The 57,671-nt window shown below is 64.7% G+C and carries 41 protein-coding genes (1 of these 41 running past the window's edge); 22 read left to right on the forward strand and 19 right to left on the reverse strand.

Annotated elements, in window-relative coordinates; all coding sequences use genetic code 11:
• Window positions 1-233 (reverse strand): YMGG-like glycine zipper-containing protein (locus tag PEP31012_RS24290; RefSeq protein ID WP_217427157.1); only part of this gene is annotated, 233 nt, incomplete at its 3' end.
• Window positions 234-354: 121 nt separating this feature from the next.
• On the opposite strand from PEP31012_RS24290, the gene PEP31012_RS20675 reads away from it, so the two are divergent.
• The 6 genes from PEP31012_RS20675 (at window position 355) to PEP31012_RS20700 (ending at window position 8,010) form a co-directional block, all read left to right on the forward strand.
• A complete protein-coding gene (locus PEP31012_RS20675; RefSeq protein ID WP_150591180.1) occupies window positions 355-1,155 on the forward strand; it encodes an enoyl-CoA hydratase/isomerase family protein in 801 nt (266 codons plus the stop codon).
• Window positions 1,156-1,273: 118 nt separating this feature from the next.
• On the forward strand, window positions 1,274-2,356 hold the full coding sequence (locus PEP31012_RS20680) for an ABC transporter substrate-binding protein (RefSeq protein WP_150591181.1): 1,083 nt from the start codon (window positions 1,274-1,276) through the stop codon (window positions 2,354-2,356).
• Window positions 2,357-2,390: 34 nt separating this feature from the next.
• Complete coding sequence (locus tag PEP31012_RS20685) at window positions 2,391-3,476, forward strand: ABC transporter ATP-binding protein (protein ID WP_150591182.1); 1,086 nt, start codon at window positions 2,391-2,393, stop codon at window positions 3,474-3,476.
• Between the two features lie 156 nt (window positions 3,477-3,632).
• Complete coding sequence (locus tag PEP31012_RS20690; RefSeq protein WP_150591183.1) at window positions 3,633-5,384, forward strand: ABC transporter permease subunit; 1,752 nt, start codon at window positions 3,633-3,635, stop codon at window positions 5,382-5,384.
• A gap of 74 nt (window positions 5,385-5,458) precedes the next feature.
• Window positions 5,459-7,036 (forward strand): AMP-binding protein, encoded by a 1,578-nt coding sequence (locus PEP31012_RS20695; RefSeq protein ID WP_150591230.1) that lies wholly within the window; start codon window positions 5,459-5,461, stop codon window positions 7,034-7,036.
• Between the two features lie 125 nt (window positions 7,037-7,161).
• On the forward strand, window positions 7,162-8,010 hold the full coding sequence (locus PEP31012_RS20700) for an IclR family transcriptional regulator (RefSeq protein ID WP_246171409.1): 849 nt from the start codon (window positions 7,162-7,164) through the stop codon (window positions 8,008-8,010).
• 7 nt (window positions 8,011-8,017) lie between these two features.
• Here PEP31012_RS20700 and PEP31012_RS20705 read toward each other — a convergent pair whose 3' ends face one another.
• Both PEP31012_RS20705 and PEP31012_RS20710 read right to left on the reverse strand, forming a co-directional pair.
• A complete protein-coding gene (locus tag PEP31012_RS20705) occupies window positions 8,018-9,562 on the reverse strand; it encodes a DHA2 family efflux MFS transporter permease subunit (RefSeq protein WP_150591184.1) in 1,545 nt (514 codons plus the stop codon).
• Between the two features lie 80 nt (window positions 9,563-9,642).
• Window positions 9,643-10,131: a MarR family winged helix-turn-helix transcriptional regulator gene (locus PEP31012_RS20710; RefSeq protein ID WP_150591185.1), complete on the reverse strand. Its 489-nt coding sequence runs from the start codon at window positions 10,129-10,131 to the stop codon at window positions 9,643-9,645.
• Window positions 10,132-10,493: 362 nt separating this feature from the next.
• On the opposite strand from PEP31012_RS20710, the gene PEP31012_RS20715 reads away from it, so the two are divergent.
• The 8 genes from PEP31012_RS20715 (at window position 10,494) to PEP31012_RS20750 (ending at window position 25,360) form a co-directional block, all read left to right on the forward strand.
• Window positions 10,494-11,366, forward strand: a complete 873-nt coding sequence (locus PEP31012_RS20715; protein WP_150591186.1) for an N-acyl amino acid synthase FeeM domain-containing protein — start codon at window positions 10,494-10,496, stop codon at window positions 11,364-11,366.
• Between the two features lie 216 nt (window positions 11,367-11,582).
• On the forward strand, window positions 11,583-14,600 hold the full coding sequence (locus tag PEP31012_RS20720) for a putative bifunctional diguanylate cyclase/phosphodiesterase (protein WP_150591187.1): 3,018 nt from the start codon (window positions 11,583-11,585) through the stop codon (window positions 14,598-14,600).
• Between the two features lie 476 nt (window positions 14,601-15,076).
• Window positions 15,077-16,084 carry a hypothetical protein gene (locus tag PEP31012_RS20725; RefSeq protein WP_150591188.1) on the forward strand — a complete coding sequence of 336 codons (1,008 nt, stop codon included), beginning with the start codon at window positions 15,077-15,079 and terminating at the stop codon, window positions 16,082-16,084.
• 221 nt (window positions 16,085-16,305) lie between these two features.
• A complete protein-coding gene (locus tag PEP31012_RS20730) occupies window positions 16,306-19,854 on the forward strand; it encodes an FtsK/SpoIIIE family DNA translocase (RefSeq protein WP_150591189.1) in 3,549 nt (1,182 codons plus the stop codon).
• Window positions 19,855-20,245: 391 nt separating this feature from the next.
• Entirely contained in the window at window positions 20,246-21,463 is a 1,218-nt protein-coding gene (locus tag PEP31012_RS20735) for an ABC transporter substrate-binding protein (RefSeq protein WP_150591190.1), read from the forward strand.
• A 229-nt stretch (window positions 21,464-21,692) separates the two neighbouring features.
• On the forward strand, window positions 21,693-22,571 hold the full coding sequence (locus PEP31012_RS20740) for a branched-chain amino acid ABC transporter permease (protein ID WP_150591191.1): 879 nt from the start codon (window positions 21,693-21,695) through the stop codon (window positions 22,569-22,571).
• Window positions 22,572-22,573: 2 nt separating this feature from the next.
• Window positions 22,574-24,562: a branched-chain amino acid ABC transporter ATP-binding protein/permease gene (locus tag PEP31012_RS20745; RefSeq protein ID WP_425494980.1), complete on the forward strand. Its 1,989-nt coding sequence runs from the start codon at window positions 22,574-22,576 to the stop codon at window positions 24,560-24,562.
• Window positions 24,563-24,637: 75 nt separating this feature from the next.
• Complete coding sequence (locus PEP31012_RS20750; RefSeq protein WP_150591192.1) at window positions 24,638-25,360, forward strand: ABC transporter ATP-binding protein; 723 nt, start codon at window positions 24,638-24,640, stop codon at window positions 25,358-25,360.
• Window positions 25,361-25,380: 20 nt separating this feature from the next.
• Here PEP31012_RS20750 and PEP31012_RS20755 read toward each other — a convergent pair whose 3' ends face one another.
• Window positions 25,381-26,514 carry an NAD(P)H-dependent flavin oxidoreductase gene (locus tag PEP31012_RS20755; RefSeq protein ID WP_150591193.1) on the reverse strand — a complete coding sequence of 378 codons (1,134 nt, stop codon included), beginning with the start codon at window positions 26,512-26,514 and terminating at the stop codon, window positions 25,381-25,383.
• 393 nt (window positions 26,515-26,907) lie between these two features.
• Window positions 26,908-28,092 (reverse strand): site-specific integrase, encoded by a 1,185-nt coding sequence (locus tag PEP31012_RS20760; protein WP_246171410.1) that lies wholly within the window; start codon window positions 28,090-28,092, stop codon window positions 26,908-26,910.
• A gap of 114 nt (window positions 28,093-28,206) precedes the next feature.
• On the opposite strand from PEP31012_RS20760, the gene PEP31012_RS20765 reads away from it, so the two are divergent.
• Window positions 28,207-29,232, forward strand: a complete 1,026-nt coding sequence (locus tag PEP31012_RS20765; RefSeq protein WP_150591194.1) for a DNA-binding protein — start codon at window positions 28,207-28,209, stop codon at window positions 29,230-29,232.
• A 57-nt stretch (window positions 29,233-29,289) separates the two neighbouring features.
• Here the strand turns inward: PEP31012_RS20765 and pdxR are convergent, their stop codons facing one another.
• On the reverse strand, window positions 29,290-30,831 hold the full coding sequence (pdxR, locus tag PEP31012_RS20770) for a MocR-like pyridoxine biosynthesis transcription factor PdxR (protein ID WP_150591195.1): 1,542 nt from the start codon (window positions 30,829-30,831) through the stop codon (window positions 29,290-29,292).
• 201 nt (window positions 30,832-31,032) lie between these two features.
• On the opposite strand from pdxR, the gene PEP31012_RS20775 reads away from it, so the two are divergent.
• Both PEP31012_RS20775 and PEP31012_RS20780 read left to right on the forward strand, forming a co-directional pair.
• On the forward strand, window positions 31,033-31,785 hold the full coding sequence (locus PEP31012_RS20775; protein WP_150591196.1) for an SDR family oxidoreductase: 753 nt from the start codon (window positions 31,033-31,035) through the stop codon (window positions 31,783-31,785).
• 38 nt (window positions 31,786-31,823) lie between these two features.
• On the forward strand, window positions 31,824-32,228 hold the full coding sequence (locus PEP31012_RS20780; RefSeq protein ID WP_150591234.1) for a cupin domain-containing protein: 405 nt from the start codon (window positions 31,824-31,826) through the stop codon (window positions 32,226-32,228).
• A 115-nt stretch (window positions 32,229-32,343) separates the two neighbouring features.
• On the opposite strand, the gene PEP31012_RS20785 is transcribed toward PEP31012_RS20780, so the two are convergent.
• Window positions 32,344-34,467: a putative bifunctional diguanylate cyclase/phosphodiesterase gene (locus tag PEP31012_RS20785; protein ID WP_150591197.1), complete on the reverse strand. Its 2,124-nt coding sequence runs from the start codon at window positions 34,465-34,467 to the stop codon at window positions 32,344-32,346.
• A gap of 778 nt (window positions 34,468-35,245) precedes the next feature.
• Here PEP31012_RS20785 and PEP31012_RS20790 point away from each other — a divergent pair.
• From PEP31012_RS20790 to PEP31012_RS20810, 5 genes are all read left to right on the forward strand, one after another.
• On the forward strand, window positions 35,246-38,320 hold the full coding sequence (locus PEP31012_RS20790; protein WP_150591198.1) for a transglycosylase domain-containing protein: 3,075 nt from the start codon (window positions 35,246-35,248) through the stop codon (window positions 38,318-38,320).
• 262 nt (window positions 38,321-38,582) lie between these two features.
• The gene (locus tag PEP31012_RS20795; protein WP_150591199.1) at window positions 38,583-39,440 is read left to right on the forward strand and encodes a BON domain-containing protein; all 858 of its coding nucleotides are present in this window, start codon (window positions 38,583-38,585) and stop codon (window positions 39,438-39,440) included.
• Window positions 39,441-39,671: 231 nt separating this feature from the next.
• Window positions 39,672-40,034, forward strand: a complete 363-nt coding sequence (locus PEP31012_RS20800) for a BON domain-containing protein (RefSeq protein WP_174978346.1) — start codon at window positions 39,672-39,674, stop codon at window positions 40,032-40,034.
• 434 nt (window positions 40,035-40,468) lie between these two features.
• Complete coding sequence (locus PEP31012_RS20805) at window positions 40,469-40,711, forward strand: ChaB family protein (RefSeq protein WP_150591201.1); 243 nt, start codon at window positions 40,469-40,471, stop codon at window positions 40,709-40,711.
• A gap of 505 nt (window positions 40,712-41,216) precedes the next feature.
• The gene (locus PEP31012_RS20810) at window positions 41,217-42,431 is read left to right on the forward strand and encodes an MFS transporter (protein WP_150591202.1); all 1,215 of its coding nucleotides are present in this window, start codon (window positions 41,217-41,219) and stop codon (window positions 42,429-42,431) included.
• 27 nt (window positions 42,432-42,458) lie between these two features.
• On the opposite strand, the gene PEP31012_RS20815 is transcribed toward PEP31012_RS20810, so the two are convergent.
• From PEP31012_RS20815 to metE, 12 genes are all read right to left on the reverse strand, one after another.
• Window positions 42,459-43,754, reverse strand: coding sequence for a type II toxin-antitoxin system HipA family toxin (locus PEP31012_RS20815; RefSeq protein WP_425494981.1), 1,296 nt, complete (start codon window positions 43,752-43,754; stop codon window positions 42,459-42,461).
• Between the two features lie 26 nt (window positions 43,755-43,780).
• Window positions 43,781-44,080: a helix-turn-helix transcriptional regulator gene (locus tag PEP31012_RS20820; RefSeq protein WP_150591204.1), complete on the reverse strand. Its 300-nt coding sequence runs from the start codon at window positions 44,078-44,080 to the stop codon at window positions 43,781-43,783.
• 110 nt (window positions 44,081-44,190) lie between these two features.
• A complete protein-coding gene (gene arfB / locus PEP31012_RS20825; protein WP_150591205.1) occupies window positions 44,191-44,607 on the reverse strand; it encodes an alternative ribosome rescue aminoacyl-tRNA hydrolase ArfB in 417 nt (138 codons plus the stop codon).
• 117 nt (window positions 44,608-44,724) lie between these two features.
• Window positions 44,725-46,179, reverse strand: coding sequence for a heavy metal sensor histidine kinase (locus PEP31012_RS20830; RefSeq protein ID WP_150591206.1), 1,455 nt, complete (start codon window positions 46,177-46,179; stop codon window positions 44,725-44,727).
• Window positions 46,180-46,211: 32 nt separating this feature from the next.
• Window positions 46,212-46,886 carry a heavy metal response regulator transcription factor gene (locus PEP31012_RS20835; RefSeq protein WP_150591207.1) on the reverse strand — a complete coding sequence of 225 codons (675 nt, stop codon included), beginning with the start codon at window positions 46,884-46,886 and terminating at the stop codon, window positions 46,212-46,214.
• Window positions 46,887-46,895: 9 nt separating this feature from the next.
• On the reverse strand, window positions 46,896-48,329 hold the full coding sequence (locus PEP31012_RS20840; protein WP_246171415.1) for an efflux transporter outer membrane subunit: 1,434 nt from the start codon (window positions 48,327-48,329) through the stop codon (window positions 46,896-46,898).
• 29 nt (window positions 48,330-48,358) lie between these two features.
• Window positions 48,359-49,612 (reverse strand): efflux RND transporter periplasmic adaptor subunit, encoded by a 1,254-nt coding sequence (locus tag PEP31012_RS20845; protein ID WP_150591208.1) that lies wholly within the window; start codon window positions 49,610-49,612, stop codon window positions 48,359-48,361.
• A gap of 12 nt (window positions 49,613-49,624) precedes the next feature.
• Window positions 49,625-52,798 carry an efflux RND transporter permease subunit gene (locus tag PEP31012_RS20850; RefSeq protein WP_150591209.1) on the reverse strand — a complete coding sequence of 1,058 codons (3,174 nt, stop codon included), beginning with the start codon at window positions 52,796-52,798 and terminating at the stop codon, window positions 49,625-49,627.
• Between the two features lie 324 nt (window positions 52,799-53,122).
• Window positions 53,123-54,850 carry a glycosyltransferase family 39 protein gene (locus PEP31012_RS20855; RefSeq protein ID WP_150591210.1) on the reverse strand — a complete coding sequence of 576 codons (1,728 nt, stop codon included), beginning with the start codon at window positions 54,848-54,850 and terminating at the stop codon, window positions 53,123-53,125.
• Window positions 54,851-54,941: 91 nt separating this feature from the next.
• Complete coding sequence (locus PEP31012_RS20860) at window positions 54,942-56,324, reverse strand: sensor histidine kinase (RefSeq protein WP_150591211.1); 1,383 nt, start codon at window positions 56,322-56,324, stop codon at window positions 54,942-54,944.
• Window positions 56,321-56,980, reverse strand: a complete 660-nt coding sequence (locus tag PEP31012_RS20865) for a response regulator transcription factor (RefSeq protein WP_150591212.1) — start codon at window positions 56,978-56,980, stop codon at window positions 56,321-56,323. The genes PEP31012_RS20860 and PEP31012_RS20865 overlap by 4 nt, the downstream gene beginning before the upstream one ends.
• Window positions 56,981-57,488: 508 nt before the next feature.
• Window positions 57,489-57,671, reverse strand: partial view of a 5-methyltetrahydropteroyltriglutamate--homocysteine S-methyltransferase gene (gene metE, locus PEP31012_RS20870; protein ID WP_150591213.1) — the final stretch only. It continues 2,106 nt past the right edge of the window; the window shows 183 of its 2,289 coding nt (coding positions 2,107-2,289); its start codon lies beyond the right edge, outside the window — the gene reads right to left on this strand; the stop codon is at window positions 57,489-57,491.

Here is a 57,671-nt window from a genome sequence, read left to right on the forward strand (position 1 = left end):
CCAACTACAGCGCCAACTACAGCGCCAACTACAGCGCCAACTACAGCGCCAACTACAGCGCCAACTACAGCGCCAACTACAGCGCCAACTACAGCGCCAACTACAGCGCCAACGCTGACAAAACGGGCAGTCCTCACGGGCTGCCCGTTTTTTATCGCTCGCCCACTCGCGAGGTGCAACCGCCTGAGGTAAACCCCGAAACGATTCAGCTTGCGCCATTTTTTTGAAGTCACTATATTTCTCTCAGATAACAGTTATTGCAGTGAGATAACTGTTTAGCGAGAAATGCGTCAGTCGCATGATCCTCATCTCAATGCACGCGTGAAGTCACGCGTCGGTGCCTTTGGAGTTCAAATGAGCGAGACAGCAAAGCAATCGGAGCAGGAAGTTCTCTTCACGCAGGTCGGCCGCGTCGCGGTGATTACGTTGAACCGCCCGCAGGCGCTCAACGCCTGGACCATCGCCATGCGCGAACTGATCATCGATGCGCTCGAGCGGTTCAATGCGGATGAGAGCGTGGCCGCCGTGATCATGACCGGGGCAGGGCGCGCGTTCTCGGCCGGGCAGGATCTGGCCGAAGCAAAGCACTTCGACGGCGACACGGCCATCGAGTGGATCAAGGGCTGGGAGCATTACTACGACGTGATTCGCAGCTTGAAGAAGCCGCTCGTCATGGCGCTGAACGGCACGGCGGCCGGTTCGGCCTTCCAGGTCTCGTTGCTTGGCGACATTCGCGTCGGCCATCCGGGTGTGCGCATGGGGCAGCCGGAGATCAATGCCGGCATCGCCAGCACGACCGGCCCGTGGATCATGAATCACATGCTGGGCCTGTCGCGCACCATTGAGCTCACGCTCACGGGCCGCCTGATGGAGGCCGACGAGTGCCATCGTCTCGGCTTGATTCACCACCTCGTGCCGGAAGAGACGGTGTTCGAGAAGGCGCTGGAGATCGCCGCCGAGCTGGCCGAGAAGCCGCCGGTGGCCATGCGTCTGGACAAGCAGCGTTTCCGTGAAATGACCGAGGGGACGTTCCAGGACGCCATTGCCGCCGGTATGCGCATTCAACGCGAATCGTACGAGTCGGGCGAACCGGCGCGCATGATGGCGGCGTTCTTCGCCAAGCGCGCGGCCAAGGCCGAGGCGGCGAAAGCCTGAGCGCTTCCCATCACTGATCGATGACCTCGCGCCGTCCGGCATCCGGCACCTCGTTGCCGGGCGGCAACCCTGACTGGACACGCGCCCCGCGTCTGTCCACACGCTAGCGGAGTTTCACATGTCACACTCGCACGACCCGCAAAATCCGTCCCGTCGTCGACTCTTGCAAATGGCCGGCACCGCCGCACTCGCCGGTGCGTTGCCATTGGCCGCCTCGCGCACAGTGTATGCGCAGGCGCGCCAGTTGATCGTCTCCGATCCGGGCGGCCCATACACGACCGCTTACCGCCGCGCATTCTACGATCCGTTCGAGAAGGCCACCGGCATCAAGGTGGTGAGCGTGGCGCGCGATTCCCAGCCGGTGGCGCAGTTCGCCGCGATGGTGCAGACGAAGAACTTCGTGTGGGATGTGACGACGCTCACGCTCTCGGCCGACATTCCGTATCTGGAGTCGAAGGGCTTTCTCGAGCCCATCGGCATGAAGGCGGCCGACTTCCCCGGCATCATGCCCGAGGCGGTAACGCCCGACTGGCTGGGCGTCGACGTGTATTCGACCGTGCTGGCCTATCGCACCGACAAGTTCCCTAAAGACGCACCGCAGACGTGGGCCGACTTCTGGGACGTGAAGCGCTTCCCGGGACGCCGCTCGCTGCGCCGCAGCCCACTCGACACGCTCGAACAGGCGCTCATGGCCGATGGTGTCCCCATCGACAAGCTTTACCCGCTCGATCTCGACCGCGCCTTCAAGTCGCTCGACAGGATCAAGCCGCACATCGATCTCTGGTGGACGTCCGGCGCACAGGCCATGCAGGCGATCCAGAACGGCGACGTGGACATGATGTCGACGTGGAACGGCCGCGCGCAGGCTGCCATCGACAACAAGGCGCCGGTGAAGATCGTCTGGAACCAGGGACTGTATTCCATCGAAGGGTGGGGCATTCCGAAGGGCACGCCGCGTGCCGAATTCGCACGGCAGTTCGTACGCTTCTGCGGCGACCCGGCCCGCCAGGCATTGATTACCCAGGATCTCGCGTACGGGCCGACGAACCTCAAGGCGTTCGATGCGGTGCCGAAGGATCGCGCCTCGCTGATGCCGACGGCCCCGGCCAATTTGAAAGGCATGCGTTTGCCGAGCCCGCAATGGTGGGCCGAGAACCGCACAAAGGCCACCGAGCGTTTCAACGCATGGCTGTTGTCGTAAGCCGTCAGGTACCGCGAAGCAGGAAGAGACGACTATGAGCCCCAAACTGGAAACCATTGGTCTTGCCAAGACGTATCGCGAGACCCCCGCGCTCCTGCCGACCGACCTGCGGGTCGCGGCGGGAGAATTTCTCACCTTGCTCGGACCTTCCGGCTCGGGCAAGACCACGCTGTTGCAGATGATTTCGGGGCTGGTCGAACCGAGCGCCGGGCAACTGCTCATCGACGGGCGCGACGCCACCCACGACGCCCCCGGCAAGCGCGGCATCGGGATGGTATTTCAGAGCTATGCGCTCTTTCCGCACATGACCGTCTGGGACAACGTGGCATACGGCTTGCGCATGCGCAAGCTGCCGCGCGCTGAGCTGGCTCCGGCCGTTGACGCCGCGCTCGCGATGGTCAAGATGCAAGCTTTCGCTCAACGTCTGCCGTCGGAGTTGTCGGGCGGGCAGCAGCAACGCATCGCGCTCGCCCGCTGCTTCGCGTTTCGCCCCTCCATCATCCTGCTCGACGAGCCGCTCGGTGCGCTCGATAAAAAGTTGCGCGAGCACATGCAACTGGAGATTCGACGTCTGCATCAGGCGCTGGGCGCGACGTTCATCTACGTCACGCACGATCAGGACGAGGCGCTCACGCTGTCGGACCGCATTTGCCTGATGAACCAGGCCCGCATCGAGCAGATCGGCACGCCGTCGCAGTTGTATGACCGCCCGGCAACGCGCTTCGCGGCGGATTTCCTCGGGCATTCCAATCTGCTCGACGGCGTGATCGAACGCATGGCCGACGGCCGTGTCGCACTGCGCGTGGGCGACGGTCCGGACGAGCGTCTGGTGCCCATCGGCCCGAGCCTCGACTTGCCTGCCGCAGGGGCGGTCAGTCTGTTGGTGCGTCCGGAGGCCGCACGTCTGACATCGCCCGAAGACGGTGCGCTCGCCGGCACGATCCGTCAGGTCATCTTTCTTGGCTCGGATACGCGCGCCATTGTCTCGCTGGGGCAGGGGAACGATGGCGCGCAGGGCGCCGACTTCACCGTGCGCTGCTCGCGTGACCTGACCCCGCGCGTCGGTGAACGCGTCGGACTGGCGTGGGATCTCGGCCGCGCGACGCTGCTCATGCGCTGAGCACAGTCTCTTGGGGGCACTTAGCGCCACTTAATGCCACGTAGCGGTGCTTCACGACGCTTTATGCCGCTTAATGCCGCTTAATGCCGCTTCACGATACGTAACGTCACTTAGTGGGGCTTAGCGCCCTCGTTATCCGCTTCAGGAGTCTTTGTCATGTGGCTTGTTCAACGCCTACCTCAGGCGGGGCCTCGTATCGCCTGGCCGCGGCAGGTGGCCCGGTGGTTGCCGGCCTTGCCCGCGTTGCTGTTCCTCGCCGTGTTCTTCATCGTGCCGGTCGTCGAAATTCTGCAGGGCGGCCTCTACGATGCCGACGGCGTGCTCTCCGTCGCCCAGTTCGCCCGCATGACACACTCAGCGGTCTACGTCAAAGTGCTGGCCTCGACGTTCTGGATTGCGTTGCTTACCGCCGGGCTCTCGGTGCTGCTCGGCTATCCGGTGGCGTACCTGCTCGCGCGTCTGTCGGCGCGCTCGCGCGAGCGCTGGCTGCTGTGGATTGTGCTGCCGTTCTGGACCAGCTATCTCGTCAAGACCTATGCGTGGATGCTGTTGCTCTCGAAGACCGGACTGCTGACGGTTGTGGCCACGCATCTCGGGCTGATCGACAGCGCGGGCACGCTCGCGCCGTCGCTCACCGGCGTGTTGATCGGCATGGTGCATGCGATGCTGCCGCTCGCGGTCATGACGATGCTGCCGATCATGCGCGGCATCAACATGCAACTGGTGCAGGCAGCCCAGACGCTCGGTGCCGACCGGGCGACGGGCTTCTTCACCGTCTTCCTGCCACTGTCCGGGGCGGGCGCGGCCGCCGCCGGATTGCTGGTGTTCATCACGAGCCTGGGGTTCTTCATCGTCCCCGCACTGCTCGGCTCGCCACGCGAATCGATGGTGGCGCAACTCGTCATCTCGTCGGTGCTCGACCTGTTCGACCTGCGCTTTGCCGGCGCGCTCTCGACCGTGCTGCTGCTGTGCTCGATTGCCGTGTTCTTCGTGTACGACCGCGTCGTTGGGTTGTCGTCGCTCGCCGGTGAGGCGCCCGAGCGTCGGGCCGGCACGGGCGGGCGCGCGTTGCCGATGCTCATCGCCGCAGGGCGGCTCGCAGGCAAGTTGTCGTTCGCCGGCGTAGGCCAGCGCACGCAGAGCGCGTTCGGTCTCAAGGCCTACACTGGCGCCGTGGTGTTCGCCCTGATGCTGCCGATTGCGTTCGTGGTGCCGCTGGCCTTCACCAAGCAGTCGTTCGTGGCGTTCCCGCCGCAGCTCTTCACGCTGAAATGGTTCGTGTCGTTCATCGAGTCGAGTGTGTGGCAGGCGGCCTTGCTGCGCTCGCTCGGCGTGGGCTTCGCCACGGCGGCGCTCGCCCTCGTTCTCGGCTTCGGCGCCAGCCTGGCGCTCGTGCGCTTGCCGTCGCGCTGGCGCAAGCCGCTGTTCGCCATGTTCATCGCACCGCTGATCGTGCCGCGCATCGTGGTTGCCGTCGGCTTGCTGTATCTGTTTGCCCGCTGGGGGTTGGCGGGCACCAATGCGGGCCTGATCATCGGTCATACCGTGCTCGCAATTCCCTATGTCGTGGTCACGCTGTCGGCGAGCTTCAAACGCTTCGACTGGCGCCTCGACGATGCCGCCAAGATGCTGGGCGCGTCGGCCTTCACCCGGGTGCGCACCGTGCTGCTGCCGCTGCTGGCGGCGAGCCTGGGGTCGGCCTTCCTGTTTGCCTTCATCGTGTCTTTCGACGACCTGACGATCGCCATCTTCGTGTCCGGCGGTATCAACACCACGCTGCCCAAGCAGATGTGGGACGACATCCAGTTGGCCGTCACGCCGACGCTCGCTGCCGTGGCGACCTCGCTGGTATTCCTGATGGTGTTCATCGTCTGGCTGTCTTCGATCTTCAAACGCAAAAGCTATTGATATCCGCGGAATTCCGTATGTCCATGTCCAACGTTGCCCGAGTTGCGCCGGTGAATGCGCAGACGTTTGCTTCCATGCATCCCTATACGAAGTACTTTCCCCAGCGTGCCGAGGGCGACCGGCTCGACGTGGTGCCGCTGTTGATGGCAGGCCTGCACGGCGCGTCCGCCAAGCCGGTGGTCGTGTTCGAGGGCGAAGCCATCGCCCGGGCGCAGATGGCCGCGCGCGTGGGCGCCATGCAGGGCTGGTTTGCCGCACAAGGGCTCGTGCCCGGCGACCGCGTGGCGGTCATGCTCGGCAATAGCGCGGCGCAGGTGGCATTGATCTACGCGCTGATGCTGTCCGGTCTGGTCTGGGTGCCCGTCAATACGCGCCTGAAGGGCGACGGCATCGAATACCTGCTCGGCCACGCCAAGCCGAAGTTGCTGATTGCCGAACCGGCCTTCGCCGAAGTGCTTGACGCCGGCGTCGCCCTGGCGGCGCAGCAGCCGGGGCACCACGGCACGCGCGTCGTGCGCCATTGGCTCACGCAGGTCATGGCACAGGCCGCCGCATACACCGGAACCCCGCCGGTGGCGGCCGAGATCACGCCGGCGTCGGTGCTGTGCATCATCTACACATCGGGCACCACGGGTGCACCCAAGGGGGTGCTGTTCACGCACCGCATGATGCGCATTGCGAGCGAGGCGGCACTGCGGGTGGCGGACGCGCATGACGGCGACCGGCTGTTTCTGTGGGAGCCGCTATGCCATATCGGTGGTGCCCAGATGTTGTTGCTGCCGTTTCTCGCCGATCTCGAGATGCATGTCGTGGAGCGCTTTTCCGCGAGCCGCTTCTGGCAGCAATGCGCGGCCGCGCAGGCCACGCATTTGCACTATCTCGGGGGCATCCTCGATATCCTCATGCAACTGCCGCGCGACGCCCAGCCCGCGCAGAACTCGTTGCGTGTCGCATGGGGCGCTGGCGTGTCCGCGAGCGCCTGGCAAGCCACGCGCGAGCGTCTGCAATGCACGTTGCGCGAGTGCTACGGCATGACGGAGTGCGCGAGCTTCGCCACCCTCAACGATGCGGACATGCCGGGCTCCATCGGCCACGCCCTGCCGTGGCTGACGCTGGAACTGCTAGACGACGCGGGGCGTCCCGTGGCCGACGGCGAGCCGGGTGAAATCGTGTTGTCGAGTGACGTGGAAGGGGTGTTCCTGCCGGGATATCTCGATAATCCGGAGGCCACGTCGAAGGCGTTGCGCGACGGCAAGCTCTTCACGGGCGATAGCGCTCGACGGGGCGCCGACGGCAGTCTGGTCTTCATTGGACGGCGCACGGACAGCATGCGGGTGCGCGGCGAGAACGTGTCGGCGTGGGAGATCGAGCGTGTGTTTGCGCGGCATCCGGCGGTGGCGGCCTGCGCCGCGATCGGGGTAGCGAGTGATATCGGGGAGCAGGACGTGATGCTTTACGTCCAGTTCCGCGACGGCCAGACGCTCGACTGGACGGGGCTCGCGCACTGGGCCGCCGACAAACTCGCCAGCTACCAGCGGCCGCGCTATTATCGCGCCACCGCAGCTTTCGAGACGACGCCGTCGGAGCGCATCCGCAAGCATCTGCTCTCACGCGATACCGCACAGGCGTGGGAGATGACGGTGACAAAGTAAGCCGAGCGGGCAGGGGGCGGGGGCCGTCACCCGGGCGCTGGCGGCGATGCTTAGGTTATCGGTATAAGATATCTCTTTATTTTCATGAGATAATTCGCCTCTGCCTGCCCCATTCCATTGATATCGTGGCCACCACCAAAACACCTCGCACCCGCGCCAAAGCGGCAACCGCCCCCGAGGCGGCGGCCGTCACCGTCCCATCGACCGAATCCACGCTTTACGTGCAGTCGGTGGAGAAGGCGATGAAGGTGCTGACCGCGTTCGACGGATCGAAGCGCCATCTGTCGCTCTCCGAAATTGCGACGGCCACGGGGCTGGACATCAGCGCGGCGCAGCGCTTCACCTTCACGCTCTCGGCGCTGGGATATCTGCTCAAGGACCCGCAGAGCAAGAAGTACGAACTCTCGCCGAAGCTGCTGGACTTCACGTATCACTATCTCGTCTCGAACGAACTCGTCAGCCGCGCAGCCCCGTACCTTCAGCAACTGGCGGCGGAAACCGAGGAGGCGACGAACCTGACGGTGCGCCTCGACACGGACATCGTGTTCGTCCTGCGAATTGTGAGTCGCAGTGTGTTCAATGCGAACGTCATCGTCGGTTCGCGCCTGCCGGCCTATTGCACCGCACCGGGACTGGCATTGCTGGCGACGCTCGACGAGGCCGAGGTCGACGACATTCTCGCGCGCACGAATCTCGTCCAGTTCACGCCGGCAACCGTGGCGCAGCCGCGCAAGATCAAGGAGCGGCTCGCGCGTATTCGGAAGCAAGGGTATGCGCATACCGAAGACGAATACTTCATGGGCGACATTTCGACGGCGGCGGCCGTGGTGAACCAGGACGGCCGGGCCATCGGGGCGATCAACATTGCCGTTCCGCGCGTGCGCTGGAATGCCGAGCGCGATGAGCGGCGCTTCGCCGACCTCGTGATCCAGACGGCGGGGGCGTTGTCGGCGCGGCGTCGCCAGGAGAGTTGACGCCGCGTCAGTCCGCCGCCACGTGTACGATCTCGTCGATTTCACTCGGGCCGCGCTTTTTCAGCCGGATGAAGAGCAGCAACGGCATGACGGCGATCGTGAGCGCCATCATCAGCCGGAAGTCGTCCAGGTAGGCGATCATGGCGGCCTGTCGCGTGACTTCCGCATTGAGCGCGGCCATCGCCGCGGCCCCGTATGTCTGCACGTAAGCCTCGATGCCCTGCGTGAACGGCGTGATGCGCTCAGAGAGTACGGCATGATTGACTTGCGTGTTCTGGGTGAGCAGCGTTTGCACGACCGAGATGCCGATACTGCTGCCGATGTTGCGCGACAGGCTGTAGATCGCGGCGCCATCTGCGCGTAGCCTGCCGGGGAGCGTGGCAAACGTGACCGTGGTGAGCGGCACGAACACGAACCCGAGGCCGAACCCCTGAATGACGCCGGGCCAGACGATGTCCGACGGACGCAATGTGAGCGAATAGCCCGCCATCAGATAGAGCGAATAGGCGGTCAGCGCGAAGCCAAAACCCAATAGATAGCGGACGTCGACCTTGCCGACCAACCGTCCGACAATCAGCATGGCGGCCATGGTCCCGGCCCCGGAGGGCGCTGTCACCAGCCCGGTGAGAATGGCGGGGTAGCCGAACAGACCTTGCAGCATGGGCGGGAGCAGAGCGCGTGTGGCATACAGAATGATGCCGACGACGAAAATATAGACGACGCCCGTGTTGAAGTTCCGGTCGCGCAGCAACGCGCGGTCAAAGAACGAATGCTCGCCGGCGGTCCAGGTATGGACGACGAAGTACGCAAAGCAGATGATGGCGCCGAGCATCTCCAGCCAGATTTCGGTGGCGTTCAGCCAATCCTGCTGTTCCCCGCGGTCGAGCAGCAGTTGCAGCAGGCCGATGGCCAGACTGAGCGTGACGAAGCCCAGGACATCGAACTTCCCGGCCTTCTGCTCGGCCGGCTCTTTCAGATAGGCGGCAATGCCGAGGAATGCGATCAGGCCGATGGGCAGGTTGATGTAGAACACCCAGCGCCAATTGTAGCTATCGGTGAGCCAGCCGCCGAGCGACGGGCCGAGAATCGGCCCCACCATCACCCCCATGCCGAACACCGCCATTGCCGAGCCGTGCTTGTGCGGCGGGTTGATGTCGAGCATGGTCGCCTGCGACAGCGGCACGAGCGCCGCGCCGCAAATCCCCTGGAACAGCCGTGCCGCCACAATTTCCGTGAGCGAATGCGCCATGCCGCACAAGGCGGAGGCGATGGTGAACCCGGCGACGGACCATAGAAAGACGCGCCGGCGTCCGAAGCGGGCGCAGAGTGTGCCAGTGAGCGGCGTGGCGATGGCGGCGGCCACGATATAGGACGTCAATACCCAGGTAATCGAGTCCTGCGAGGCGGACAGACTGCCCTGCATATGGGGCAGTGCGACGTTTGCGATGGTGCTGTCGAGGGTTTGCAACACCGTCGCGAGCATGACGGATACGCTGACGAGCGCACGATGCTTGCCCGGATCGTCAGCCGTTTGGGGGGATGACACAGGAATTCCTTTGCTGGGTCGTGGTTTTGGCTTGATGGCGGTGCGACGTGTTGCGCTGTGGCGCGCGTTGCGCCTGCGCCGACGCGTTACTCGGGGGCTGTCTCGTCGCTACGGCGCGGCGGTGACGGGCATTCGGCTTCGGCACGCGTCAGGTTCGTCAGCACCTTGCTGAGCAAGCGCGACAGTTCGGCCCGCTCGGCCGGCGTGAGGTCGGCCAGCGCTTCGCGCTCGGTCGCATTGGCGAAAGCAACGATCATGTCGATCTTCGCCTCCGAGGCGTCCGTCAGGTAGAGCAGGTGCGCGCGTTTGTCGTTCGGATCGCGTTCGCGCCGCACGAGTCCCTTTTCCCTGAGCCGGTCCAGCAGTCTCACCAGCGCCATCGGCGTCAACTCCATGCGTTCGGCCAGTTCGGCCTGGGTCTGGACCCCATAGCGATGCAACATGACCAGCACGCGGCATTGCGCGCGCGTAAGGTCGAAGTTGCCGCGGGCACGCCGGTCGAACAGGCGCGAATGAACGCGCGCGACGTCGTGCACCAGCGTGCCGAACCGGGACGACCAATCGATTTTCGGCATATCGGGGGCGCGCCGGGGCGGTGGACGAGCCGGCCCGGCAGGATCAATTAGTAAACAGGTTTATCATTTTGCCAGAGTCCTTCGTTGGACTGCAACTGTCGCAAATAGGTGACACCTGGTCGGGGCACGGCGGGCGACGAAAAGGGAATAGGCCGGTTTTACCCGGCGTGACGCGGGTTCCCGGGCGGTGGGCCGATGCGTCGGCGAGAACCAGGAGCGTTGTCCGTGGAAATCTGAAAAAACCAAGAAAAATAAGCACTTGACACTTCGCCTTGGCGGATCAAGAAAGGCATTGTGCGATGCGTTGGCGAGATCGCCTGTGCATGGCACCCATCCTCTATTGACCTTAAGGAGTGTCAATCATGTTCGACCTTGCCCAAGCCTCGGATGTTCTGTCCATCACCCACGCCGATGTGCCGACCAGCCATCGTCGTCCCGTATCAGCGCCGGCCGCGGTCACTTCGCCGGCTTCCGAACGCGAGACGATGCGTGAAGAACGTTTGCCCTTCATCGTCACGATTGCGGGCGACGAAGCCGCGTTGCGCGACGCCGTCGCCATGCGCCAGGCTGCCTATGGCCGCCACCTTCCCGATCTGGCCGCTCAGTTGAGCGAACCGGAGCCCAGCGACCGCGAGCCGGGGGCCATCGTGCTCGTGGCGCGTGCGCGCCTCGACGGCGCGGTGCTCGGCACGATGCGTATTCAGACCAATCGCTATCAGCCATTGCATCTCGAGGATTCGGCGCCATTGCCCCAGTGGTTGGACAGCGCGGCGTTGGCGGAGGCGACGCGTCTGGGCGTCGTGGCCGGGCCGGTCGGACGGGTCGTCAAGACGGCGCTGTTCAAGGCGTTCTATCAGTACTGCCTCTTGTCCGACATCGACTGGATGGTGATTACGGCCCGTCCGCCGCTGCATCGCCAGTATGAAGCCTTGATGTTTGTCGATGTGTTCCCGTCGCAAGCCCTGATTCCGATGGCGCATGTCGGCGGCATTGGCCACCGCGTGCTGGCGCTCGACGTGGCGCAGGCACGCACGCGTTGGCAGGCGGCGGAACATCCTTTGTTCGCCTACATGTGCCTCACGCATCACCCCGATCTGCGGCTGGGGATGCCGGGAATGCAGGACGGCACGCCGGCATCGTCGGGCGAAGCCAGTGTTGGCGCGCATTTGCGGGATTTATCTTTTGTTGCCGACGAGGTACGATGCAGTGCATCAGGCTACAGCTTGGCGGTGTAATGCCGTTAATCGAACTAACGTTATCCCGTCGCTTGCCACCTGGGGTTTGGGCGGCGACGGCGATAACGCGCAAGACGGGCAAAAGAGACCCTCCGTGTCGGCCGGTGTTCTGGTTCCACGGGACAGGGCCGGCCCGGCCGGCAAGGCGCGCCGAGCGGGCGCCTTGCCGGACAACGACTGCGGGGGCGAACAACACGATAAGGGCACAAGATTCCTATGGCGGGGGACCTCGGCAACGAGCGTGACGATCACAGCCGCAATCCGACCGATTTCGCCGACGAGTGGGCGGAACTCTCCGGAATGCGGCGCCGTTGGCGTGTGAGTGCGCGGCTCGACGAGCTTTTTCGCACCATTTCCTTGTACGCCGTTCCCGCCGCCATCATGCTGCTCTCGGGCCTCGTGCTGATGTTCCAGGAGAGCCAGTACGCCGTGCGCGGCGAAACGCCGTTGACCTTTGAGGCGCAAGGCGATGTGCCCGCGACATTCGGCCCGCCCATGGTGCAGGGCGTTCTCGAGCGCGCCCGCAGCGTTCGTCAGTTCAGCACGCATCTGTCCGAAGCCCCGGTGTGGTTCCGGGTCACCGTACCGCCCGTGGGGGCGGCGCAACATACGATCCTTGAATTCCCATCGCGCCATGCGCAAACGCTGGCGTGCTGGCGCAATCCCGACGCCCCGGCCATCGGGCGCGCGGACCGCAGTGCCGTCAGTGGGGCGATCCGAATGTCGAAAGCGGGCTTCGCGATCGATCTCGGGCCGCTCGTCGCGCCGGTCACGCTCCTGTGCGAGGGTACATTCTCAGGGCCAGCGCACTTGACGCTGGTGGCCTGGCCCGCGTCAGAGCTGCGCATTTCGGAGCGGGAGTTCCACCGCAGCAACGGCTTGCTCGAAGGCGGTCTATTGACGCTTTCGGCATTCGTGCTCGTCACCGCCATCATCAACAAGGAATGGCTCTATGTGCTGTTTGCCGCCTGGTTGATCGGCAATCTTCGGCTCGCGGCGAACTCGCTCGGGGCGGACACGCAATGGCTGGAACGGGCCATCCCGACCGACCTGGACGCCCTGGTGCGCAAGGCGACGTTCGCCATCTACTACGTATTGACCTATTCACTGTTCACGCAGCTCTTCAAGCGCGAGCTGCGCCGCGTCGGCCTGCGGTGGATGGTCATGGTGCTGCAATGGGCCGGTGTGGTGCTGTGCTGCGCGGCGATCGCCTTGCCCTACGCGCATTTCATCCCCGTGCTGTGGGCCGTGGCCGCGCTGGGCATCGTGATCGTTCTGGTGCTGCTGACCCGCATTCTCGTGCTGACCCGTTCGCGGGTGGCGATCTGGTATAGCGCGTCGCTGGCCATTGTCCTGTTTGCCACGTTTTCCGAAGTGATCGCCGCCGCATTCAATGCGCGAGCGCTGTCGTCGGCGTTGAACAGCGTGACCGCGGCGCTGTTCTCGAGCCTCATGGCCGCGCTGGCCATCGCCGAACAGATGCGCGCCGAGCACCAGGGCAAGCTCGAAGCCCAGACCGAACTTCGCAATGCCTACGATGTCACGCCGGTGGGTCTGTTTACCCTCGACGATCAGGGCGTGTTCGTGCGCGGCAACGCGGCGTTGCACACCATGCTGGGCATTCCCAATACCGAAGCGCGAACGTTCCGCTGGGACCAGTTCTTCGGTCAGAGCACGTGGCGCATGCTGCTCGACGTCGCTCAGCACAGCGAAGACTCGGAACTCGAAATTCTCTCGCTGCCGCGCGACGATGGCCGCACCAGTCGCTATCTCGTCAAGGCGATCTTCTCCGCCGGACGGATCGAAGGCTCGTTGCAGGACATCACCGAGCGGGCTCGCACGATGGAGCAGTTGCGCTACCTCGCGGAGAACGATCCGCTCACCGGCGTCTCGAACCGGCGCGGTATCGAGAAGGCCCTCGGCGAGGCGATCCGAACGTTGTCCGACGCTCGGCCGGCGGCACTGGCCTACCTGGATCTGGATCGGTTCAAGCTCGTCAACGATCTTTTCGGGCACGCGGCGGGCGATGAGGTGCTGCGCCAGGCATGCGACCGGATGCGCTCGCGCTTGTCGACGGATCAGAGTGTGGGGCGCACCGGCGGCGACGAATTCATCGTGGTGTTTCGTGATGCGACGATCAAGGAAGCGGCCGCCGTTGCGCGCCGCCTGGTCGAAGCCATCTGTGGCGAGCCGTATCAGATCGGGGATCGCGCGTTCCAGGTGCGCGCGTCGGCCGGGGTGATCGAGCTGACGGCCGACATGCGGGTGCCCGATGCGATTTCGTCGGCCGACCGTGCCTGCCGGGAGGCCAAGAAGAGCCGGCGCGAGCTGGTTGTCTACGAGCGCGGGGCCGCTGCATTCCGTGAGCGCCTGGCCGAATTGCGGTTGATCGACGCACTCGACGCCGGACTCACGCCCAACACGTTGTTCCTTGAGATGCAGCCCATCATGGAGATGGCGTCGCCCGGCGAGTCGCTGAATTTCGAGGTGCTGCTGCGCATGCGCGATTCGGACGGCAATATCGTGCCGGCCTCACGCGTCATCAGCGCGGCCGAGGAGAACGGCAGCATCGGCATGATCGACAAATGGGTACTGACGAATACGCTCGCCTGGATCGATCAGAACCGCGATCGACTGACGAAAACACGGTTCGTGTGCGTCAATCTCTCGGGGGCGTCGCTCAACGACGAGCATTTCATTCGGGACATCTTTGCCACGCTGGCCGCGCATGAGCGCGCCGTCGGGTTGCTGTGCATCGAGATCACGGAAACCGTGGCGCTTCACGACCTCGACAATACGCGTCGATTTGTCGACCGGATTCACCAAATGGGCGGGCGCATCGCGCTCGACGACTTCGGCGCAGGCTTCAGTTCGTTCTCATACCTGAAGGATCTGGCGGTCGACGCCATCAAGATCGACGGCGCGTTCGTGAAAAGCATGGCGGCGCATCCGGCCAACCTGGCCATCGTCGAGGCGATCGTGGCGCTGGCGAAGAATCTCGGCATTCGCAGCGTGGCGGAATGGGTGGAAGACGCGGCAACGCTCGAAGCCTTGTCGGAACTGGGTGTCGACTATGTGCAGGGCTTTCTGATTGCCCGCCCGCAAACGCCTGAAGCCATCCTCGCCGCCGACTCGGCGGTCAGTTTCGTGCGAGATCCCCACCTCGCGTCATTGCTGGTCGAGCTGGGGGACGCGTTTTACCCGCGTCATCGGAGTCACTCGGCGTTGCACTGATCCCGTTGGCCGAGCCGATCGCCGACACCGTGCGACCGTTCGCTGATGAAAGCGGTATCAGTTGACATTCCGTCGTGCGGATTATTCGTATTTTTCGCAATGCTGTATTGCTCGCCGGATACCCGCATGGCATCCGACAGGCGGTATCTGGTCAGCCGGAAACCCTCGTGAATTGGGCGTTTCCACGTCAAGCACTTTTTTTCAGATTGTCATCAAGACGTAACCCGAAGTAAGAATTCCAATTGGAATAAATCTTGTCCCCGATGAAGTCCGGGTGGCAGAATTTGGGCATCGACGTGGTGGCGCCTCACGTTCCTGCGTCGGCGGGCCGTTTCCGTGTGTAGCGGTTGCGCGGGGGGCGATGCGGCTACCCGCATTAGGCAAACGACAGACACGCGATATGCAACGGGGTTAGGACCGCGCACATTCACGAGATGGGCGTGGCGCAACCGTAAGACCTAACCAGAATAACGACAATGATCTCGACGCTTCTCAAACTCGCTTACCGCTACACCCATTCGGCGAAGTGGCGGCATAACGAACGCCTGTGGCCGCACGCGCACATCGAGCGCGACGCCATGGGGGCCATCGAGCGCTTTACATGGCGCTCGCGTGCGGTGCCACTCGCGCGGCGCGCCGAATTGCAGCGCCTGCGCCGCATGCCTTGTCATCTCATCGCCAGCGGCCCGTCGGTCGCCGATATCGATTACGACGCGTTGCCGATGCATCACGTCATGGGCGTGAACGGGGCGATCGCGCTGACCGACCGTGCGCCGGTCAAATTCAATTTCTACTGCATTCTCGACGCCGGTTTCGTGCGTCAGCGACCGGATCTGGCGCGCCGTGTGGTGGCGCGCGATCTGGTGCTGTTTGTCACACCCGTCGTGCTGGCCCGGTTGCTGGACATGTTCCCCGCGTCGGCGTTCGGTTGCCGTTTCTATCTGGTGGACGACATCTTCAAGCGCGGTCTGGAGGCAGCCCGAACGCCCGAGACCCTGCGCGCAAACCCGCAGGTCGCGGCAAGCGCGGCGTTCCAGGGCGAGCATGGCCATCTGGGTTACAGCTTCGACATCGACAACGGCTTCTTCCACGGCGGCACTGTGGCGTATTTCGCGTTGCAGGTGGCGACGTGGCTCGGTTTCACCGAGTTGTACCTGCACGGGGTGGATCTGCGCGACGCCACGCAGACGCCGCGATTTTACGAGACGATGCAAACGCGTGCGCCGACGCGGCTGGATGCCGAGTTTGCCAGCCTGATCGAGCCGTCGTTCCGTCACGCGGCGGCCGTGTTGCGCGCGCGCGGTGTGCGTGTCGAGAACCTGTCGCGCGACAGCGCACTGGGCGACGATATCTTCGCGAAGGTTGACTGGCGCTCGCTGCGTCGTCGAAGCCTGAGCCTGGTCGTGCCGGACGCGGGGGCGCAGAGCGCCGATCTCGGGGCGACGCCGCCGTGGCACTCGACGGGTACGCACGGTCGCCCGTAGCGGTGGTGATGGCGGTAATGGCGGTGACGGTGGTATCGGCTAATGGTGTTAGCGGTGGTAACGGCTAACGGCTAACGGCGACAATGGCGGTAACGGTGGTAACTGCGGTGATGTGCCGCACTGACGTAAGCCGACGTGCGAAAGTCCTTGCCGAGAGGGCCGCTGCGCGGTGGTCTACCTGCTACAATCGCACTCCGGGTTTTCCTGAAGCATGAGCGATTATGGGGTTTGGCTGGTTCGGACTGTCGACGTTTTGGTTGCTGGCGTTGTGCTGGCCTGGCGTGCGGGGTCTGCTTGGCGGTGAGATACGCATCTTCGGCCCCGGCACCCTTCGTATGTTGCTCGGCATACCGCTCGCGATGGGCTCGAGTGCCACGCTCGCCGCGCTGACGGGCGGCGAGGGCAATACCGCCGGCGGCAGCGTCGGCCAATCCCTGTCTCATGGCTTGCATGTCGCATTGGGCGGTACGCTCGCGATGGGCGTGGCGGGCTTCGTCCTTCTCGTTTCCCTTCCGATGGTTTTCGGCACCACTTGGTGGGGCCTGTTCGCGCGCGGCAAATCGTCCGATGGCGATGCCGACGGCCCCGCTCACGAATCGCGCTTCGAAGGCGCCGCCCGTGAGCCGACGCGAGGTCTGTCGCAAATGTCGTTCGACACGAGCGAGCGTGGCGAGCGCTTCACACCGACGCTCGGTCAGGGGCATCACAATGTCGGCAGCCTGAGGGAAGATGCAATGCCGCGCCGTCGCGGGCTGGCGGCGCAGCCGCGCTGGAAGCTGTCAGATGAGGAGCGCGCGCGACTCGACGCCATGCGACCGCCGCCGTTGACCGTTCGCGGGGCGCCGCGCACCGAGCCGACGTTTGCGAACGGCACGCGAATTCGCCCGGCAGGCAAGGGCGGCTCGGTCGGACGTGGCGGGGCCACCATGGCTGCTGCCGGCGCCCGCGCGACGAGTGCGAGTGCGTCGCCCGCGGCCACTGCGTTAACCGCATTAACTGCATCAACCGCTTCGACCGTATCAATCGCATCAACCGCATCAACCGCGACTATTCAGGCCGCGGGGACCGCTGCGACTACGTCGTCCGTCCGTGCGGCCATACCCGCCGCCCCTGGCATGGCCCCCAAGGTCATGACGCCCGCGACGTCGCCCATGCGTGTCGATCTATCGACGCCGACTCGGACCCCGATGTCGACCTCCACCTCGACCTCGCCCCCCACCTCGACCTCGACGCCGGCCGCGTCAGGATATCGCCGTCCCGTGGGGGTGGCCCCCGCCCATCTGCGCGGCACGATCGTGCATAGCCCATTCCGCAAGCCGCAGCTCGGGCTCGAAGATATGCCGCCGCGAGGCGCACCGGTTGTGGCGCCATCCTCGACGAACGCTGGTGCGCAGACGGTCGCCGGTCCGACGGCCAAGGTCGTGGCGTCGGGCGCTGCTGCTGCTCGCCCGGCTGCGCCGTTGATGCGGGGTGCCGCGTCCTGGTCCGCGACCGACGCGGCCTCACCGCTTTCCTCCACCGTCTCCGAGTTTTCGCCCGTCGATTTGTCGGCGAAAGACGTCGAGGCGCACGCGGCTGAAGCGCCGCAGTCTGAGCCGAGCCAGGAGGTGTTGGCCCAGAAGGAGGTCGCGCGTGCCGCCGAGCAGGCGCGCGTGCAGGCGTTGGCGGTGCTGCGAGACGAGGCACAAGCATTGCTTCGCGACTTGCGTCAATGGACAGCGTCGGACGCGGCAGCGACCGGCAATGCTTCCGCATTGGCATCGGTCTCGCCAGCGACCGCCATGGATATTCAGGAAAGTGTGACCATTGGCGACGCGCACGTGGCCGCGGAAGCGACGACCGTTACGGACCCTATCGAACATATCGAACATATCGAACATATCGAACGCGTTGAACGCGTTGAACCCGTTGAACCCGTTGAACCCGTTGAACCCGTTGAACCCGTTGAACCCGTTGAACCCGTTGAACCCGTTGAAATGCCCGACCCGTCAGCGGCGAGCGCGTCCTCGTCGAAGCCGCACTACGTGTTGCGTGCCGACGGCACTTGGGCGCGTGCCGATGGGGAACCGCTTGCCGACCACACGCGGGTGATGCACGTCGATACCCCCCCGTCGTTGACGGCACCGCTTGGCTCGACGCCTTCGATGCAGTTGCCCACAATCGCCGAGCCCGCGATTCCGGCGTTCGCCGTAACCGCACCTGTCGCCATGCCCAATACGGCCGCGCCGCGTGCCGCCACGTTCTCCGCCGACACCCCCTACGAACCCGCACCGCCGCGCGCTGTCATCGATTACGAACTGCCGTCGCTCGATCTGTTGTCGCCTGCGACGTCGCAAGATCTCGCCAATGTCGTCTCGGACGAGACGCTCGCGGCCGTGAGCCAGTTGATCGAGCAGCGCCTGGCCGAATTCAAGGTGCCGGTCACGGTGGTGGGCGCGTCGGCGGGTCCGGTCATTACGCGCTTCGAAGTCGAGCCGGCGGTCGGGGTGCGCGGTGCGCAGGTCGTCGGTCTCGTGAGGGATCTGGCGCGTGCGTTGGGCGTGACGTCGATCCGCGTGGTCGAGACCATTCCCGGCAAGACGTGCATGGGGCTGGAACTGCCCAACGCCCAGCGACAAATGATTCGCCTGTCCGAAATCCTGACGGCCCCCGTGTTCGACGGCCATCGCTCGCACCTCGCGCTCGCCATGGGCAAGGACATCACGGGGGAGCCCGTCGTCACGGACCTGGCGCGCGCGCCGCACCTGCTGGTGGCGGGCACGACCGGCTCCGGCAAGTCGGTGGCCGTCAACGCGATGATCCTGTCGCTGCTCTATAAGGCGACCCCGGACGACGTGCGCCTCATCATGATCGATCCGAAGATGCTGGAGTTGTCCGTTTATGGCGGCATTCCGCATTTGCTGGCCCCGGTCGTGACCGACATGAAGCAGGCAGCGCATGCCCTGAATTGGTGCGTGGGCGAGATGGAAAAGCGTTACCGGCTGATGTCCGCGCTCGGTGTGCGCAATCTGGCCGGCTACAACGAAAAGATCGACGCCGCACGTGCGGCGGGTGAAAAGGTGCGCAATCCGTTCTCGCTCACCCCCGACGCGCCAGAACCGCTGGATCGCCTGCCGTTTATCGTCGTGATCATCGACGAGCTGGCGGATCTCATGATGGTGGCCGGCAAGAAGATCGAGGAACTGATCGCGCGGCTCGCGCAGAAGGCGCGCGCGGCGGGCATTCACCTGATTCTCGCGACGCAGCGGCCATCGGTCGACGTGATTACAGGGCTCATCAAGGCGAACATCCCGACGCGAGTGGCCTTTCAGGTGTCGTCGAAGATCGACTCGCGCACGATCCTCGACCAGATGGGCGCAGAGTCGTTGCTGGGGCAGGGCGACATGCTGTTCCTGCCGCCGGGCACGGGTTATCCGCAGCGGGTTCACGGCGCGTTCGTCGCCGACGACGAGGTGCATCGTGTCGTCCAGCACTGGCAGCAGTACGGCGAGCCTGACTACGACGACGCGATCCTCGCGGGCGACCCGAGCGACGCGGCATCCGCTGACCTGTTTGGCGAGTCGTCGGGCGATGCGGAGTCCGATCCGCTCTATGACGACGCGGCGGCATTCGTGCTGAATTCCCGTCGTGCGTCGATTTCGGCTGTCCAGCGGCAGCTACGCATCGGCTACAATCGCGCCGCCCGCCTGATCGAACAGATGGAGACGGCCGGCCTCGTCAGTCCGATGGGGCGAAACGGCGCGCGCGAAGTGATTGCACCGGGCGACTAATCGCCATCGCTTACACCTACCTTACGACCCGCTCGCCAAGTCGAACTCTTTGGCACTCCGTGCCGATATCCCGACACGCGCCGCGCTTGGCGCGTACGACCAAATCCCTTGGAAACCCGCGCCAATGGGCGATAGCGGCGCGTAAACCCGCATCTGCGTAGGGGTATTCCCGCCTTTGCCGGCAAAACTCAGCGAACACATAATCGGCGCGCTAGGTTGGTCGTTCAACACGCACCCGTACGGTATCGCCCTGACACGAATGACAAGACCGGGGGGATGCCGCGAGGTGACATGACTCGCGAGTCGCGTGTTCAACGGCAGGGCCTGCGACATCAGGAAATCGCAGCAGAAAAGCGTCATAACGAAACGCATCGCACCGAAGGAGACCCTTATGCAATTCCGATTCAAGGTCATGGCTGGCGCCGTGGCGTTTGCCCTGTCCGCTTCGATGGCCGTGGCGGCCGATCCGATCAAGATTGGCGTTTCCGGCCCGTTTACCGGCGGCTCGTCGTCGATGGGCGTCTCGATGCGCGACGGCGTGCGTCTCGCGGCGTCGGAAATCAACAAGGCGGGCGGCGTGCTGGGCCGTCAGATCGTGCTGGTCGAGCGCGACGAGGAAGCCAAGAACGAGCGCGGCGTGCAAGTCGCGCAGGAACTGATCAACAAGGAAAAGGTGGTCGCCACCGTCGGCTTCATCAATACGGGCGTGGCGCTTGCCTCGCAACGTTTCTATCAGGACGCCAAGATTCCGGTGTTCAACAACGTGGCGACGGGTACGGTCATCACCCAGCAATTCAAACCGCCTCAGTACGCCGATAACTATGTCTTCCGCAACTCGGCCAAGGACAGCATCCAGGCGCCGATGATCGTGGAAGAAGCGATTACGCGCCGTGGCTTCAAGAAGCCGGCGATTCTCGCCGACTCGACCAACTACGGTCAGCTCGGACGCGAGGATCTGGAAAAGGCGCTCGCCGCCAAGGGCATCAAGCCGGTGGCCGAAGAGAAGTTCAACATCAAGGACGTCGACATGACGGCCCAGTTGCTCAAGGCCAAGCAGGCCGGTGCCGACGTGATCCTCACGTACGGCATTGGCCCGGAACTCGCGCAGATCGCCAACGGCATGGCCAAGCTCGGCTGGAAGCTGCCGCTGGTCGGGAGCTGGACGCTCGCGATGGCGAACTACATCGACAACTCGGGCGTGAACGGCGAAGGCGCCCGCATGCCGCAAACGTTCATTCAGGAGCCCAACACGCCCAAGCGCAAGGCCTTCATCGACGCGTACCTGGCCATGTTCAAGCCGAAGAACAACCGCATCGACTCGGCGGTGTCGGCGGCACAGGGCTACGACTCGGTCTACCTGCTGGCTGCGGCCATCAAGCAGGCCGGCAGCACGGACGGCCCGAAGGTGCGCGCTGCACTTGAAGACCTGAAGACGCCGGTCGACGGCGTGGTCACGGCCTACGACCACCCCTTCACGCATGACGACCATGACGCCATCACCGCCAATATCCCGGTGATGGGGGAAGTGAAGGGCGGTCGCGTCGTGTATGCCTACGACAGCGACCTGAAGGCGGGAAGCAAGGTTCGCGAGAAGACGGCATCGCGGTAAGCCACCGATTCCGTCACGTTGCATTTTGGTGGCGTCTTGCCGCCATGACGGGTGACCGACGGCGCGCGCCGCGGGTGTTCCGGCGCCCTGGCAACGGGGTGTCCGGGCACAGTGGGCGCGCCGTCGGCACATCCGGGCCACGCGCCGGCACTCGGGACCGGCGCGCGGCACGCGTCTCGAATACCTCCCGTGCATCGCTCGTAGGCTCGCACTCGCGAGAGAGGACCGCATGACCATCCTGATTCAACTCATCTACAGCGGTATCGCGCTGGGGATGATCTACGCCGTGATCGCCTTCGGTTACCAACTGACGTTCGCGACGTCCGGCACCCTGAATTTCGGGCAAGGCGAAGCGCTGATGCTCGGTGCACTGGTCGGCCTGACGCTGGTCGATACCCTGGGCCTGAACTACTGGCTGATGATTCCCATCGTCTGCCTGTTCGGCCTCGTGCAAGGCGCATTCGTCGAGCGCATTGGCGTGAAGCCCGCCTTGCGAATCAAGTCGGAGTTCGGCTGGATCATGTCCACGATCGCGTTGGGCATCATCTTTCGCAACGTCGCGGAAAACGTCTGGGGACGCGACGACCTGAAATTTCCGTCGCCGCTGCCCGAGTCGCCGATCCACCTGTTCGGCGCGAACGTGCTGCCGATGGAGCTGCTCGTGGTGGTGGGCGCACTGCTCATGATGGCCGCCGTCGAGTTCTTCAACCGGCGCTCGATCTACGGCAAGGCGGTGGTGGCCACGGCCAACGACCGCGACGCCGCGGGACTCATGGGCATCAATACCAGCCTGGTGATCACCTTTTCGTACGCCTTGTCGTCCATGGCCGCGGCCTTTGCGGGCGTGCTCGTCGCCCCGCTGACGCTCACCGGCGCCACGATGGGCGCGGTGCTCGGCCTCAAGGCGTTCGCCGTGGCGATTATCGGCGGGCTATCGAGCGGGATGGGCGTGCTCGTGGGCGGCCTGCTCCTTGGCATTGCGGAGACGACGACCGCGTTCTACATTTCGACCGGCTACAAAGATGTGCCGGGTCTCGTATTGCTGCTGCTCGTGCTGGCCGTGAAGCCGGCGGGCCTGTTCGGCAAGACCGCCATCAAGAAGGTGTAACCATGACCGCACAGACCTCCACCGTGCGCGGGTCCCGCGATCGCGGCGGCCTGCGTGTGACCACGAAGCTGGCTGCCATCGTGGGCATCGTTGCGCTGTTCGGATTCCCGATGGCCATCGGCAATCCGTATTACATCCACATGATCGAGACGATCATGATCTACGCGATCCTGCTCTTCGGGCTGGACATCGTCGTGGGCTACACCGGGCAGGTGTCGCTGGGCCATGCGGGCCTGTTCGGCATCGGTGCCTACGTGGCGGGCGTGTTCTTCACCAAACTCGGGCTCTCGCTCTGGCTGGCGCTTCCCGCCGCGATCCTGATTACGGCCGCGTTCGGCGCGGTACTCGCCTTGCCCGCGCTGCGCGTGATCGGCCCGTATCTGGCGATGGTGACGCTTGCGTTCGGCACCATCATCCAGATTCTCATCAACGAGATGGACTTCCTGACCGACGGGCCAATGGGCATCACGCTCACGAAGCCACTCGTAGGGGGGCATCCGATCGATGAGACCGAGTACTACTGGCTGGTGGCCGCGTTGCTGCTGGCGAGCATGCTTGTGGCGCACCGGATTCTCAAGTCGCATCTCGGGCGCGCCTTCGAGGCGTTGCGCGATTCGCCGGTGGCGTCGGACTGCATGGGCGTGTCCGTGTATCGCTACAAGGTGTACGCGTTCGTGATCAGTGCCGGCTTCGCCGGTCTGGCGGGCAGCCTGTATGCCTACTCGGAGCAGTACATCTCGCCGAATACGTATAACTTCGAGCTGACGATCCTGTTCCTGCTGGCCGTCATCATGGGGGGACGAAAGACGCGCAGCGGCGCGTTGCTCGGGGCTGCGATCATCGTCTTGCTGCCGCAATTGCTGGATGATATCGGCACCTTCCGGATCGTGGCGACGGCCATCGCCGCCGTGACCACGGTCGTGGCGGCGATGGCCGTCGCCCGCGCGCGCACCTCGCTCGCCAAGGCAGTGGTGCCGATCGTCGGCACGGTGGCGCTGGCCGGCGTGACCTGGTGGCGCGACAGCATTACGGACTGGCGCCTGACGATCTTCGGTCTGATGATCCTGTTCGTCGTGTATTACCTCCCGGACGGCATTATCGGCTTCGTGCGCTCGCGCATCCTGCATCGTCACCGCGCGTCGACCGTCTCGGCCACGCAAGTCGACGCGTCGGTCGGCATCGAGCGCGACCCGGTCCTGACGGCGGCGGCGGGCGGTCCGGACGAACTGCTCAATGTGCGTCAGGTGCTCATGCAATTCGACGGCCTGAAAGCGCTCAATCAGGTCGATCTGAGCGTCAAACGGGGCACGATTCACGGGCTGATTGGCCCGAACGGGTCTGGCAAGAGCACGATGATGAACGTGCTCACCGGCATCTACGTGCCGACCGCGGGCAGCATCGAATTTGCCGGTCAGTCGCTGGCCGGGCGCTCGTCGTCGGAAATTGCGCTTGCCGGCGTGGCGCGCACGTTCCAGAACGTGCAGTTGTTCGGTGAGATGACCGCTCTGGAAAACATTCTCGTTGGCTTGCATCACACGTTCGACTCGACGCTGATCGACGTGTCGCTGCGCCTGCCGCGTTACAAGCGCGAGGAGGCGCAAGCGCGCTCACGCGCAATGCGACTGCTCGAGTTCGTCGGCCTGTCGTCGCTGGCTGACGAAGAGGCGCGTAACCTGCCTTACGGCAAGCAACGTCTGCTGGAAATCGCGCGCGCGCTGGCGCTGGATCCGCGACTGCTGCTGCTCGACGAACCGGCTGCCGGTCTGACCGCACCCGACATTCGCGAATTGCTCACGATCATTCGCAAGATTCGCGACCATGGCATCACGGTCATCCTGATCGAGCACCATATGGATGTGGTGATGAGCACGTGTCACACGGTCTCCGTGCTCGACTTCGGGCAGAAGATCGCCGAGGGGCTGCCGGCGCAGATCCAGGCAGATCCGAAGGTGATCGAGGCGTATCTGGGCGGCGCATCGACGGCGCACTGACGACATTCGCGCTTGCGGCGCATGGCGCAGGAGTGCCCGTGTGCGCCGCAGCCACGACGGATAAACGGAACCACTATGCTTTCCATTCGTAATCTGCAAGCCGGCTACGGCAAGGTGCAGGTGCTGCACGGCATCGACATCGATGTACCGAGCGGCCAGGTCGTCACGCTCATCGGATCGAACGGCGCGGGCAAGACGACGACCATGCGTGCCGTATCCGGCATGATCAAGCCGACGGCGGGCGAAATCACGCTCGGCGACAAGCGTATCGACGGACTCGACTCGCATCGCATCGCCAAGCTTGGCCTCGCGCATTCCCCCGAAGGCCGGCGCGTGTTCTCGACCATGTCGGTGATGGACAATCTGCGCCTGGGCGCCTTCCCGCGCCTGACGGGCAGCCGGCCGCGCGGCGATGTAGCGGCTGATCTGGAGCGCGCGATGGATCTCTTCCCGCGCTTGAAGGAGCGGCGCCATCAGTTGTCCGGCACCCTCTCGGGCGGCGAGCAGCAAATGCTCGCCATGGCCCGCGCGGTGATGTTGCGCCCCGACATCGTGCTGCTCGACGAGCCGTCGATGGGGCTGGCGCCGATCCTGGTCGACGAAGTCTTCCGCATCATCAGCAACCTGAAGGCGGAGGGCGTGACGATGCTGCTCGTGGAGCAGTTCGCGGCGGCCGCCCTGGCCGTGGCCGACTACGGCTACGTGCTGGAGAACGGCCAGATTTCCGTGCACGGTCCGGCAGAGAACCTGCGCAACGACGACAAGGTGCGTGCCGCCTACCTGGGCGGCAGTCACTGACGTTCTCGGACTGGCCGTGATCAGGACGTGGCGGCCAGTTCGCGCAGCCCGCTGACCGTCTCGCGTAGTTCTGCGCGCAGTACACCGAGGAGTTCTGCGGCGGGCATGGCACGCGCGAGCGGTGCCGCCTGACCCGCCCACTGGGCGGCATAATCGCTGTTGCCCTTGGCTTTCGCGGCCGCGTTGAGCGCCTTGCCCGCGTCGTACGTCACGGGATAGGCGGGCAGGTCGGGGCGCTCGGCGGGTTGCTCCAGCGCATACAGCCGATTCACGAAGCCGCGCGCCGGACGTCCGGAGATTGCACGAATCAATGCGGTACGCGGCGGGTTGCCGCCGGTCAGCCGCTCGCGATAGGCGGCATCGGCCGACGATTCCGGACACGCGACAAACGCGGTCCCGAGTTGAGCCGCCTGCGCACCGAGCGCGAGGACCGCCGCAATGCCCGCGCCATCCATGATCCCTCCCGCGGCAATCACCGGCACCGACGTGTGCGTCACGGTCAGCCGTACCAGCGCCAGCGTGCCCAGTTGCTCGTCGTCGGTCGGTACGCGGTCGCCAAGGTCTTCGAAGCGCCCACGGTGGCCGCCGGCCTCATACCCTTGCGCGACGATCGCGTCGATCCCCGCCGCCTCGATGGCCCGGGCTTCCGCCAAGTTGGTCGCCGTGGCGAACAGCAGGATGCCCGCGGCGTGCAACGCATCGATCTTGTCCTGCGAGGGCAGCCCGAAATGGAAGCTGACCACGGCCGGCCGTTCTTCCAGCAGCATGGCGAACATGGCGCCGTCAGCCACAAAGCTTTTGTAGATTTCGCTCAGCGTGGCCGGCGGCGCGGCGTCGAAACGCGCGAACTCCGGGGCCAGATAGGCCAGCCAGGCGGCATCGCGCGCGGCATCGAGCGTCGCGGGCGCATGGCAGAACACGTTGACGTTGAACGGCTTGTGGGTCAGGGCGCGCGTATCGTGGATCGCCTTGCGGGCGGCGTCGACAGGCATCGCGGCGACACCGATCGAGCCGAGCCCGCCAGCGTTGGAGACGGCTGCGGCAAGGCCGGGTGTCGACGTGCCGGCCATCGGGGCCTGGATGATGGGCGTCAACAGGCCCAGTCGTTCGACGAGTGCACGATGGCGGGATGGCGAGGCAGGGGAGCTTGGCATGACGATCTGCACCTTAATGGAGTCGTTGGGGGAGCGCACCAGTGGCTGCAAGCGATAGATTCACTATGGCATACGCCTGATGCGACAAAAGATATCACTTAAATGCATCTTTATGTCGGCTACCCCCGGCGTCGGCAGGGGCATCGCATCATGAGGCGGGGCTCAGGTGGTTCAGGTGGTTCAGGTGGTTCAGGTGGTTCAGGTGGCTTGGGTGACTCAATGACTCAATGACTCAATGACTCAATGACTCAATGACTCATTGGCTCATTGGCTCATTGGCTCAGTGGCTCAGTGGCTCAGTGGCTCAGTGGCTCAGTGGCTCAGTGGCTCAGTGGCTCAGTGGCTCAGTGGCTCGGAGGCTCAGGTGTCGCTGAGGTGGTGGTCATGGGGCGCTCAAGCGTCTCGACTCGCGCGCTCGTTGGTGCCTTCGCGTGAGTTGTCGGCCTCGTCGGCGCCCATCAGATCGGCGGCCCGCGAGCGCTGCATGTCGGCCCGTCGGAAGTAGCCGATAACGGTTGCCACGCTTGTGTGTCCCGTCATCGACATGGTCTCCGCCAGCGGCACTTGCTGAAGCGCGGCTTCGGTGACGAAGCCCGCACGCAACGAGTGGGCGGAGAAGTCGCCCTCGAGACCAGCGAGCGTGCATCGCTCGCGCACGATGTCGCGCACGGCGGCCTCTGACAGCGGTTCGCCCACATGCCCGCCGCGTCGAACTCGGCGGAAGATTGCCCCTTGAGCGATACCCGCCGACGTCAGCCAGTCCGTGAGCGCGACGGCCGCCGCCCCCGTGACCGGTTTTTCATTTTCGGGAAGGTCGGCGCCCTGCTGATTGGTCTTCGACCAGCCAAGTGTGTAGACGTAGCGGTCTGGCGCGATGCGCCGGACGTTCTCGCAGGTTGCCCGCACGACTTCCGAGCGTCTGCGCCCGCCGCTCGCCCAGGCGAACAGCAACAGCGCGCGATCGCGCTTGCCTCGCAGGGTGTCGTCGCAGGTCGCCAAAAGCGCGCGCAACGGCTCGCGCGTCAATGCCGCCTTCTTGGCCGCACGAACGCCACGCTTCGCATAGGCGCGACGCGTCTTGGCCAGCAGTTCCCGTATCGCGGGTTCGGCGCACGGATTCGGCAGGTCGCGTGACGTATGCAGCTTGCCGATAACGCTCAGCCGGTGGAGCAGCGTGGCGAGCGCCGGTGGTCCGGGGCGCGCCTTGAGACCCTGCGCGACAAGCGCGGCGTCGACGGCATCGGGCATCTCGGTTCTGAGACCGTGCTTGCCTTGATGCTGCGCATGATCGACCACGAACTGCACGATCACGGCAGGCGGAAGCGGCGCGACGAGCGCCTGCCCATACCGCAGCCGATACCAGCCCATCCAGTAGCGCATCGCCGATTGATAACTCTGCCGCGTGTTCTGCGAGTCACCCTCCCGGGCGAGCGCTTGCGCAGCGTCGTGCGCATCGACGTGGAGCGTAGCGGGATGGCGCGGGGCGGGCAGACCGCTGTTCAGCGCATTTCCCGATGTCGCGGCGGAGGCCGATTCACGGGGCGGCAAGCCTTCGGAGGCAATTTTCTTACCAAACATATGATTTCATATGTAATATGTGTGAAATATAATTTGCGTAATAAATAACTATCGATAATCTTCCATTATCGTGGGTTATTTGGCAATGCCTTCGATATTCAGGAGCGTTCCACGATGACGACGTCCCAACCCATGACATCCCCCATATCCACGCCGCTGCCCCGGCAAGGTGGGCGAGGCATTTCGGAGCACGACGTCTGGATGGCGGCAGATACCTTGCTGATGGCGGGGCAGCGCCCGACCATAGAACGCATTCGTCAGCAGTTGGGTCGTGGCTCGCCCAATACCGTGAGCCCGTATCTGGACGCGTGGTTCGCCGGACTTGGCGCACGTCTGCAGGGCGCACCGGTTGTCGCGCCCAGTTTGCCCGACAGCGTGGCGATGCCGGAATCGGTGGCGCGTGCCGCGCTCGATCTGTGGGCACTGGCGTTGACCGAGGGGCGTGCCGCTCTTGCGGAGGACGAAGCGACGCGGCGCGCGGTGCTGGATGCCCGCGAAGCCGAGCTGGCGTCGGATCGCGAGGCGCTGGAGCAGGCGCGGGCCGTGCTCCACGAGCGCATTGCCGCTGCCGAGACGGCGGCGGCGGACGCTCGCCAGGCGAGGGAGGAAGCGCAGGCGCAGGCACGGCGCGCCGAGGCGTTGCTGATCGAAGCGCAAGCCGATGCGGTGGCGTCGCGACAAGCGCTCTCGGTGGCGCGCGAGCGTACGCAGGCGCTTCAGGAGGAATACGCGGCGCAGCGCACCCATTGGGATGCCGAGCGCACCCGGCTTGGTGAGCGTGCCGAAGCGAACGAGCGCCGCTTGATGCTGGAACTGGACGCCGCGCGCGAGTCGATCAAGTCATTACAACAGGAGCGCAAACAAGTGCAGCGCCAGTTGCTCGATGCTGAGGCGAGTCTGGCGACGCTGACCGAAGCGCAGCACGAGATGCGGGCGGCCAAGGCGTTGCAGGATGCGGTCGTGGCACGTTTGCGCGAGCAGGTCAGCACACAGGAGGCACTGGCGGCAACGTATCAGTCGATGCTGGCGGCACCGGTAGCGTCGTCGCCCGGGCGCGGCAACGTGTCGGCAAGAAAGCGCCGCGTGAGCCATGCGACCGTGCCGGCAACTTCGGTGTTGCGCCGCGCACGTCGGCCTTGATCGGGGAGGGTATCGTATAGGCGATCTGTCACCCTCGACGTATGGCCGATCAACACCTCAGTCGTCCAGGCACGTGCGCAGCGTGCGAGCGAGTCGGGTGGCTTCCTCGGGATCGGTGACGTTCGCGAAGCCAATGACAAGGCCTCGCGGTGTGCGCCGCGCAGGACCGCTCGAGTACCAGGCCGAGAGGGGCAAGACGGCAAGTCCCGCCTTGCCGGCTCGCGCGGCAACGGCGACGTCGTCGACCGGGCCGCTCGGGCCTTCCGGGAATTTCACCGCGAACTGGACGCCGCCGAGCGGCAATTCGAGGATCAGCCGCTCGCCGAATGTCTGCGCCAGCGCTTGTGTGATCAACACGCGGCGCTGCCCGTACAACGTGCGCATTCGCTTCACATGCCGCGCAAAATGTCCCTGCGCCATGAAATCCGCCACGGCAGCCTGCAACAGTGCCGGCGAGCCGGCGTTCATGCTGCACGCCACCCGTCCGACGCGCTCGACCGCGCGCTCCGGCACCACCGCGTAAGCGAGCCGAAGGCCCGGGAACATCAGCTTGCTGAGCGTGCCGCAATAGATCACACGATCATGCCGATCCAGGTGCTTCAACGCCGGTAGTGGCCTGCCCGAATATCGGAACTCGCTGTCGTAATCGTCCTCGATGATCCAGCGAGCCCCTTTTCCCGCCCAATCCAGCAGCGCCAGACGTCTTGTCAGCGACAACGTGTGCCCCAACGGACTCTGGTGCGATGGCGTGACCAGTGCAAAGCGCGCATCTGGATCCAGTTGTATACCGCGCGCGACGTCGATCCCATCTTCGTCCACCGGCACGGGGATGAACGTCATGCCCGATTCGGACAGGAAATTGCGCGCGAGCAGGTAACCGGGGTCTTCGAACCACACGCGATCGTTCGGTTTCGCGAGACTGCGCAACACGAGTTCAAGCGTTGCGCGGTAGCCACCGGTCACGAACACCTGCTCTGGCAGACACGTCACACCGCGCGACAAACCGAGGTAGGTCGCAATGCGTTCGCGAAGCGGCCGGTAGCCCATTGGGTCGGGGCACGCGAGCATCGCGCGATCGCCGCTACGCACATGAAGCGAAACGAGCCGACTCCAAATCTTGCGTGGAAACGCGTCGAGCGCCGGCTGCCCGGGCTGCAACGGCCGCGGCTCGCCGCTCATCGCGACCGTGATGGCCATTGGGTGCGGTGCCGACTGACTCGGTGACGCGTTTGACGATGTTGCCGCGTCGGCGCTTTCTGTACCCGTGCGTTCGTTGTCCGGGGTGCCTTGCGGCTCGGGCTGACCGGCGCCGTGCGGCGAATGTACGATCGACGGCGGCAGCGAGGGGGAAACAAACGTGCCGGCGGCGCCGCGCATCTGCAGGTAGCCCTCGTCGACAAGGATTGTGTAGGCCAATTCGACGGTGCCCCGGGCGGTGCTCAACTGTGCGCAGAGGCTGCGAAGTGCCGGCACACGGTCGCCCGGTCGCAGATGTCCGGCGGCAATCGCCGTCCGGAAGCGTTCGCAAATCTGCAAATAGATCGGCAGCGGTCGATCACGATCTATCCGGATGTCCAGGGCGGGCGTTCGTGCGGTCATGCTTGTCTCGTGGATGGGGTGGGGCCAAGCCCCCTTGGACTCGTCATATGGACTAGTCATATCGATGATTTTTGGCCCTTATTGTTGCGACATGATTGTTACATACTGATCTTAGGCAGTGCCATGGCGAGGATGCTTCCACGCGATGCCAGGCTCAGTACGCGTCTCGCGCGTTCAGTTACCCCCTTTGGAGAATCTGCCATGAAAATCGTGGTAATCGGTGGTTCGGGCCTGATCGGCTCACGTCTCGTCACCCTGCTCAGCCAGGCCGGCCATCAGACACTCGCCGCGTCCCCGCGCACCGGCGTCAACTCCGTGACCGGTGAAGGTCTGGATGCCGCGCTCGTCGGCGCGGACGTCGTCGTGGATGTCACGAACGCACCGTCATGGGAACCGCAAGCGGTGCTCGACTTCTTCCGTACCTCGGCGCGCAATCTCGGCAAGGCCGAGGTGGCTGCGGGTGTGCGCCATCATGTCGCGCTGTCGATTGTCGGCACCGACCGCATGCCGGAGAACGCCTATTTCGCCGCCAAGGTCGCGCAGGAAGCGGCCATCGAAGCCGCCGGCGTGCCATACACGATCGTGCGAGCCACGCAGTTCATGGAATTCATCGGCGGCATTGCGGATTTCAGCACGGACGGTGGCAACGTGCGCGTCGGCGACGGACTGTTCCAGCCGATCGCCGTGGACGACATCGTGGATATCCTCTCGCAGGTCGCGCTCGCGGCGCCGCTGAACGCGACGATGGATATTGCTGGTCCGGACCGTGCATCTCTCGCGCAGATCATTTCGCGCTATCTGAGCGCGAAGGGCGATGCCCGCCCCGTGGTGACGGATCGCAATGCGCGGTATTACGGCGGCGTCGTCGAGGAACGGTCGCTTGTCCCGCTCGGCGACGCGCGGGTCGGCCGTATCGGTCTCGACCAGTGGCTCGCCCAAACGAGCCAAGGCTGACAGTTCGGGCCGGCCATGGCCCCTGATGGAGTGAAGTGATGAAACGGATGGTTTTCTTCGGCGCCGCACTGATGTGCCTGTGCCTGACGATTGCGGGCCCGGTCACGGCCGCGCCCGAGGCGCACGTGACGCCGCTGAGCTCGACGCCTTTGCCGGAATATCCGGGCAAGGAAGTTCAGATGATCGTTGTTGAGTATCCGCCCGGAGCGGTCGATCCCGTGCACCGTCACGACGCGCAGGCTTTCGTGTATGTGCTCGAGGGCAGCATCGTTATGGGCGTCAAGGGCGGCAAAACGGTGACCCTGAAGGCAGGGGATACCTTTCACGAGGGCCCCAACGACATTCATACTGTCGGGCGAAATGCCAGTGCCACGAAGCCTGCCAAGTTTGTCGTGTTCCTGATCAAGAAACAGGGTGCACCGATCCTGATCCCGGTGAAGTAGATCCGTCGTCAGAGCAGGCACCGGTAACGCCGGTGCCGTCGCTTCGGGGTGTTGCGGCTTCCCCGGGGCGGGCACGGGCGCAAGTCGTTCATGCCGCGTATGCCGCTTATGCCACTCAAGCCATTGCCGCCGTCGCGCCTGGCGCGCTCGGCAGCGCCGACAGCAGTCGGGCGAAGGCATCGCCCGTGAGGGGCTTGCCCAGCAGGAAGCCTTGCAACTCGTCGCAATCGAGGGTCTTGAGTGCCTCGCGCTGCGACGCCGTCTCGACCCCTTCGGCCACCACATCCATGTCCAGCGAATGCGCCAGGGCAATGATGGCTGAGACGACGGCGCTGCCCTCGCGGCCACAGGTGTCCAGCCCGCTCGTGAAAAAGCGATCCATCTTCAATTGTTTGACGCGAAAGCGCTGCAAGTAAGCCAGGCTTGAATAGCCCGTGCCGAAATCGTCGATGGCGACTTCGAACCCCTTCTCCTGGAAGGCACGGATGACGTCGATCGTATGCTGCGCATCGAACATCGCGACCGTCTCGGTGATCTCGAACATGAGCCGGTCGCACGCGATGCCCGCCTCGCGCACGATCTCCACGATGTTCTCCACCAGTTGCGACTGCGCCATCTGACGCGGCGACAGGTTGATCGCGACCTTGACCGGCGGCAGGCCCGCGGCGTCCCATGCCTGGATCTGCTGGCAGGTGGCTCGCACAACCCAATACCCGATCGGCACGATCTGGCCGGTGCGCTCGGCGACCGGGATGAAATCGGCCGGTTGCAGTTCGCCGAACGTGGGATGGGACAGTCGCAGCAATGCCTCGGCTCCCGCCAGCGCCTCGGTGTCGCCGCGGTACTTCGGCTGGAAGTGCAGCGAAAAATATTGCTCGTGCTCCGCGTCGTGCAGCGCCTGCTGGATCTCCCAGGTCCGCTGGGCGGCGGCGTTCATGCCGGGCTCGAAGTAGCGGAAAATGCCACGGCCGGCACGTTTGGCTTCGTACATGGCCGTGTCGGCGTGCTTGAGCAGCATGTCGATGGTGTCGCCATCGTCCGGGAACAGGGCCACGCCGATACTGGGCATGACGTGCAGCGACTGATTGCCCACGCGCAGCCCGTCGCGCATGTCGTCGAGCAGGCGTTGCGCCACGCGCCCGGCAACGGCCGGCGATGACAGGGAGCCCAGCAACACCACAAACTCGTCGCCGCCCAGCCGGGCGACCACGTCATCGCCGTTGACGTTCTTGCGAAGGCGTTTGGCGAACGCGCGCAATACGTCGTCGCCTACGTTGTGTCCGAGCGAGTCGTTGATGGTCTTGAAGCCGTCCAGATCCATGAACAGCACCGCGAAACGGCGCTGGTCGCGACGCGAGTTCACGAGCATGCGGGCGGCGGCGTCATGCAGTGCGCGACGATTCGGCAGATCGGTCAGCGCATCGTAGGTCGCCATGCGGGCGATCTGGGAGTTCAGTTGCAGGACGGAATTGGCGAGGAAACTGGTGCGGGCGTCCAGACGCGAGACGAGCAGGGTGGTGACGAGCATCAGGAAGGTAAACAGGCTGACGGTCGTCACCAGCCATTGGGAACTCACCCCACCGGCCGCGCCACAGATGGCGCCCATCGCGAAGGTGGCCGCCGACATGCCGGTGTAGTGCATGGCGGTGATCGCCAGCCCCATGACCCCCGCGGCGCCAACGCGCTTGGCCATGACATAGCGCAGGCTGCCATCGCGCAGCGTGCGCGCAATCCACAGCGCCGCCGTGGCGGCGGCAATCGCGATCAGGATCGACGCGGCAAAGCGCCCCGGGTCATATGCGATGCCCGGCGTCATCTTCATGGCCGCCATGCCCGTGTAGTGCATGGCCGCGATCCCGAGGCCCAACGTGACACCGGCGGTGACCAGCCGTCGCTTGGTGAAGTGTTCGCGTGCGATCTGCCAGAGCGCCGCCCACGAGATGGCGACGGCAATGCCGAGCGAGGCCGCCGTGATGGCGGGGTCGTAGCCAAGCGCGAGGGTGAGGCGCGATCCCAGCGGCGACCCGATGGGCGAGAGCGACAGCGCCAGCATGCCAATGAAGTGCATCGACCAGATACCGATGCCCATTGCGGCAGCGCCCACGGCGAGCCACGCATGGCGCATGCCACGGTGAGTCAGGAGATAGATGCGACCCGATAGGTCAAGCGCCGTGTACGACGCGAGCACGGCAACTGCGAGCGAGAGTGCAACGAGCCAACCACTGTACGAACTGGACATATGAAAACCGACCGAAAAGTCCTGCTTAACTGGTTATCGGCATGGGCGACCGATAGTTGAGGGTCGCGTAAGCATTTTTCCGACAGCGCGCCGCGGATTCGGTCCGGCAGCGTGAAAGGGGGAATTCGCCGATGTTTGTGCGCGTCGCGCCGATGCTCGACACTGCCGATGCCATAGGGAATTATCCGTTCATACCCGCCTGGGCCCCGTGCCGCGGGCGACGATCCTGCATGTGGCGCCACGCGAAGCACCGTGTATCACCTCGCATCACGTTTGGCCGGCCAACCCCGTCAGGAACAGGAAGTCTCGGACATGACGCGCAATGGAAGTCGTGTGCCAGCGGGCGGCACAATACGGCAGCCCGCAATTTTGCCTGATTTCCGCGGGATTTCCTCGCATTTTGTCGATCTTGGTAGCCAAATGCCTCGCCGGCGTGGTGAAAAGCGCCGGCGTAGGGGGCGGTTGCCGATGGTGCGTGGAATGGCTGCGGCATTGCACGAACAAGGAGCGGGTCATGCTATGCCGATCAGGTCGAACGCGATTACGAGGTGTTCCGCAAGGCGTGCCGTGATGGACGTCTCGAAGCACGCACCGATGCCGACATGGCCGCCGATTTCATCGCATGAGTCGAACGCAGACGGTGCACGCTTCCCCCAATGCATCGGCGATCGGGCGTGACTAAACTAGTAGTCAGAAGCGCGAATTCACAAGCGCGACATTAGGCACGCTGGGCGTCTACCGCCATGCCGCTTGCATGCTGGCGTCCTCTGGAACTGACATGAACCGCCCGGCCGGCAATTCGACGTTGCGCGCAGTAGCGACGAAGCCGTTTGGCATACGTCTGAAATGGCTTCTCTTTGTCGCGCTCGCGTCTCTGTGTGCCATCGGGGTCTATTTCCTGGCGCGCGAGATGCAGACTTCGCGCCTGCAGGCGAAGTACTTTGCGGCGATTGACCGCCAGGTTTCCTTCAGTGTTGTGCAAGGCCCGAGCGACACCATCCGCTTCCCGTCTCACGGCGGACCCTACGATCTGCGCATGGGCTATGAGCGACTCCCCGAGCTTACGGCTCGCCTCGCCGCACGAGGCTTCGTCGTCACGGCACAGGCGCGCGACTCTGCCACGATGGCCCGCATCGCAGACCAGGGATTCTTCATCCCCTACGAGGAAAAGGCCCAAGCCGGCCTTCAGCTCTTCGACGCGAGTGGGGCGCCGCTTTACAGGGTGCGCTATCCGTCGAGCACCTACGTCAATTTCGACGCGGTACCGCCGGTGGTTGCCGATGCGCTGAGCTTCATCGAAGACCGGTCACTGCTCGATGCCACTGAACCGTATCTCAACCCCGCGATCAACTGGAAGCGGTTCTCGCTCGCCGTCATCGATCTGGCACTCAAACACGTGCTCCATCACCATGCGATGCCCGGCGGCAGCACGCTCGCCACCCAGATCGAGAAATATCGTCACTCGCCCGGGGGGCGTACCGTCAACCCGCCCGAGAAGCTGCGGCAGATGGTCTCGGCAACGTTGCGCGCCTATCTCGGCGGTGAACGAACGCTCCCGGCACGCCGCAGGATCCTCGTCGCGTACCTGAATACGGAGCCGCTGGGTGCGCAGCCCGGCATAGGCGAGATCGAAGGCATTGGCGATGGGCTCGCGGCCTGGTACGGCCGCGACTTCGACGAGGTTAACCGTCTGCTTGCAGCGCTCGACACGGGCGCTCGAGGTCAAACCGCGTCGCGCGTCACCGGCGGACTCACCCACGAAGCGCTCGCATTCAAGCAGGTGCTCTCACTCCTGATCGCGCAGCGCGCACCCTCGTATTTCCTGACACAGGACAATGCAGCGCTCGAGACGCTGACGAACAGTTACCTGCGGCTGCTTGCGGACAACCACGTCATCTCCTCGCGGCTGCGCGACGCCGCGCTTGGTCAGCCGCTGCAGGTACGGCACGGTCTGGCTGCCGCGCCGGCAATCCCGTTTGTCAAACGTAAGGCAATTTCGGTATTGCGCGCGCATTTGCTGGAGACACTCGGCCTCAAAAATACCTACGCGCTCGATCACCTCGACCTCACTGCCAGCTCGACACTCGCCGAAGCGCTCGAGCAAGCCGTCAGCAAGCAGCTTGCGCGTGCACAAACAGTGGCTGGCGCGCAGCAGGCCGGCCTCTATGGCTTCGAGATGCTTCGCCCCGGCGACGATCCTGCGAAGATCGCCTTCAGCTTCTCGCTCTATGAGCGCCGCCGCGGTGAGAATGTGCTGCGGGTGCAAACCGACACCGTGAACGAACCGTTCGACATCAACCAGGGTGCGCGCCTCAATCTCGGCTCGACCGCGAAGCTTCGCACCCTCGTCCTGTATCTGCAGATCGTCTCCGATCTCCACGCGCACTATGCTTCGCTCACACCGCCCGAACTTGCGCGCGTGAAGCCCGACGCGCTCGACGCACTGACATCGTGGGCGCTCAACTATCTTGCGCACACGACCGACCACTCGTTGCCAGCGATGCTGGACGCCGCCGTCGAACGCAAGTACTCGGCCAATCCCGGGGAAGTTTTCCACACCGGCAGCGGCGAACAGGCGTTCTCGAACTTCGAGCCCGCCGACAACGGCCGCATCCTGAGCGTGCATGAAGCGTTCCGGCGCTCGGTCAACCTTGTGTTCGTGAGGCTGATGCGCGACATCGTCCACTACGAGATGGTCAGGCAGGCGGGGCCGTCGGTGCACTGGCTCACGGATCCGGCGCTGCGGCAGCAGTATCTGACACGCTTTGCCGACGACGAGAGCCTGACCTTCCTCGACCGCTTCAACAAAAGGTATGCGGGGCTTGCGGCCGACCAGGCGGTGGCGAAACTTGTCGCGGGGATGCCCAGGTCGCCGGTGAGGCTCGCCGCGGCCCTGCGCAGTGTGGCGCCCGAGGCCTCGCTGGCCTGGTTCGAGGGCCAGATGCGCGCGGCGCTCAAGGGGACGCCAGCGGCCTTGATGCGTGCGGATGACATGGCGGGGCTATACGCAAAGTATGGCCCCGACAAGTTCGACCTCAACGACCGCGCCTATCTCGCGCGCGTTCATCCGATCGAACTCTGGCTTCTCGCCTACCTTCGCGCCCATCCGAATGCCACCGAGAGCGAATTGCGAGACGCGAGCCGGGAGGTGCGTCTCCAATCGTATTCGTGGCTCTTCAAGACGCGCTTCCATGCTACCCAGGACCGCCGGATCCGGGAGACGATCGAGCGTCAGGCCTACGTCCCCATCGTGCGCGCGTGGCGCTCGCTCGGCTATCCATTCAAGACCATCACGCCGTCCTACGGGTGCGCCATCGGCGCCGCGGGCGACCGGCCAGCCGCGCTCGCGACACTCATGGGCATCATCGCCAACGACGGCCGACAGGTGCAGGAGGAAAGCCTGAGTTCGCTCACGTTCGCGGCCGCCACGCCTTATGAGACGCATTTTGCCCACGCATTTGACGCGGGGCAGGTAGCGATCGTGCCCGCAATCGTCGACGTCGTCCGGGGGCTGCTGCGTGAGGTTGTGACGGGGGGCACTGGCAAGCGCCTCGCCGACGGCCTGCCGCTCGGTCAGGGCCGCACGCTAGAAGTGTCCGGCAAGACCGGCACCGGCGATCAGCGTTTCAACGTCTATGCGCGCGGCGCCAGGCTCATCGAATCTCGCAAGGTCAACCGCACGGCGACATTCGTGTTCATGATCGGAAACCGCTTCTACGGCGTGTTGAGCGCCTATGTGCACGAGCCCTACGCGACACGCTACACCTACACCAGCGCGATGGCCGTCCAGCTCCTGAAGTCCCTGGGACCGACACTCGCGCCGCTCGTCGGCAAGACAGCGTCGAGGCGGTGAACCGCGGGCAGCATCGACAACAACAGAGTCGTAGGAATTGTCCGATGGCACTTGGCGTATTAGATAGTTTTCCGCCCACTTCGATCTTGTGGAATTGGTTCAAAAAAATAATGCAAGCATATGATTTAATTGAAAGTAATATCAATTTATGCGGTGAAAGTAATGGCATTTCATCGACTGCCAGTGTCCACCTACACATCTTTCGGACTCCGCCGATTCGCCGAATGACATTGGCTATTTACAATCGGTATCAACAGGTCAGGTGCCAGTTGGCAAAGCACGGACTGCCATACAGGAGGTTGTTATGGCGAAGCACATTCCCTCATTACCGGCGGTGTTCACGCAGAACAAGACGTCCTGCGTGCCAAGGTCGGATGCGCCCTACGCGTTGACGCACGAGGATGGCGACGATGAGACGACCGGTGCATCGACGCCCATGGACGAACGTCCAGCGCCGGCACCATCGCACGAAGCCAGGCAGTCGGCCGCTCGTGAAGCGCAGGCGGCACGTGCGTCGGAACAGTGTGATCCCGCCTGGATCGGTGCCTCCGCCGAGAAGCAAGGAACCATGAACCCGTCGAGAAAGGGCGCAGTGGGAGGGCACGGGTATGCCCCTGACATTGCTCATGGCGAGGAAAGCGGTTATGGACCCGCCAATACTGTGCCGGGCGTGCATCCTCGATTCGGCCGTCAAAGTGGATACGGCCCGCATGACGATTATGTCGGCACCGGCCGAAATACCGCGGGCGCTCGCCCACTCGCGTCCAGACCGCCGTCGTCGCAAAGGGTGGAATGGCCGGATGGAACGGTGGAGGCGGACGCGGCACCGAGGCACGACATCACGTCCGTGGCGCAACGGTCGGGCGATGAGGCTTTGCGAGACGATATTCATAGGATGCTGGCTGCCGTGCTCGACCTTGATATTTCGCATATCGACATTACGGTGACGGCGGGACAGGTGTTGCTTACCGGCGATGTGCCGGAGCGCTGGATGCAGCATGAGGTGCAAGCCATCGTGTCGAAATCGCCGGGGGTGATCGGCGTAGACAACCGCCTGCACGAACGACGCGCGCAGTCGATGAGTCGTCCGGGAGAAAGCCAGGAAGGTCACAAGATCTGACGCTGACCGGGGCGACAGCGCCACACAAATCCGCCAGGCATGCAGACATGCACTTCACACGGAAGTCCGCGGTATGCCTGTGACGGGGCAAGTCCCTACCGTATCTCGATGCGCGGGAAGGTTTCACCTAACACTCGGTCGCCGCAGGGGTGCCGCACGCAACGCGTGCGGGGGGTGACGCCCAAGGCAGTAATGCCTTCGGTGCGACGACTCAACTTCGGGAGGTCAACCATGAAACAAGCCAATCTGCTCAAATTCATCATGGCCGGTGCACTCGCTACGACCGGTATCGCTGCGCATGCCCTCGATCAGGGCGGGATCATCAAGATCGCGGATAACCGTAGCGCCAGTAGCGTCATGAGCGACGCCGGGCGCAAGATCGACGATTCGGCGCTTACCGCCAAGGTCAAGGCCGAATTGCTCGCCAAGAAGGACGTGCCGTCGACCAAGGTGCATGTCACGACGCGTCACGGCGTGGTGCATCTGACCGGTTCGGTGCCGCAGTCGGCCCAACGCACGCTCGTTGTGGACACGGTCAAGGGCGTTGACGGCGTTGTCGACGTGAAGAATGACATCAAGGTCATGGGCAAGTAACGCGATGCTTTCCCTGTCGAGGCGCGTGCCTTCGCGCCTCGGCATCACCGAGCAACGGAGGCCATCATGATCAGGCAAACGGTTCGAGGATCGTCTATCCGGTTTGACGTCCTGTGAGGTCTTGCTTATGTCCAATCAAATCGAGATCTGCCGGCTGCCACGAAGATCACGCCCGTACGCGCATTTGCCTGAGCCTTACGATCCAGGCAAGCCGCCCGGGACGCCGCCGCCGATCACGCCGCCCGACGAGGGCGAACCGGCGCCGATGCCTCCTCCCGACAGACCGCTCGATCCCCCCGTGGAGGAGCCACCACTGCGGCCGCCCGGTAAATACGCCTGCGTCGGGCGACCCGGTTAGCTGACAATGACGGCACACGTAGCGAATCAACCGTGTAGGCGTGCAGTGGCGCGCAAGTACCGTCGGGAGGGAAATCATGCCATATCGTCAGATCGAGGATTTGCCGGCGAGTGTCAAGGGGCACCTGCCGGTGCATGCGCAGGAGATTTACCTCAAGGCGTTCAATGCCGCCTGGGACGAGTACCGCGACCCCGGCGAGCGGCGCGCTCACGAATCGCGCGAAGCCACGGCCCATAAAGTGGCATGGGCTGCGGTGAAGACAACCTATGTAAAGGACGAAATGTCCGGTCAGTGGCGTGTGAAGGCGCATCGCCAGTGATCCAACGTTCGGGGCTGTAGCGTTGATGTGAGCGTTACGGCGACATCGGCGACATCGGTGGCATCGGTGGCATCGGCCGCACCGCGACGCATGGACACCGCTGCCCGAAGACCCCGAGTGCGATTGCCATCGGTTTACGCGACTTTAGGGCAATCGCCGTTTGCCGGCCCATCTCATGGGCCGGCTTTTTATGCGAGCACCCCAAACGCCGCACGCCGAAGCGGATCGATCCGAAGGCGCGGCCGTGCGCGACACCGCACGCCTATTGCAATGCAACGTAAGGTCAGTCGAATTTCATTAATTTCATTGCATTGATGACGTTTTCGCAATGTTGCGTTGCGGCGCGCGTTCTGCAGAATTTATCGCGTTGGCGTAGAATCGGCTGCCTCGAACGGCGTGCCGAGATGCGCATTTGACCTCGGCATTCAGCCGCGCCCGAGACGATTTCCCTTGTCGTTGCCGACTACCTCGCCGGTCCCGGACTGGCGGTCATGACCGAATCCCAATGAGTGCCCCTCAAATCCTGCCCGCTCAGGCGGCCGAAGCGTTGCCTCCGTCGTCCATTCCCGTCTGGCTCTCGTTCGTGGCGCTTGCCATGGGCGGCTTCGGCATTGGAACCGGCGAATTCGTCATCATGGGGCTGCTGCCCGACGTCGCGCAGGGACTGAACATCACCATTCCGCAAGCCGGCCATGCCATCAGCACTTACGCGCTCGGGGTCGTGATCGGCGCACCGCTGCTGGCCGTGCTGGGGGTGCGTCTGCCGCGCCGGGCCTTCCTGATCGCCCTCATGGCGATGTTCGCTGTCGGCAACTTGGCCAGCGCTTTCGCGCCCAGTTACCTCTCGCTGATCGTGTTGCGCTTTCTGAGCGGTCTGCCGCACGGCACCTACTTCGGTGTCGCCGCACTGGTGGGCGCCTCGCTGGTGCCGCCGCATCGCCGCGTGCACGCGGTGGGGCAGATCATGCTCGGCCTGACGCTCGCCACGCTCTTCGGGGTGCCGCTGGCCGCAGGACTTGGACAGTGGCTCGGCTGGCGCGCCGCGTTTGTGCTCGTCGGCCTCATTGGCGCGTTGACGGCCGTGATGGTCTGGCGCTGGGTACCCAACGCACCGGCACCGCATGGCGCGAGTCCGATGCGAGAGTTGAGCGCGCTGCGCAACGCCCAGGTATGGCTCACGCTGGGCATCGGGGCGATCGGCTTCGGCGGCATGTTCGCGGTGTTCAGCTACATCAAGCCGACGCTCATGCAAGTCGCGGGCGTGCCCGAAGCGTGGGTGCCGTTCTATCTTGCGCTGTTCGGCGTTGGCATGGTCGCAGGGACGGTCGTCGGGCCGCGTCTGGTCGCGGCCGCGTCGCTCATGCGCGCCATCGGCGGCACGCTGATCTGGTCCGCGCTGTTGCTCGGGGCCTTCACGTTCACGTCGTCGAGTCCTTGGCTGGCGGGTGTCAACGTGCTCGCCATCGGTACGATCATCATCATCGGCCCGGCGTTGCAGATTCGTCTGATGGATGTGGCGGGCGAAGCCCAGACGCTCGCAGCGGCGCTCAACCATTCGGCGTTCAATATGGCCAACGCCGCCGGCGCGTGGCTCGGCGGTGTCGCGATTTCCGCGGGTTATGGCTGGACGTCGACCGGCTGGGTCGGTGTCTTGCTGTCCTGCGCCGGCATGCTGATGTTCCTCTGGGCGCGCCACGATGCCCGTCGAAAGACACGATAAGCCGGCGAATGGCCGCGGCGGCGCTGCTCAGGCCGTCAGGGCCACGCCGCCGTTCAGACGTTCGAGCACCGTGGCGCGCACGGCGCCTGGGGCGTCTGCGAGCAATGCCGGCCAATGGGCCTGAGCGTCGCGGACGGTCTCGCGCGCAATGGCGGTCAAACGGCTCACGCGCAGTAGCCCGGCCCTCTTGAGCAACGCGTCGAGCGCCGGCCAGTCGAACGCGCGCAGGGTCTTGTCGATGGCTCGGTTCACGCCGTAATGCGAGGCCGGCACGTCGTGGAAGAAGGCGGCGACGCACACCGGGTCGTACACCGGCGCTAACTGGGGCGTGTGGGCGTCAGGATAGATCACGGCCCAGTTTTTCAGGTGGGCATCGGTATTGCCGAGCAGAATGAAGGCGACCAGACGACGCAGGAACTCGCGCACGTCGTGCACCGGCTGAGCGGACAACTGATCCAGCACGCGCAGCATCGTCGTGTAGTCGATATCGAGCCCGCGCCCGTACTTGCTGCGCGGCGGATATTGGAGCACCTGCGCAAATTCCTCCATATGCACGCGGCGCCCGTCGGGCAGCCGGTCGAAGCGCGGCACGGCAAGGATGTGCTCGAACGGCACCTGCTCGGGCAAGTCGGCGTCGTGTCGCGAGATGATCTCCGCTTTCGCGCAATCCAGACCAAGGGCTTCGCACAACCGGTAGCCCGTGAATTCATTCTCCACGAGATCCGGGTGACGCGTCGTCGGCAACTTCAGAATGACCGAACCGGCGCGCCCCTGACGCTTGACGACATAGCGTCGCCCGTCACGAACGGCGGAGAACTTCGTCACCACGCCGGGCAACGAGGCGGCATCTTCCACGGGGGTATCGACGAAACCGGGTTCCACCATTTCGAGGCCCAGCGCTGTGTGCCAGCGGTGCACGACGTCGGGCACGCCTTCGCGCAAGGGCACGGGCTCGACCTCGAGCGCGCCCATCAGGTCGTGACCGGCGGCGGCGAGCAGTTCGAATTCGTCGTCCGGGCTGCAGCGGCGCTCGGCGGCGAGCCGTTCGCGGTTGTGGCCTTCGGGCAGCAGATTCTCGAAGTACATCGGCCAGCGACCGTCGGTGCGCACGAGCCGTGCATCGTGGGGCGACGCGAGAATCGCGCGCGTGGCGGTTTCGCTGGCGCCGCGATAGGCGAGAGAGAGCGCCGGCCGCTGGGCGTCGGCGATGTAGTCCTCATCGAACGACATGCGCAGGATGTCACCGTATTGCGACAGATAGCCGATGGCGCGACGCGTCCCGTCGGGCAGGTGCAGATAGGCGCGCAGGTACTTGATGTTCATGGGCAGGGGCGTGATCCCGTGGCAGGTTAGCCGGCGAGCGTCTCGACGATGGAGGGCGGGGCGGCGATGCCGCTGGGCTGCGCGAGGTATTTGCCGCCGGAGCGAAGGAAGGCCTCGACCTCCTGGCGCAACCCCGCCGGTACCAGCATCGGTTCCATGCCTAGGGCGCGCGCCATCTCGAGGACAGTCGACACGCGCGGGTCGAACGCGCCGGACTCCACCTTTTGCACGGTCATGCGCGACAGTCCCGCCTGATCGGCCAGTTCCGCCTGCGTCAGGCCGGCCGCTTTGCGTGCTGCGATCAGGGGGGCAATGAAGCTCATCATGATGGGCTTTTCCAGAGAAAAGATGCTTTAGCTTAGCATTTTCTCGTGAAATTCGCCATCAAAGATAACAATGGCGATCTTTTATTTGAAAAAGATCAAGATAATTATCATCAATCCTCTCGACTTGCATGGATCTTGCCGCGCGTGGCCTTGACGCGGGCACGAACCTGTTTGGCGTCTCGCCGGCGGACTTGGCTGGCGAGCGTGGGCCGGGTCGGGACACGACGACGCGGCGCCACGGCGGCCGCATCGACCAGCGCCTGCAGTCGCGCGAGGGCATCGGCCCGGTTGAGCTCCTGCGAGCGATGCTGCTGTGCCTTGATGACGATCACGCCGTCCTGGGTGATGCGTTGGTCGAGCCGGGAGAGCAAACGTGACTTCACCTCGTCAGGCAACGACGAGCGCATCACGTCGAAGCGCAGATGGATGGCACTGGAGACTTTATTGACGTTTTGACCGCCAGCGCCCTGGGCGCGCATGGCAGTGAGTTCGACGTCTTCGGGAGCGATGAGAATGCGACGGTTCATGCGGCAAGGATACCGTTCTCACGGTCTCGCTCACAAGCGCGCAGAACGACGGCGCCGGACCTTGTCGCGGTAGCGGGGGAGCTGGGAGCGAGCGCGGCATCGCGCCAGACGGGCGGGTTAAGCGGTGCCTTGACCGATGTTTTGAAGGTTGCCTTCATGGCTGCGGCTTGACGCTCCTGGCGCCGCCCGAGTGCCGGAGGCCGGGTCGGTGCGCACGGAAAAACCGAATGTATTGAGACCGTCCGCGCTGTGCGCCCAGACCGTGCCGCCGTGCATTTCGGCAATCGCCTTGACGATCGCCAGCCCCAGCCCATGATTCTCGCGACTGTTGGTGCGCGACGCTTCCGCCCGGTAGAAGCGGTCGAACAGGTGCCGCAGCACATCGGGGGCGATCGGCGCGCCGGGATTCACGACGTCGATGCACACCGAGTGGGCGTCGTCGTCCATGACGCGCAGGTGGACATCGATATCTGCCCCCGGGGCGCAATGCTCGATGGCATTCATCACCAGGTTGGCCAACGCCCGCCCGAACAGCGCCTTGTTCACCTGGGCGACGGCGCTGCCATGCAGGCGGGCGGTGACCTGCGCCTCTTCGAGCAGAATCTCCAGAAACTCCAGGGTGTGCGCCGCCTCGCTCGCGAGCGACACCGCCGTGAGCCCCATCGCCCGCTCACCCTGGTCAGCGCGCGAGAGGAACAGCATGTCGTTGATGATGGTGCGCATGCGCCCCAGTTCTTCCAGATTCGATTGCAGCAGCGCCCGCAAATCCTCGACCGGCCGTTCTCGCGTGAGCGCCACTTCCGTTTGCCCGATCAGAATTGTCACCGGCGTGCGCAGTTCATGCGCGACGTCGGCGTTGAACGACTCCAGGCGTTCGTACGCGCTATCGAGTCGCGCCAGGGCGCCATTGAACGAATGCGCCAGCGCGTCGAGTTCGACGGGCAAGGAGCGCGTATCGAGACGCTGCGAACGATTGTCCGGACGGATCTCGGACGCTTCGCGCGTCAGTCGTGTGAGCGGCGCGAGGCCCAACCGCGTCGCGGAATAGCTGAGCAGCAGCACCCCCAGGCTGCCGAGCGCGGAGAGCACCGCAAGCCCCAGGCCGAAAGCGCGCAGCGTGCGCTCGTTGCGCGAATAGCTGGCGGCCACCTGCAGGGTGACGGCTGGACGTGTCCCGTACGGCGGCAGGATCTCGCGCGTGGTTAGCAGGTCGTCGCCGTCGCCATCGGGGCGCAGCCGAACGTAGCCGTTGGCCAGCCGTTTGACGAACATGCCGCTCACGGGCTTGCCGAACGTGTAGTTCGGGTCGTCGCTCGTCACGGCATAGGTCGTGGTGCCGTCTCGGGGCGTCATGTCGCTGAGCTTTTCGCGCGCGATCTGCCACTTCTGGGGCGTGGCGCCGTGATAGACGATGATGTGGGCGATCTGGGCGCGATCGTCGAGCGATTCGCGCAGATGACGCTCCAATTGGATGCGCAGCATCAGGAAGAGGCCGGCCCCCACCATGGCGAACACCGACAGCGCCACGATGGCGAACATGGCGGCCAGACGCCGGGAGATCGAATGCTTCACGACGGTAATGACATGGCATTGACGCGTGGCGCTCAGGCCTCGCGGGCCTCCAGCACGTAGCCCATGCCGCGCACCGTGTGCAGCAGCTTGGACTGGAAAGGCCCGTCGAGCTTGGCGCGCAATCGCTTGATTGCCGTTTCGACCACGTTCGTGTGGCTGTCGAAATTGACGTCCCAGACGAGTTCGGTGATGGCCGTCTTAGACAGGATGTCGCCTTGCCGGCGCGCCAGCACCGAGAGCAACTGGAATTCCTTGGCCGTGAGATCGAGCCGTTGGCCGTCGCGCGTGGCGCGGCGACCGATCAGGTCGACGTAGAGGTCGCCGACCGAGATCAGCGTCGATTCCTGCATTCGCGTGCGGCGGGCGAGCGCGTGCAGGCGCTCCACCAGTTCGATGAACGAGAAGGGCTTGGTCAGATAGTCGTCCGCGCCTTCGCGCAGGCCGCGCACGCGGTCGTTCACATGATCGCGGGCCGTGAGCATGATGACCGGCGTGGACTTGCGCTCGCGCAACGAGCCGAGCACCGCAAAGCCGTCGCGCTTGGGCAGCATGACATCGAGCACGATCACGTCGTAGTCGAACTCGAGCGCCAGATGCGTGCCTTCCTCGCCATCGAGCGCGACATCGACCACCCAGCCTTGCTCGGTCAGCCCGGCGCGCAGGTAATCCACGACCTTGTGTTCGTCTTCAACGATCAGTACTTTCATCTCGCCACCTCATCTTTGCGCATTATACGAGCCGGGACTCGCTGCCGATGATTGCCAGCCGCCACCCAGTGCCTTGATCAGCGCCACCGACAAAACCCATTGCTGCGCACGAATCTGTACGTCCTGACGCTCGCTCGCGAGCCGCCCCTGCTGCGCCGTGATCACACTCAGATACGCCGTGAGCCCGCCCGAGTAGCGGTCGTTGGCAAGACTCAGCAACCGCTGCGCGTCCACGACAGCCGCATGCGATTCGCGCGCGGCGGCGTCGAGCACCGACAGTCCGGCCACGCCGTCCTGCACCTGCTGGAATGCAGTGAGCACCGTCTGCCGGTAATTCGCCTCGACGGCGCGGTATTCCGCACTCGCGAAGTCGACATTCGCCTGGCGCCGTCCGCCGTCGAAGACCGCCTGCGTGGCGAGCGTGCCCAGCGTCCAGAGCAGGCTTGGCGCCGAGAGCAGATTGGCGAATTCCGTGCTTTGCCAGCCGATGCCGGGATTGAGCGTGAGGCTGGGGAAGAACGCCGCCTTCGCCACGCCGATCTGGGCGTTCGCTGCCGCCATGGCGCGCTCGGCCGATGCCACGTCTGGACGACGTTGCAGAATGTCGCTCGGCACCCCGATCGGGATCGACGGCAGCGTGGCGGGCAGCGAACCGGCCGGCACCGAAAAGACCGGGGCGGGCACGCCGACGAGCGCGGCAATGGCATGCTCGTACTGGTCGCGCTGCTGATGCAACAGACGCGCCTGTACCCGCGTGGTGTCGAGTTCCGATTGTTGCTGGAGGACATCCAGCCCCGACACCGCGCCAAGATCGTGCTGCGCGCTCACGTAGTCGAGCGCCTTGCGTTGCAGCGAGACGGATTCGTCGAGCACCTTGATTTCGTCCTCGGTGGCGCGTAGCTGAACGTAGGCGGTGGCAAGCTGTGTCGTGAGCACCAGACGCGCATTGGCCAGATCGTCGCCCGCCTGCTCGGCGGAGGCGCGCGCCCCTTCGACCTGCCGGCGCAGGCGGCCAAACAGATCGGTGTCGTAGCTCACGCCCAGACCTACCTGCACATTGTTCTGTACGGTCGACATGCTGGTCGACGCATAGCTCGTGACCGGCCGGTTGGCCGAGACACGCTGGCGCGCCAATCCGACGGACGCATCGACTTCCGGCAGTCGTTGTGCCGAGGCGCCGGACAATGTCGCCTGGGCCTGATCGTAATGGGCCACGGCGGCGGCGAGCGTCTGGTTTTGCGCGAGCGCCTGGATTTCGAGCGCGTCCAGCACCGGGTCGCGGAAGGCCTTCCACCAATTGGGCTGCAGCGGTGCGTGCGACGGCCGCGCGAGCTGCCAGCCGGTGTCCGTCTTCCAGTTGGGTGGCACCGCGACGTCGGGCCTTCGGTAATCCGGGCCGGCCGCGCACGCGCCGAGCAGCGTGACGACAGCGGCCAGCGCCATGCCGGAGCGCACGCCGCGCACTTGGGCGTTCACGAGTGGCCTCCTTGCGCCTTGCCGTCGGCTTTGGGCGCGGGGGCGGTCTTGACGGCCAGCGCCTTGGCTTGCACGTGATCGCCGTCATCGATGGAGTCGCTCGGGTTGACGATGACACGGTCGGTCGGCGAGACGCCGTCCGCCAATTCCAGCGACTGTCCCAGATCGCGCGCGATCGCGATCTTGTGCAGATGCACGACACCCTGGTCGTCCACCACCGCCACACGCGGGCCCTCCGCACGGAACAGCAGGGCGTTGGCCGGTACGCTCAGATGCGCTTGCACAGCGCTCGGCAGCGCGAGTTGCACATACGCGCCGGGGCGTAGCTTGCCCTCGGGGTTCGGCAGTGCAGCGTCGACTTGCAGCGAGCGGGTCGCCACGTCGATGGCGCCGGAGACGTGCGTAATCTTGCCTTGAAAGTGCATGCCGGGTAGTTCCGCTTGCGTCACGACCACGGGCTGACCGACGCGCACGCTCTGCGCGTATGCTTGCGGCACCTGAACGGTGACGCGCAGCGGATCCGTCTGCGCCAGCGAGAACAGGGCGCGGCTGTTGCCGCTGCCCGCCGCGATAAGATCGCCGACGTCAACGTTGCGCTGGGTAATCACGCCGTCGAAGGGCGCGACGATGCGCTTGAACGACTCGAGTTGCTCAAGCCGTTTGACGTTGGCCTCGGCCGCCGCCAGGTTGGCGATGCCCTGCGTGTACGTGCTCTGGCGCTCGTCGAGTTCCTGCTGCGAGACGGCGTCGCGCTGGCGCAGTTGCTGCCAACGCGCGAGCGACGATTTCGCCAGTCCCAGGCTGGCATTGATCTGGTTGCGCTGGGCGATGGCCTGGGCAAGTTCCTGATCGATTTCAGGCGTGTCGAGTTCGGCCAGCAATTGGCCTTGCCTGACGCGCGTGCCAATGTCCACGTAGCGACGCCGTAGATAGCCGGTGGCTCGGGCATAGATCGGGGACTCGAGCGCGCCACGCAGCGTGGCGGGCAGCAGTGTTTCGCTGGCCGGCGTCGCTTGTGGCGTGACGACGCTGACATACTGGATGGCATTCTCGGCCGTGGCCTTGGCGACGTCGCGGCGTTGCAGGGCATTGGAGATCGTCGTGCGCGCCGCGCCGGCCGCGAGCAGCACGGCCACGACGATCAACACGCGCTTGGCGCGCCGGAATTCACCGCGGCGCGGCGGCAACTGCCGGCCGTCGGCGGGATCGTGATCGGGAATGGCCAGTTCGGCGTGATGTTTCTCGGTCATGGGGACAACCCGTCAGGATTTGGTATCTGGTTCGGCGCGGCGTGCCTTGCGTCGCGCGAGTCGCGTGTGGACGCCGGCGAAGACCAGCGGCACGAAGAAGAGCGTCGAGACGGTGGCGAACAGCAGGCCGCCGATCACCGCGCGGCCCAGCGGCGCGTTCTGCTCGGCGCCTTCGCCGAGTCCGAGCGCCATCGGCACCATGCCGATCATCATGGCAAGCGCCGTCATCAGCACCGGACGGATCCGGCTCGCCCCGGCTTCGAGCGCCGCCTTGAGGGGCGCCATGCCCGCTTCCATGCGCTGGCGTGCGAAGGCCACCACGAGAATACTGTTGGCCGTGGCCACGCCCATCGTCATGATGGCGCCCGTGAGCGCGGGCACGGAGAGTGGCGTGCCGCTCAGGAACAGCATCCAGACGATGCCGGCCAGCGCGGCGGGCAGGGCGCTCACGATGATGAGCGGGTCGATCCAGGATTGGAAATTCACCACGATCAGCAGATAGACGAGCACGATGGCCATCGCCACGCCCAGGCCCAGCCCGAGGTACGAGCTTTGCATCGTGCTGACCTGGCCGCGCACGGTGATCTGGCTGCCGCGCGGCAGATCCTTGCGCGCCTGTGCGACAAGCCGGTCGATATCGCGCGCGACGCTCCCCAGGTCCCGGCCTTCCACGCTCACGAAGATGTCGATCACCGGCCGGATGTTGTAGTGGCTGACCACGGCGAAGCGCTGCGTTGGCTCGACCTTCACGAAGTTGGCGAGCAGTTGCGGCTGGCCGTTGTTGGTCGTACCCGCCACCGGCAGACGCAGCAAGTCGTCGAGGGAGCTGATACGGTACTGCGGCGATTGCACCGACAGGCTGTATTCCACGCCGTTCTGCGGATTGAACCAGAAGCCCGGCGACGTCTGCGAGCTGCCCGAGAGCGAGATCAGCACGTTCTGGGCGACGGCATTGGCGTTCAGGTTCAGTTGCTGCAATCGCGTGCGGTCCATGTCCAGGTGGATCGTCGGCGCGTTGACCCGTTGCTGGATATGCGTGTCAACGGTGCCTGGCACCTGTCGCACCTGCTTGAGGAGCTTCGTTGCCGCCTCGAAATTCGCCAGTTGCTGACTGCCGCTGATCTGAATGTCGATGGCTGCCGGCAGCCCGAAATTAAGAATCTGCGTGACGATGTCTGCGGGTTGAAAGAAGAACTCAACACCGGGGAAGCGCTGCGGCAGCACCGCGCGAAGCTTGTCGATATAGCCCGAGCTCGGGTGATGGTCGGGCGTGAGCGCGATCTGAATTTCGCCGTCGAGCGTGCCGATGGTGCCCGCGTTGCTGTACGACAGATTGATACCGCTGTACGGCAGGCCGAGGTTGTCGAGAATCGTTTCGAGTTCGCTGGCAGGCACGATCTCGCGCACGACCTTCTCGACCTCGTCGGCCAGACGCGCCGTTTCCTCGATGCGGGTGCCGGTGGGCGCGCGCATGTGCAACCGGATATTGCCGGCGTCCACGCTTGGGAAGAAGTCCGCGCCCAGCGCGAACACCAGCCCCATCGACAGCACGCAGAACGCCAGGAACCCTGTGGCGAATACGCGCCGGCGCACCAGCAGCGTGGAGAGCACGGCAATGTAGGCGGCGCGCATGCGCTCGAAGGCGGCGTCGAAGCGCAGATAGACGCGCCGAAACGCACCGGGCACCGCGTTCGGATCGGCCACGCGGGCGTGCCCCATGAGCAGCATGGCAAGCGTGGGTACCAGGGTGCGCGACAGCAGGTACGAGGCGAGCATCGCAAACACGACGGCCTCGGCAAGCGGCACGAACAAATAGCGCGCCACCCCCGTCAGGAAGAACATCGGTACGAACACGATACAGATGCACAGCGTCGAGACGAGTGCGGGCACGGCAATTTCGCCCGCTCCGTCGAGAATCGCCTCGTGCAGCGGCGTGCCCATGTGCAGATGGCGCTCGATGTTCTCGATGGTCACCGTCGCGTCGTCGACCAGGATACCTACGGCCAGCGCCAACCCGCCCAGCGTCATGATGTTGATCGTCTGGCCGAGCGCATGCAGCGCGAGCAGCGACGAGAGAATCGAGAGCGGGATCGAGATGGCGATGATGCAAGTGCTGCGCCAGTTGCCGAGGAACAGCAGGATCATGGCGGCGGTGAGCGCGGCGGCGATCAGCGCTTCGCGAATCACCCCTTGCACGGCCGCTTTCACGAACACCGACTGATCGAACAGCGCCGAGATGTGCAAATCCGGCGGCAGCGCGGCACGCGCTTCGGGCAGCAGGGCCTTGAGCGAGTCGACCACCGACAGTGTGGAGGCATCGCCCGTCTTCATGACCGACATCAGTACACCGCGCTGGCCGTTCTGGCGCACGATGTTCGTCTGCGGCGAGAAGCCCGTGCGTACGTGCGCGACTTCGCGCAGATAGGTCGTGGCACCGTCCACCGTGCGCACCGGAATGTTGTTCAGGCCCTCGACGGTGGTTGGCGACCCGTTCATGTCCACGCTGTACTCGCGCGGGCCGATCTTCGTTGTGCCGGTCGGCAGGATCAGGTTCTGGGCGTTGACGGCGGCCACTACGTCCTGCGCCGTCAATCCCTTGGCGAGCAAGGCTCGCGTGTCGATGTCCACCGAGATCAGCCGGGTCTTGCCCCCGTACGGATAAGGCACGGCGGCCCCCGGAATCGTGACCAGTTGTGGCCGCAGGAAATTAAGCGCCGTGTCGTTGAGCGCGGGCTCCGACAGGCTGGGGCTCGACAGGCCGAGCTGCATCACCGGAATCGACGAGGCCGAGTAGCTGATGATAAGGGGCGGTGTGGCCCCCGGCGGCATTTGCTTGACCTGCGCCTGCTCGATCGCCACGACCTGGGCGATGGCCGTCTGAAGGTTTGCCGTCGGCTGGAGGAAGATCTTGATGATGCCGATGCCGGGCAGCGACTGCGACTCGATGTGCTCGATATTGTTGACGGTGGTCGTCAACCCGCGCTCGTTGCCGGAGATGATCCGGTTGGCGACGTCCTGTGCCGCCAGACCGTTATAGGTCCAGATGACACTGATGACGGGGATGTTGATTTCCGGCAGCACGTCGACCGGTGTGCGCATGAGCGCGAGCGGCGTGGCGAGCAGGATCAGGATGGCCATCACGATGAACGTGTAGGGCCGCTTGAGCGCAACGTTGACAATCCACATGGTTCAGACGCGCTCGGGCGCAGTCGCAGGCGTACGGGACAAGGGCCGTCCGGCGCGCGTGCGCCATGGCGCGGCACCGGTCCAGGAAGGAATGCCGCCATGGTAGGGGCTCGCCCCCAACGCCAAAATGGCGCGAAGATGGCGAAATTGTCATAAATCTCGGCGCTGGCCGGAAAGCCTTGTCCTGCAAGGCAAGGCGCGGAGTCATGGCCACGGGCGTGGCATATTACGGGGTGTTGCGGTCGCGACGAGATACGTCGGAAAAAGACAAATGGCAGGGGGCAACTTGTTGCCCCCTGCCATGGTTGGTCGATGCCGCCGCACTTACTGGGCGGCGGGTGGTGTCTCGGGCGGCGTGTCGGTCGTCGGCTTCTCGATGATGACGCGACGGCTGTCCCGCGCGATGACCTTCATCGGCAGGCCGAGCGTCTCGAGTACCGTGAACTTCTGCGGATCGACCAGTGCGAGCGCCTTGGGCGCCGCCATCCAGACGTCGGCAAACTTGTCGAGCGTCGGGATCCAGCTATCCGGCGCTTGCGAAATGCCGAATTCGAGTTCGTCCTGCACCGCCACCATGATCATCGTGTGGCGCAGGTAGAACGGCATCGTGTGGTCGAGCGTGCCGACCGAGTAGAACGGTGTATCCGGTCCCAGGCGATTCAACTCTGCGCGGACGGCCGGCACCAGATCGATCCCGGAACTGCTGCGCCCGAAGGCTTCGTGTCCGGAACCGCCGATCATTGCAAACGCCAGCCACGCGCCCGCAAAGGCAATGAGCGCCTGCTTCGTACTGCGCGCGCTCAGCCAGCGGGCGATCCCCAGGCCGATCAACCCGGCAAAGCTTGCGGCGTAAAGGTAGTACGAGAACGTGCGATAGGCTTCGACCGGGTTGCGACTGTCCGAGTGATGCGAGAGAAAGACCAGGCACGTCACGATCGTTGCCGCGAACAGCACGGCGGACACGATGAGGTGCTTGCGCAGCGATTCGCGCGAGATGCCCGCGAGCCCCAGCCCGATGAGCAGTGCCAGGGCCGGCGCGACCGGCAGCACGTACGACAGCAGTTTCGAGTGTGACACCGAGAAGAAGCAGAAGATGAACACGGCCCAGACCGTGAGCATCAGCACCGGACGAAACCCATTGGCCTGACGCGGCGCGGCGCGCGACGCCGAGACGACGCGCGGAATCATCGACAGCCACGGCAGGAAGCCGACGATCAGCACCGGCACGAAGTACCACAGCGCGCCGGGACGATGGTGATCCGGCTTCAGGAAGCGGTTGAAGTGCTCGTTGATGAAGAAGAATTCGAAGAACGACGGGTTGCGCGCCATGACCGCGGCGAACCACGGCACGGTGACGGCGAGCATCACGATCAGGCCGCTCACAAGGTGCAGGCGCTTCCACAGGGCCCAGTCGCGCGAAATCAACGTGTAGATGATGAGGACGGCGCCCGGCAACACCACGCCGATCAGCCCCTTGCTCAGGATCGACAGCCCCATCGCCGCCCAGCACAGCCACATCCAGTTGCGGACCTGTGTGTCGGTGAGCCCCGGGCGTTGCGCCAGCAGCAGCGAACACAACGCCAGGCCCATCATGAACGACACGCCCATATCGAGCACGTTGAAGTGGCCGAGCAGGCTCCACAGCGGTGCGCTCGCCAGCGCCAGCGCGGCGAAGAAACCCGCGCGCGCGCCGAACACACGACGGCCCGTATAGCCGATGAGCAGCACGCCGCCGAAACCGGTCAAGGCCGACCACAGACGAGCCTGCCAGTCGCCGAGGCCGAAGATCATGAACGTCAGCGCGTTCATCCAGGTCTGCAGCGGCGGCTTCTCGAAGTACAGATAGCCGTTGTAGCGCGGGGTGACCCAGTCGCCGGTGGCCAGCATTTCGCGCGCCATCTCGGCGTAGCGGCCTTCGTCGCTCGGCACCAGGTGGCGCAGGTTCAGTACGCCGAACCAGACCAGCGCGAACACGGCCACCAGCCAGAGCAGGGCGGCAGGAGAGATCGGCCAGGGTTCCAACCCGGCGTCACGTTGAGGGCGTATGGACATGAATGGCAGGTTTCCGGTCTTGATGAATAGGGTGAATGTCGTAAATGTGGCGAATGAGGTGGTGAATGAGGTGGCGAATGACGATCAGCGATCAGTGGACGGGGCTACCGGCCGCATCGTGCCCACGTCGGGCCGTATCAGGGTTAGGCAGCGTCACGCGCACATGCAGGCCGCGCGGTGGCGTCGGACTCGCGTCATGCAGCGTTACCCGGCCGCCAAGGCGTTCGACGATTGCGCGCACGATGGCGAGTCCCAGGCCCGTGCCTTCGCCGCCGTGATCGCGGGCTTCACGCTGGTCGCTCGCGCGGTAGAACGCGTCGAACACTCGCTCGCGCTTGTCTGCGTCGATCCCCGGGCCCGAGTCGATCACGTCGATGACCACGTCGGTCGCCGTGGCCGACAGGCGCACACCGACGGCACCACCCACCGGCGTATAGCGCACGGCATTGCCGACGAGATTGCTCAGTAGCGTGACAATATCGCGTTTCGCCCCCATGACGCACAGGATGGGGCGGCCGGGGGCAGCCTGAGACGTATCCACCAGATCGAGCACGATCTGCTTGCGGTCCGCCAGCACGAACACGTCTTCGAGCGCTTCGTGTACGGCGGGCAGCAGCGTGAGCGGCGTGGCGGCAACCGTCGGGGCGCTCTGGGCCCGCGCGAGGGTCAGCAATTGTTCGAGCAGCGCGCGTGTACGGCGCAGCCCGCTCTTGAGCTTGGTCAGGCGGTGGCGCGTCTCGGTATCGAGCGGCACCGGATCGAGCGCCCTGTCGAGGTTCTCGGACTGGATCACCAGGGCGGTCACCGGCGAGCGCAATTCGTGCGCGGCGTCGGCCACGAATCGACGCTGTTCGTCGAGTGCCTTGGCCAGCCGGGCCAGCAACCGATTGATCGACACAATGAACGGCTCGATCTCGGTGGGTGCGCCTTGCGCGTCGAGTCCGCGCAAATCGGTATCGCGCCGGGTGTCGACATCGTCGGCCAGCCGCTGCACCGGCCGCCACGCGCGGCGCACCGTCAGGACGATGGCGCCAATGAGCAGCGGTACGAACCCGACAAACGGCAGCGCGGTTCGCACGCCGCTGTTGCGGGCAATCTCGTTGCGTCCTTCCGTCGGCTGGGCGACGACGATACGCAGGTCCGGCGCAATGGTTCGTACGAAAGCACGCCACGTGTGCTCGCCGGTACTGACCGTGTGAAACCCGTCGGCCAGTGTGACCGGGAAGGTGCCGCCGAGACGCTGCACCGTGAGGCGGTAGTCGTGATCCTCGACCGGCAGGCCATGCATGGCGCTGTCGGCCCCGGCCAGATTGCGGGTGTCGACGAGTGCGGCGAGTTGCAGCAGTTGATCGTCCTGAAAGCGGTAGGCCTCGCGAAAGGCCGACGCGTAGGACACGAAGCCCGCGACGATGGCCAGTCCCAGCGCACAGGCCGAGAGCGTGACCACCAGGCGCGACTGCAGGGAACGCATCATGGCTTGGGCACCAGCCAGCCGGCGCCGCGGATATTACGAATGACGTCCGCGCCGAGTTTCTTGCGAATCGAATGGATCAGGAAGTCGATCATGTTGCTCTCGATCTCTTCGCCCCAGCCGTACAGACGGTGCTCCAGCGTGTCGCGCGAGAGGATCGTGCCCGGGCGCAACAACAGTGCGTGCAGCAGAGCGTATTCGCGTGCCGAGAGGACGCAGTGGTTCTCGCCGAAACTGGCTTGATGGGTGGCGGGATCGAGGACCAGCGCGCCGTTGGTCAGCACCGGCGCGGCAACGCCTGCCTGCCGGCGAATCACGGCGCGCATGCGCGCCAGCAACTCGCCCACTTCGAACGGCTTCACGACGAAGTCGTCGGCGCCGAGGTCGAGCCCCTGGATGATGTCGTCGGCGCCGTCGCGGGCCGTGACCACGATGATCGGCGTGCGTCCGCCGGCCGCGCGGTGCGCCCGCAGCACTTCCCAGCCGTCGCGCCCGGGCAGGCCGAGGTCGAGCAGCATGAGATCGTAGGCGTGTGCGGCCAGCGCCGCGAGCGCGGCGTCGCCGTCGCGACACCAGTCGGCCGCATACGAGGCGTCCTTGAGCGCCTGCATCATGGCCTCACCGATCATGGTGTCGTCTTCTACGAGCAATATCCGCATGGTTTTCCGAACGCTTCCCGACGTCGCCCCAAGGACGAACGCCCGATGTCCCGCAAGTCGCGCAGGACGGCACGGGCGCACGATAGCGCGCGAGAATTAGGAGAAACTTAGTCCGCGACGAGGTACGCCCGCGCGACTATGCCATGCAAACCGTTAGCCAATCAATGACTTAGCAAGGTTTTTTCACGTAACGTCGTCACGGCGAGGCTGCCGCGACTTCGCTTTGAGGCTTCGCTGACGCCGATTCTCGTCATTTCACGGCGGCTCGCGAGGTACGGATGGCGACGGAACGACGGAAAAGCAGCAGGCCGGCTAGCGCCGGCCCAACCGTCTGAACTACCTGCCCGGTGGCGGATCCTCGGACATCCGGGCATCCGAACGCCCGAACGCCCGAACATCCGAGTGCCCGAACATCCGAGTGCCCGAGTGCCCGAGTGTTTGCGCATCCCGGCATCCCGGCATTCCCGCATTCGGGCGTTCGGGCGTTCGGGCACTGCGGCGGCGGGGGTTACTGCGCGCGCAGCGTCTTCGCCGCGGCCACCATGTTTTGCAGTGCCGGGATCACTTCGGCCCACTGGCGCGTCTTCAGACCGCAGTCCGGGTTGACCCACAGACGTGAGGCCGGAATGCGCTCGGCCGCCTTGCGCATGAGCGACACGATGTGGGCTTGAGTCGGGATGTTCGGCGAATG

It is taken from the genome of Pandoraea eparura (assembly GCF_902459725.1).
Lineage (GTDB): Bacteria > Pseudomonadota > Gammaproteobacteria > Burkholderiales > Burkholderiaceae > Pandoraea > Pandoraea eparura.

What these genes read in the sequence shown, in the direction of transcription:
- PEP31012_RS20845 (WP_150591208.1), bottom strand. Translation starts at nt 49,612, where the DNA reads ATGACCGAGAAACATCACGCCGAACTGGCCATTCCCGATCACGATCCC.
- PEP31012_RS20680 (WP_150591181.1), top strand. Translation starts at nt 1,274, where the DNA reads ATGTCACACTCGCACGACCCGCAAAATCCGTCCCGTCGTCGACTCTTG.
- PEP31012_RS20800 (WP_174978346.1), top strand. Translation starts at nt 39,672, where the DNA reads ATGAAACAAGCCAATCTGCTCAAATTCATCATGGCCGGTGCACTCGCT.
- PEP31012_RS20740 (WP_150591191.1), top strand. Translation starts at nt 21,693, where the DNA reads ATGACCATCCTGATTCAACTCATCTACAGCGGTATCGCGCTGGGGATG.
- PEP31012_RS20750 (WP_150591192.1), top strand. Translation starts at nt 24,638, where the DNA reads ATGCTTTCCATTCGTAATCTGCAAGCCGGCTACGGCAAGGTGCAGGTG.
- PEP31012_RS20835 (WP_150591207.1), bottom strand. Translation starts at nt 46,886, where the DNA reads ATGAAAGTACTGATCGTTGAAGACGAACACAAGGTCGTGGATTACCTG.
- PEP31012_RS20685 (WP_150591182.1), top strand. Translation starts at nt 2,391, where the DNA reads ATGAGCCCCAAACTGGAAACCATTGGTCTTGCCAAGACGTATCGCGAG.
- PEP31012_RS20860 (WP_150591211.1), bottom strand. Translation starts at nt 56,324, where the DNA reads ATGATGCGTTCCCTGCAGTCGCGCCTGGTGGTCACGCTCTCGGCCTGT.
- PEP31012_RS20720 (WP_150591187.1), top strand. Translation starts at nt 11,583, where the DNA reads ATGGCGGGGGACCTCGGCAACGAGCGTGACGATCACAGCCGCAATCCG.
- PEP31012_RS20695 (WP_150591230.1), top strand. Translation starts at nt 5,459, where the DNA reads ATGCATCCCTATACGAAGTACTTTCCCCAGCGTGCCGAGGGCGACCGG.
- PEP31012_RS20690 (WP_150591183.1), top strand. Translation starts at nt 3,633, where the DNA reads ATGTGGCTTGTTCAACGCCTACCTCAGGCGGGGCCTCGTATCGCCTGG.
- PEP31012_RS20710 (WP_150591185.1), bottom strand. Translation starts at nt 10,131, where the DNA reads ATGCCGAAAATCGATTGGTCGTCCCGGTTCGGCACGCTGGTGCACGAC.
- PEP31012_RS20810 (WP_150591202.1), top strand. Translation starts at nt 41,217, where the DNA reads ATGAGTGCCCCTCAAATCCTGCCCGCTCAGGCGGCCGAAGCGTTGCCT.
- PEP31012_RS20785 (WP_150591197.1), bottom strand. Translation starts at nt 34,467, where the DNA reads ATGTCCAGTTCGTACAGTGGTTGGCTCGTTGCACTCTCGCTCGCAGTT.
- PEP31012_RS20760 (WP_246171410.1), bottom strand. Translation starts at nt 28,092, where the DNA reads ATGTTTGGTAAGAAAATTGCCTCCGAAGGCTTGCCGCCCCGTGAATCG.
- PEP31012_RS20765 (WP_150591194.1), top strand. Translation starts at nt 28,207, where the DNA reads ATGACGACGTCCCAACCCATGACATCCCCCATATCCACGCCGCTGCCC.
- PEP31012_RS20715 (WP_150591186.1), top strand. Translation starts at nt 10,494, where the DNA reads ATGTTCGACCTTGCCCAAGCCTCGGATGTTCTGTCCATCACCCACGCC.
- PEP31012_RS20840 (WP_246171415.1), bottom strand. Translation starts at nt 48,329, where the DNA reads ATGGCGCTGGCCGCTGTCGTCACGCTGCTCGGCGCGTGCGCGGCCGGC.
- PEP31012_RS20755 (WP_150591193.1), bottom strand. Translation starts at nt 26,514, where the DNA reads ATGCCAAGCTCCCCTGCCTCGCCATCCCGCCATCGTGCACTCGTCGAA.
- pdxR (WP_150591195.1), bottom strand. Translation starts at nt 30,831, where the DNA reads ATGACCGCACGAACGCCCGCCCTGGACATCCGGATAGATCGTGATCGA.
- PEP31012_RS20865 (WP_150591212.1), bottom strand. Translation starts at nt 56,980, where the DNA reads ATGCGGATATTGCTCGTAGAAGACGACACCATGATCGGTGAGGCCATG.
- PEP31012_RS20735 (WP_150591190.1), top strand. Translation starts at nt 20,246, where the DNA reads ATGCAATTCCGATTCAAGGTCATGGCTGGCGCCGTGGCGTTTGCCCTG.
- PEP31012_RS20775 (WP_150591196.1), top strand. Translation starts at nt 31,033, where the DNA reads ATGAAAATCGTGGTAATCGGTGGTTCGGGCCTGATCGGCTCACGTCTC.
- PEP31012_RS20730 (WP_150591189.1), top strand. Translation starts at nt 16,306, where the DNA reads ATGGGGTTTGGCTGGTTCGGACTGTCGACGTTTTGGTTGCTGGCGTTG.
- PEP31012_RS20725 (WP_150591188.1), top strand. Translation starts at nt 15,077, where the DNA reads ATGATCTCGACGCTTCTCAAACTCGCTTACCGCTACACCCATTCGGCG.
- PEP31012_RS20855 (WP_150591210.1), bottom strand. Translation starts at nt 54,850, where the DNA reads ATGTCCATACGCCCTCAACGTGACGCCGGGTTGGAACCCTGGCCGATC.
- PEP31012_RS20780 (WP_150591234.1), top strand. Translation starts at nt 31,824, where the DNA reads ATGAAACGGATGGTTTTCTTCGGCGCCGCACTGATGTGCCTGTGCCTG.
- PEP31012_RS20745 (WP_425494980.1), top strand. Translation starts at nt 22,574, where the DNA reads ATGACCGCACAGACCTCCACCGTGCGCGGGTCCCGCGATCGCGGCGGC.
- PEP31012_RS20815 (WP_425494981.1), bottom strand. Translation starts at nt 43,754, where the DNA reads ATGAACATCAAGTACCTGCGCGCCTATCTGCACCTGCCCGACGGGACG.
- PEP31012_RS20675 (WP_150591180.1), top strand. Translation starts at nt 355, where the DNA reads ATGAGCGAGACAGCAAAGCAATCGGAGCAGGAAGTTCTCTTCACGCAG.
- PEP31012_RS20790 (WP_150591198.1), top strand. Translation starts at nt 35,246, where the DNA reads ATGAACCGCCCGGCCGGCAATTCGACGTTGCGCGCAGTAGCGACGAAG.
- arfB (WP_150591205.1), bottom strand. Translation starts at nt 44,607, where the DNA reads ATGAACCGTCGCATTCTCATCGCTCCCGAAGACGTCGAACTCACTGCC.
- PEP31012_RS20805 (WP_150591201.1), top strand. Translation starts at nt 40,469, where the DNA reads ATGCCATATCGTCAGATCGAGGATTTGCCGGCGAGTGTCAAGGGGCAC.
- PEP31012_RS20850 (WP_150591209.1), bottom strand. Translation starts at nt 52,798, where the DNA reads ATGTGGATTGTCAACGTTGCGCTCAAGCGGCCCTACACGTTCATCGTG.
- PEP31012_RS20820 (WP_150591204.1), bottom strand. Translation starts at nt 44,080, where the DNA reads ATGATGAGCTTCATTGCCCCCCTGATCGCAGCACGCAAAGCGGCCGGC.